This window comes from Actinotalea caeni (assembly GCF_009733795.1).
Taxonomy (GTDB): domain Bacteria; phylum Actinomycetota; class Actinomycetes; order Actinomycetales; family Beutenbergiaceae; genus Pseudactinotalea; species Pseudactinotalea caeni.
On record NZ_WNXX01000019.1, the window covers coordinates 1 to 56,082 of the forward strand.

Annotated in this window: 52 protein-coding genes (1 of these 52 only partly in view); 36 read left to right on the forward strand and 16 right to left on the reverse strand. The window is 74.2% G+C overall.

Going from position 1 to position 56,082, the window contains the following annotated elements:
• Nucleotides 1–128 precede the first annotated feature (128 nt).
• Nucleotides 129–539 (reverse strand): VOC family protein, encoded by a 411-nt coding sequence (locus tag GPA02_RS14675; RefSeq protein ID WP_156200963.1) that lies wholly within the window; start codon nt 537–539, stop codon nt 129–131.
• Between the two features lie 87 nt (nt 540–626).
• On the opposite strand from GPA02_RS14675, the gene GPA02_RS14680 reads away from it, so the two are divergent.
• The 6 genes from GPA02_RS14680 to GPA02_RS14705 all read left to right on the forward strand — a co-directional run bounded on the left by GPA02_RS14680 (nt 627) and on the right by GPA02_RS14705 (nt 5,543).
• Nucleotides 627–1,574 (forward strand): helix-turn-helix transcriptional regulator, encoded by a 948-nt coding sequence (locus GPA02_RS14680; RefSeq protein ID WP_156200966.1) that lies wholly within the window; start codon nt 627–629, stop codon nt 1,572–1,574.
• A gap of 57 nt (nt 1,575–1,631) precedes the next feature.
• Nucleotides 1,632–1,805 (forward strand): hypothetical protein, encoded by a 174-nt coding sequence (locus GPA02_RS14685; protein WP_156200968.1) that lies wholly within the window; start codon nt 1,632–1,634, stop codon nt 1,803–1,805.
• Nucleotides 1,806–1,824: 19 nt separating this feature from the next.
• On the forward strand, nt 1,825–2,016 hold the full coding sequence (locus GPA02_RS14690) for a hypothetical protein (RefSeq protein WP_156200969.1): 192 nt from the start codon (nt 1,825–1,827) through the stop codon (nt 2,014–2,016).
• Between the two features lie 71 nt (nt 2,017–2,087).
• On the forward strand, nt 2,088–3,431 hold the full coding sequence (locus GPA02_RS14695; protein ID WP_156200971.1) for a M50 family metallopeptidase: 1,344 nt from the start codon (nt 2,088–2,090) through the stop codon (nt 3,429–3,431).
• Nucleotides 3,432–3,515: 84 nt separating this feature from the next.
• The gene (ispG, locus tag GPA02_RS14700; RefSeq protein ID WP_156200973.1) at nt 3,516–4,670 is read left to right on the forward strand and encodes a flavodoxin-dependent (E)-4-hydroxy-3-methylbut-2-enyl-diphosphate synthase; all 1,155 of its coding nucleotides are present in this window, start codon (nt 3,516–3,518) and stop codon (nt 4,668–4,670) included.
• 9 nt (nt 4,671–4,679) lie between these two features.
• Nucleotides 4,680–5,543: a GNAT family N-acetyltransferase gene (locus tag GPA02_RS14705; RefSeq protein ID WP_156200975.1), complete on the forward strand. Its 864-nt coding sequence runs from the start codon at nt 4,680–4,682 to the stop codon at nt 5,541–5,543.
• Nucleotides 5,544–5,561: 18 nt separating this feature from the next.
• On the opposite strand, the gene GPA02_RS14710 is transcribed toward GPA02_RS14705, so the two are convergent.
• Complete coding sequence (locus tag GPA02_RS14710; RefSeq protein ID WP_156200976.1) at nt 5,562–6,443, reverse strand: Fpg/Nei family DNA glycosylase; 882 nt, start codon at nt 6,441–6,443, stop codon at nt 5,562–5,564.
• A gap of 109 nt (nt 6,444–6,552) precedes the next feature.
• On the opposite strand from GPA02_RS14710, the gene GPA02_RS14715 reads away from it, so the two are divergent.
• Nucleotides 6,553–8,343 (forward strand): proline--tRNA ligase, encoded by a 1,791-nt coding sequence (locus tag GPA02_RS14715; protein ID WP_156201090.1) that lies wholly within the window; start codon nt 6,553–6,555, stop codon nt 8,341–8,343.
• On the opposite strand, the gene GPA02_RS14720 is transcribed toward GPA02_RS14715, so the two are convergent.
• A complete protein-coding gene (locus GPA02_RS14720; protein WP_156200978.1) occupies nt 8,324–9,148 on the reverse strand; it encodes an aminoglycoside phosphotransferase in 825 nt (274 codons plus the stop codon). The two genes, GPA02_RS14715 and GPA02_RS14720, sit on opposite strands and share 20 nt — an antisense overlap.
• 10 nt (nt 9,149–9,158) lie before the next feature.
• Nucleotides 9,159–10,061 (reverse strand): hypothetical protein, encoded by a 903-nt coding sequence (locus tag GPA02_RS14725; RefSeq protein WP_156200980.1) that lies wholly within the window; start codon nt 10,059–10,061, stop codon nt 9,159–9,161.
• 133 nt (nt 10,062–10,194) lie between these two features.
• Between GPA02_RS14725 and GPA02_RS14730 the strand changes: the two genes are divergently transcribed.
• The 6 genes from GPA02_RS14730 to truB all read left to right on the forward strand — a co-directional run bounded on the left by GPA02_RS14730 (nt 10,195) and on the right by truB (nt 16,612).
• Nucleotides 10,195–10,692, forward strand: coding sequence for a ribosome maturation factor RimP (locus GPA02_RS14730; protein ID WP_156200982.1), 498 nt, complete (start codon nt 10,195–10,197; stop codon nt 10,690–10,692).
• A 1-nt stretch (nt 10,693) separates the two neighbouring features.
• On the forward strand, nt 10,694–11,704 hold the full coding sequence (nusA, locus tag GPA02_RS14735; protein ID WP_156200984.1) for a transcription termination factor NusA: 1,011 nt from the start codon (nt 10,694–10,696) through the stop codon (nt 11,702–11,704).
• 427 nt (nt 11,705–12,131) lie between these two features.
• The gene (locus tag GPA02_RS14740; RefSeq protein WP_204986637.1) at nt 12,132–12,386 is read left to right on the forward strand and encodes a YlxR family protein; all 255 of its coding nucleotides are present in this window, start codon (nt 12,132–12,134) and stop codon (nt 12,384–12,386) included.
• 128 nt (nt 12,387–12,514) lie between these two features.
• Nucleotides 12,515–15,268, forward strand: coding sequence for a translation initiation factor IF-2 (gene infB, locus GPA02_RS14745; RefSeq protein WP_156200988.1), 2,754 nt, complete (start codon nt 12,515–12,517; stop codon nt 15,266–15,268).
• A gap of 10 nt (nt 15,269–15,278) precedes the next feature.
• Entirely contained in the window at nt 15,279–15,725 is a 447-nt protein-coding gene (gene rbfA / locus GPA02_RS14750; RefSeq protein ID WP_156200990.1) for a 30S ribosome-binding factor RbfA, read from the forward strand.
• A complete protein-coding gene (truB, locus tag GPA02_RS14755) occupies nt 15,722–16,612 on the forward strand; it encodes a tRNA pseudouridine(55) synthase TruB (RefSeq protein WP_156200992.1) in 891 nt (296 codons plus the stop codon). Before rbfA ends, truB begins: the two co-directional genes overlap by 4 nt.
• A 21-nt stretch (nt 16,613–16,633) precedes the next feature.
• Here the strand turns inward: truB and GPA02_RS14760 are convergent, their stop codons facing one another.
• Both GPA02_RS14760 and GPA02_RS14765 read right to left on the reverse strand, forming a co-directional pair.
• Nucleotides 16,634–17,803, reverse strand: coding sequence for a hypothetical protein (locus GPA02_RS14760; protein WP_156200994.1), 1,170 nt, complete (start codon nt 17,801–17,803; stop codon nt 16,634–16,636).
• Entirely contained in the window at nt 17,800–18,306 is a 507-nt protein-coding gene (locus tag GPA02_RS14765; protein ID WP_156200996.1) for a hypothetical protein, read from the reverse strand. Before GPA02_RS14765 ends, GPA02_RS14760 begins: the two co-directional genes overlap by 4 nt.
• Before the next feature lie 122 nt (nt 18,307–18,428).
• Between GPA02_RS14765 and GPA02_RS14770 the strand changes: the two genes are divergently transcribed.
• The 7 genes from GPA02_RS14770 (at nt 18,429) to GPA02_RS14800 (ending at nt 27,911) form a co-directional block, all read left to right on the forward strand.
• A complete protein-coding gene (locus GPA02_RS14770) occupies nt 18,429–19,196 on the forward strand; it encodes a PadR family transcriptional regulator (protein ID WP_156200998.1) in 768 nt (255 codons plus the stop codon).
• 90 nt (nt 19,197–19,286) lie between these two features.
• Nucleotides 19,287–21,050, forward strand: coding sequence for a DUF4185 domain-containing protein (locus GPA02_RS14775; RefSeq protein ID WP_204986633.1), 1,764 nt, complete (start codon nt 19,287–19,289; stop codon nt 21,048–21,050).
• Nucleotides 21,051–21,150: 100 nt separating this feature from the next.
• A complete protein-coding gene (locus tag GPA02_RS14780; protein ID WP_420809365.1) occupies nt 21,151–22,116 on the forward strand; it encodes a bifunctional riboflavin kinase/FAD synthetase in 966 nt (321 codons plus the stop codon).
• 182 nt (nt 22,117–22,298) lie between these two features.
• Complete coding sequence (gene rpsO / locus GPA02_RS14785; RefSeq protein WP_156201002.1) at nt 22,299–22,568, forward strand: 30S ribosomal protein S15; 270 nt, start codon at nt 22,299–22,301, stop codon at nt 22,566–22,568.
• A gap of 196 nt (nt 22,569–22,764) precedes the next feature.
• A complete protein-coding gene (locus tag GPA02_RS14790) occupies nt 22,765–25,002 on the forward strand; it encodes a polyribonucleotide nucleotidyltransferase (protein ID WP_156201004.1) in 2,238 nt (745 codons plus the stop codon).
• A gap of 14 nt (nt 25,003–25,016) precedes the next feature.
• Nucleotides 25,017–26,372, forward strand: coding sequence for a M16 family metallopeptidase (locus tag GPA02_RS14795; RefSeq protein ID WP_156201006.1), 1,356 nt, complete (start codon nt 25,017–25,019; stop codon nt 26,370–26,372).
• Between the two features lie 156 nt (nt 26,373–26,528).
• Entirely contained in the window at nt 26,529–27,911 is a 1,383-nt protein-coding gene (locus GPA02_RS14800) for an MFS transporter (protein WP_156201008.1), read from the forward strand.
• Here GPA02_RS14800 and GPA02_RS14805 read toward each other — a convergent pair.
• On the reverse strand, nt 27,886–28,734 hold the full coding sequence (locus tag GPA02_RS14805) for a LysR substrate-binding domain-containing protein (RefSeq protein WP_156201096.1): 849 nt from the start codon (nt 28,732–28,734) through the stop codon (nt 27,886–27,888). The genes GPA02_RS14800 and GPA02_RS14805 overlap by 26 nt on opposite strands.
• A 134-nt stretch (nt 28,735–28,868) precedes the next feature.
• On the opposite strand from GPA02_RS14805, the gene GPA02_RS14810 reads away from it, so the two are divergent.
• The 3 genes from GPA02_RS14810 to GPA02_RS14820 all read left to right on the forward strand — a co-directional run bounded on the left by GPA02_RS14810 (nt 28,869) and on the right by GPA02_RS14820 (nt 31,382).
• Nucleotides 28,869–30,209 (forward strand): MFS transporter, encoded by a 1,341-nt coding sequence (locus GPA02_RS14810; RefSeq protein WP_162457794.1) that lies wholly within the window; start codon nt 28,869–28,871, stop codon nt 30,207–30,209.
• Between the two features lie 109 nt (nt 30,210–30,318).
• Nucleotides 30,319–30,924: a TIGR00645 family protein gene (locus tag GPA02_RS14815; RefSeq protein ID WP_204986634.1), complete on the forward strand. Its 606-nt coding sequence runs from the start codon at nt 30,319–30,321 to the stop codon at nt 30,922–30,924.
• Between the two features lie 161 nt (nt 30,925–31,085).
• The gene (locus GPA02_RS14820) at nt 31,086–31,382 is read left to right on the forward strand and encodes a YciI family protein (protein ID WP_156201014.1); all 297 of its coding nucleotides are present in this window, start codon (nt 31,086–31,088) and stop codon (nt 31,380–31,382) included.
• A gap of 26 nt (nt 31,383–31,408) precedes the next feature.
• Here GPA02_RS14820 and dapB read toward each other — a convergent pair whose 3' ends face one another.
• Nucleotides 31,409–32,149 (reverse strand): 4-hydroxy-tetrahydrodipicolinate reductase, encoded by a 741-nt coding sequence (gene dapB / locus GPA02_RS14825; protein WP_156201016.1) that lies wholly within the window; start codon nt 32,147–32,149, stop codon nt 31,409–31,411.
• A gap of 112 nt (nt 32,150–32,261) precedes the next feature.
• Between dapB and GPA02_RS14830 the strand changes: the two genes are divergently transcribed.
• Nucleotides 32,262–33,893, forward strand: a complete 1,632-nt coding sequence (locus GPA02_RS14830; RefSeq protein WP_156201018.1) for a DUF222 domain-containing protein — start codon at nt 32,262–32,264, stop codon at nt 33,891–33,893.
• A gap of 275 nt (nt 33,894–34,168) precedes the next feature.
• Here GPA02_RS14830 and GPA02_RS14835 read toward each other — a convergent pair whose 3' ends face one another.
• On the reverse strand, nt 34,169–34,582 hold the full coding sequence (locus GPA02_RS14835) for a DUF5997 family protein (protein WP_156201020.1): 414 nt from the start codon (nt 34,580–34,582) through the stop codon (nt 34,169–34,171).
• Between the two features lie 49 nt (nt 34,583–34,631).
• Here GPA02_RS14835 and GPA02_RS14840 point away from each other — a divergent pair, with 49 nt between their 5' ends.
• The gene (locus GPA02_RS14840) at nt 34,632–35,429 is read left to right on the forward strand and encodes a LysR family transcriptional regulator substrate-binding protein (RefSeq protein WP_240134072.1); all 798 of its coding nucleotides are present in this window, start codon (nt 34,632–34,634) and stop codon (nt 35,427–35,429) included.
• Nucleotides 35,430–35,444: 15 nt separating this feature from the next.
• On the opposite strand, the gene GPA02_RS14845 is transcribed toward GPA02_RS14840, so the two are convergent.
• On the reverse strand, nt 35,445–35,873 hold the full coding sequence (locus tag GPA02_RS14845; RefSeq protein ID WP_162457795.1) for a pyridoxamine 5'-phosphate oxidase family protein: 429 nt from the start codon (nt 35,871–35,873) through the stop codon (nt 35,445–35,447).
• Entirely contained in the window at nt 35,870–36,643 is a 774-nt protein-coding gene (locus tag GPA02_RS14850; RefSeq protein WP_156201028.1) for an isocitrate lyase/PEP mutase family protein, read from the reverse strand. The genes GPA02_RS14845 and GPA02_RS14850 overlap by 4 nt, the downstream gene beginning before the upstream one ends.
• A 90-nt stretch (nt 36,644–36,733) precedes the next feature.
• On the opposite strand from GPA02_RS14850, the gene GPA02_RS14855 reads away from it, so the two are divergent.
• Nucleotides 36,734–37,732: a DUF5937 family protein gene (locus GPA02_RS14855; RefSeq protein ID WP_156201031.1), complete on the forward strand. Its 999-nt coding sequence runs from the start codon at nt 36,734–36,736 to the stop codon at nt 37,730–37,732.
• A gap of 16 nt (nt 37,733–37,748) precedes the next feature.
• On the opposite strand, the gene GPA02_RS14860 is transcribed toward GPA02_RS14855, so the two are convergent.
• Nucleotides 37,749–38,294, reverse strand: coding sequence for a GNAT family N-acetyltransferase (locus GPA02_RS14860; RefSeq protein WP_156201034.1), 546 nt, complete (start codon nt 38,292–38,294; stop codon nt 37,749–37,751).
• 60 nt (nt 38,295–38,354) lie between these two features.
• Between GPA02_RS14860 and dapA the strand changes: the two genes are divergently transcribed.
• Together dapA and GPA02_RS14870 are read left to right on the forward strand one after the other, a co-directional pair.
• Nucleotides 38,355–39,263 (forward strand): 4-hydroxy-tetrahydrodipicolinate synthase, encoded by a 909-nt coding sequence (dapA, locus tag GPA02_RS14865; protein WP_156201036.1) that lies wholly within the window; start codon nt 38,355–38,357, stop codon nt 39,261–39,263.
• A gap of 120 nt (nt 39,264–39,383) precedes the next feature.
• Nucleotides 39,384–41,069, forward strand: a complete 1,686-nt coding sequence (locus GPA02_RS14870) for a ribonuclease J (protein WP_156201039.1) — start codon at nt 39,384–39,386, stop codon at nt 41,067–41,069.
• 18 nt (nt 41,070–41,087) lie between these two features.
• Here the strand turns inward: GPA02_RS14870 and GPA02_RS14875 are convergent, their stop codons facing one another.
• Nucleotides 41,088–41,672, reverse strand: a complete 585-nt coding sequence (locus GPA02_RS14875; protein WP_156201042.1) for a TetR-like C-terminal domain-containing protein — start codon at nt 41,670–41,672, stop codon at nt 41,088–41,090.
• A gap of 94 nt (nt 41,673–41,766) precedes the next feature.
• On the opposite strand from GPA02_RS14875, the gene GPA02_RS14880 reads away from it, so the two are divergent.
• The 4 genes from GPA02_RS14880 (at nt 41,767) to GPA02_RS14895 (ending at nt 46,504) form a co-directional block, all read left to right on the forward strand.
• Nucleotides 41,767–42,177: a hypothetical protein gene (locus GPA02_RS14880; RefSeq protein ID WP_156201045.1), complete on the forward strand. Its 411-nt coding sequence runs from the start codon at nt 41,767–41,769 to the stop codon at nt 42,175–42,177.
• 56 nt (nt 42,178–42,233) lie between these two features.
• Entirely contained in the window at nt 42,234–43,031 is a 798-nt protein-coding gene (locus GPA02_RS14885; RefSeq protein ID WP_156201048.1) for a tryptophan-rich sensory protein, read from the forward strand.
• 178 nt (nt 43,032–43,209) lie between these two features.
• Nucleotides 43,210–45,825: an FtsK/SpoIIIE family DNA translocase gene (locus GPA02_RS14890; protein ID WP_156201051.1), complete on the forward strand. Its 2,616-nt coding sequence runs from the start codon at nt 43,210–43,212 to the stop codon at nt 45,823–45,825.
• Between the two features lie 85 nt (nt 45,826–45,910).
• A complete protein-coding gene (locus GPA02_RS14895) occupies nt 45,911–46,504 on the forward strand; it encodes a carboxymuconolactone decarboxylase family protein (protein ID WP_156201054.1) in 594 nt (197 codons plus the stop codon).
• A gap of 4 nt (nt 46,505–46,508) precedes the next feature.
• Here GPA02_RS14895 and GPA02_RS14900 read toward each other — a convergent pair whose 3' ends face one another.
• Nucleotides 46,509–47,900: a CapA family protein gene (locus tag GPA02_RS14900; RefSeq protein ID WP_240134073.1), complete on the reverse strand. Its 1,392-nt coding sequence runs from the start codon at nt 47,898–47,900 to the stop codon at nt 46,509–46,511.
• Between the two features lie 85 nt (nt 47,901–47,985).
• Here GPA02_RS14900 and GPA02_RS14905 point away from each other — a divergent pair, with 85 nt between their 5' ends.
• From GPA02_RS14905 to GPA02_RS14915, 3 genes are all read left to right on the forward strand, one after another.
• Nucleotides 47,986–48,588, forward strand: coding sequence for a CDP-alcohol phosphatidyltransferase family protein (locus tag GPA02_RS14905; protein WP_240134074.1), 603 nt, complete (start codon nt 47,986–47,988; stop codon nt 48,586–48,588).
• A 4-nt stretch (nt 48,589–48,592) separates the two neighbouring features.
• The gene (locus GPA02_RS14910; protein ID WP_156201059.1) at nt 48,593–49,069 is read left to right on the forward strand and encodes a CinA family protein; all 477 of its coding nucleotides are present in this window, start codon (nt 48,593–48,595) and stop codon (nt 49,067–49,069) included.
• Nucleotides 49,070–49,302: 233 nt separating this feature from the next.
• Entirely contained in the window at nt 49,303–49,608 is a 306-nt protein-coding gene (locus tag GPA02_RS14915) for a helix-turn-helix domain-containing protein (RefSeq protein ID WP_156201062.1), read from the forward strand.
• Here GPA02_RS14915 and GPA02_RS14920 read toward each other — a convergent pair.
• Together GPA02_RS14920 and GPA02_RS14925 are read right to left on the reverse strand one after the other, a co-directional pair.
• The gene (locus tag GPA02_RS14920; protein WP_156201065.1) at nt 49,605–50,390 is read right to left on the reverse strand and encodes an Fpg/Nei family DNA glycosylase; all 786 of its coding nucleotides are present in this window, start codon (nt 50,388–50,390) and stop codon (nt 49,605–49,607) included. The two genes, GPA02_RS14915 and GPA02_RS14920, sit on opposite strands and share 4 nt — an antisense overlap.
• Nucleotide 50,391: 1 nt before the next feature.
• Nucleotides 50,392–55,194, reverse strand: coding sequence for a DEAD/DEAH box helicase (locus GPA02_RS14925; RefSeq protein ID WP_156201068.1), 4,803 nt, complete (start codon nt 55,192–55,194; stop codon nt 50,392–50,394).
• A 130-nt stretch (nt 55,195–55,324) separates the two neighbouring features.
• Here GPA02_RS14925 and GPA02_RS14930 point away from each other — a divergent pair, with 130 nt between their 5' ends.
• A protein-coding gene (locus GPA02_RS14930) for a trypsin-like peptidase domain-containing protein (protein ID WP_156201071.1) crosses the window boundary here: on the forward strand, nt 55,325–56,082 show its 5' portion. 238 nt of this gene lie beyond the right edge of the window; 758 of the gene's 996 nt are visible here — the first part of the coding sequence; it begins with the start codon at nt 55,325–55,327; the stop codon falls past the right edge of the window.

The following is a 56,082-nucleotide window of genomic DNA, read 5'->3' on the forward strand; positions in this document are numbered from 1 at the left end:
CGACCGGCCGGAGCGAGCCGCGCATTACGGTGGACCAAGAGAAGGCCTCCCTCGAGTGACGTTGAACACCACTCAGAATGGAGGCCTTCTCCCTACATCCGTGTCACCAACGTGCTGACCGAGTACAGCTAGCGCACGCGCGTGGCGAGCACCTCGTCGTAGTGCGCGTTCTTCATGACTCCGAGCACGTTGCCGAACGGGTCGGTCACCGAGGCGGTGACGAACCCCTCGCCGCGCACCGTCGGGCCGGCCAGTGGCGTCGCGCCGAGCGCCAGCAGCCGCTCGAACGCGGCGTGGACGTCGTCGACCGCCCAGTGCAGCACGCTGCCCCCGGGTGCGCCGACGGGGTAGGGGGCGTAGGCGGCGTCGACGACGCCGACCTCGGTCTCCAGGTCGCCCACGCGCCACTCCGCGTAGGCGGGCGGGCCCTCGACGGGGCGACGGAAGTACGGCTGAGCGCCGAACAGCTCGGTGTACCACGCGATCGCGGCCGGCATGTCGGCGGCGTAGACGTTGACGGTGGCGGGGCCTCGGAACATCTGGGTTCTCCTCTCGAGGTGGGTCGTTGACCAGCCTCGCTGCCAAAGTGCTCATCCAGTGAGCACGTTTCGTGACAGCATCGACACGTGCGCGCGGACCGGTTGGTGGCGGCGACGCTGTACCTGCAGCGGCGCGGTCGCGTGACGGCCGCGGAGCTGGCCGAGCACCTGGAGGTGTCCCTCGCCACGGCGCGGCGCGACCTCGAGGCGCTCGGCGCCGCCGGCATCCCGGTCTACCCGCAACCCGGCCGCCGCGGCGGCTGGCAGCTCGTCGGGGGCGCCCGCACCGACCTGTCCGGGCTCTCCGAGCCCGAGGTCCGTGCGCTGTTCCTCGCGCTGGGCGGCCTCGACGGCGGCGCACCCGCTGCCGGCACCGCGCTCGCCAAGCTGGTGCGCGCCCTGCCCGAGCCGTTCCGCGACGTCGCCGAGGTCGCGTCGTCCGCGCGCCGCCGCGACCCGTCGGGCTGGGAGCGCCCCGCCGACGAGCCGCCGGCGCTGCTCGCACGCCTGGAGGACACCGTGCTGCGGCGTCGTGCCTGCGAGATCGGTTACCGCCGGCGCGGGTCCGCCGGGGTGCGGCACGTCGAGGTCGAGCCCTGGCGGCTGCTCGAGAAGGCCGGGGTCGTCTACCTCCTCGCGGGCACCGCGCGCGGCCCGCGGACGTATCGCGTCGACCGCGTCGTCGCCCTCATGCCTCTCGACCGCACGATCGAGCGGCCCGACGACGGCGAGCTCGACCGCATCTGGGAGGAGACCTCCGACGTCGTGCGGGCGGCCCGCACCGACGTCACCGCCCGGGTGCGCGCCGACCCCGCGGCGCTGCGCGTGCTCGCCGACCTCTTCGGGAGCGCGTTCACCCCGACCGAGGTCGAGGACGAGGCGGTCGTGGCGGCGCACACCGAGCGCGGCCTCGCCGAGCAGCTCGCCGGGTGGGGCGGTCGGGTCCGGGTGCTCGACGCACCTGGCGTTGTCGCCGAGCTCCGCGCGATCGGTGCCGAGCTGCTCGCCGCCTACGACGACGCCACGACCGCCTGAGGCCGCCGGGTGCGCCGCCGCCCCGCGTCGACCACTCGCCCCGGCGGCGGGCGACCGGTGACCTGGTCCGCCGCCCGCGCCGCCCCGATCGTCGACGCCGTGCGCGCGCCGGGCAGGCGCCTGCTCGACCGCCCCGGGCACCCGCTGGCGGCCGAGCTCGACCAGGCGGTCGTTCCGTGGGTGCGCGGCCACCGGGAGCCGATGGGCTTCGTCGCGCTCCTGGTGGGATGATGGGGCCAGGAGGACCAGCATGAGCAGCACCTCACCGGCACGAGCGGCCTGGGTCGACCCGCGCGAGCAGGTCGAGTGGTCGGTGCGGCTCGCCACCGGTCGGCTCGCCGGCCGCCGGTTCGGCTCGCGCGAGGAGGCCGAGGCGTGGGCCGACGCCGCCGCAGGCGACGAGGTCGTCTCCTTCAACCCGGTGTGCGACTGCGAGATGTAGGGCAGGGCTGCCCGTCGGGTGCGCGGCCGCGGGCAGGGCCGAGCACGCTCGCGCGTGCTTAGACTCGGGCGGTGACCTTCTGGATCGGTGTCCTCGCGGTCGCCGTCGGCCTCATGATCTCGATCGCGCTGCACGAGATCGGCCACCTGCTGCCCGCGAAGCGGTTCGGCGTGCGCGTGCCGCAGTACTTCGTCGGCTTCGGCCCCACGGTGTGGTCGCGGCGGCGCGGCGAGACCGAGTACGGCGTCAAGGCGATCCCGCTCGGCGGCTTCGTGCGGATGATCGGCATGTTCCCGCCCGCGCGCGAGACCCTCAGCGAGGACGCCGCCGTCGAGCAGCGGCTCCGCAGCCGCGGCATCCGCGGCTGGGCGCGCAACGTCGCCGAGGACGCCCGCGCGGTGTCGCTCGAGGAGGTCGGGCCGGGGGACGACAAGCGCGCCTTCTACCAGCTCAGCACCCCGAAGAAGCTCGCCGTCATGTTCGGCGGCCCGGTGGTCAACCTCATCCTCAGCGCGCTGCTGTTCACGATCATCCTCTCGGTGATCGGGCTGCCGACGCTCGCCACCAGCACGGTGTCACGCGTGATGCCGTGCGTCGCCTCCGCCACCGGCGAGACCTGCCCGGACGGCGTCGAGGACTCGCCGTCGGCGCTCGCCGGCTTCGAGCAGGGCGACACGATCGTGTCGTGGGGCGGCACCCCGACCGAGGACTGGGCCGACGTCTCGTCGGCGATCCGCAGCGGTGGCACCGACCCGGTCGAGGTCGTGGTCGACCGCGACGGCGAGCAGGTCACGCTCACGGTGACGCCGGCCCTCGTCGAGCGGCCGGTCTACGACGCCGAGACCGGGGAGCCGGTCGTCGACGCCGACGGCACGCAGGTCACCGAGGAGGTCCCCTACGTGGGGCTGGTCGCGCTCGCGGCGCGGGAGCGGCAGCCGGTCACCGCCGTGCCGGGGGTAATCGGGGAGCAGCTGCGGCTGACGGCCGGGGTGGTCCTGACGCTGCCGCAGCGGCTGGTCTCGATCGCTCAGTCGCTGTTCGGCGACGCCGAGCGTGACCCGAACATCGTGGGGATCATCGGCGTCGGCCGCGCGGCGGGCGACCTCACCGAGGCCAGCGCGGAGTCCGGGTTCCTGTCGCAGCTGACGAACATCCTGCTGATCCTCGCGAGCCTCAACATGGCGCTGTTCGTCTTCAACATGATCCCGCTGCCGCCGCTGGACGGCGGGCACATCGCCGGCGCGCTCTACGAGGGCGCCCGACGGCAGGTCGCCCGCTGGCGGGACCGGCCCGACCCGGGCTTCGCCGACACCGCGAAGCTGATGCCGCTCACCTACGGCGTCGTCGTGCTGTTCCTCGGGATGTTCGTGCTGCTCGCCGCCGCCGACATCCTCAAGCCGGTCGCGTTCACCTAGCGGTGCCTGTGAGTTCGGCCACCGGTGGTGCCGGTGGCCGGTGTGCACCACAGGTTCTCCACGTCGCGGTGCGATACTGCCACGGTGACTGTTCCGATCGCTCTCGGCATGCCGACCGTCCAGGAGACGCCTGAGGTTCTCGCGCCCCGACGCAAGAGCCGCAAGATCAAGGTCGGGTCGGTCGAGGTCGGTGGCGACGCCCCGATCTCGGTGCAGTCGATGACGACGACGCCCACCACCGACATCAACTCGACGCTGCAGCAGATCGCCGAGCTGACGGCGTCCGGCTGCGACATCGTGCGCGTCGCGGTGCCCAGCGCCGACGACGCCGAGGCGCTGCCGATCATCGCGAAGAAGTCGCAGATCCCGGTGATCGCCGACATCCACTTCCAGCCGCGCTACGTGTTCGCGGCGATCGACGCCGGCTGCGCCGCCGTGCGCGTCAACCCGGGCAACATCCGCAAGTTCGACGACCAGGTGGGCGCGATCGCCAAGGCCGCCGCGGACGCCGGCGTCTCGCTGCGCATCGGCGTCAACGCCGGCTCGCTCGACAAGCGCCTGCTGGAGAAGTACGGCAAGGCGACCGCCGAGGCGCTCGTCGAGTCCGCCGTCTGGGAGGCGTCGCTGTTCGAGGAGCACGACTTCCACGACTTCAAGATCTCGGTCAAGCACAACGACCCGGTCGTCATGGTGCGCGCCTACGAACTGCTCGCCGAGCGCGGCGACTGGCCGCTGCACCTCGGCGTCACCGAGGCCGGCCCCGCGTTCCAGGGCACGATCAAGTCCGCGACGGCGTTCGGCGCCCTGCTGAGCAAGGGCATCGGCGACACGATCCGGGTCTCGCTGTCGGCGCCGCCGGCCGAGGAGGTCAAGGTCGGTCTGCAGATCCTGCAGTCGCTCAACCTCCGCGAGCGCAGGCTCGAGATCGTCTCCTGCCCCTCCTGCGGCCGCGCCCAGGTCGACGTCTACTCGCTGGCCGACGAGGTCACCGCGGGCCTGGAGGGGCTCGAGGTGCCGCTGCGCGTCGCCGTCATGGGCTGCGTCGTCAACGGCCCGGGGGAGGCCCGCGAGGCCGACCTCGGCGTCGCCTCCGGCAACGGCAAGGGTCAGATCTTCGTCAAGGGCGAGGTCATCGCGACCGTGCCGGAGGACCAGATCGTCGCGACCCTGCTCGAGGAGGCCCACCGCATCGCCGCGACCATGGACGCGTCGGGGCAACCCAGCGTCTCGGTGTCCTGACCGACGGCCATGCGGCGCTGGCCCTGGCAGTCGACGGCCGAGCCGTCCCCGGTGCTCGTGCGTGACGCCCGGCACGTCGACATGGCCAGCGTGCTCGACTTCTGCCGGCGGCAGCCGGTCGAGGCCGCGCTGCTGGGCGAGCACGTCGAGGCGATGCTCACCAGCCCGCAGCTGCGCGACCAGCTGCTGTGCGTCAGCACGCCGGAGGGCCTGCAGGGGCTGTGCTGGACCGGCGGCAACATGGTGCCGCTCGGCATCGACACCTCGCTGATGCCCGAGGTCGCCGCGGAGGTGCGGCGGCGCAACAGGCGCTACTCCTCGATCGTCGGCCCCGCCCGCGAGGTGCTCGCGCTGTGGGACCTGCTCGCGCCGCACGCGCCGCCCGCCCGGGACGTGCGCCCGGAGCAGCCCTCGATGGTCATCGCCGAGGACCCGCACGTCGAGCCCGACCCCGAGGTCCGGCTGACGACCGAGGACGACATCGAGGCGTTGATGCCCGCGTGCGTCGCGATGTTCACCGAGGAGGTCGGCTACTCGCCGCTGAGCGTGGGCGGCGGCTACGAGCGGCGTGTGCGCTCGCTCGTGGCGGCCGGGCGGTCGCTCGCGCGCATCGAGGACGGCCGGGTGGTCTTCAAGGCCGAGCTGGGCACGATCGCGCTCGGCGTCACCCAGGTGCAGGGCGTGTGGGTCGCGCCGGAGCTGCGGGGCCAGGGCCTGGCGCGCGCGGGCATGGCGGCGGTCGTCGCGTACGCGCGGGCGCAGGTCGCCCCGACCGTGTCGCTGTACGTCAACGCCTACAACACCGCGGCGATCCGGGTCTACGACGCCGTGGGGTTCCGCCGCGTCGGGACGTTCGCGACCGTCCTGTTCTGACGCCGTCCCGGGGGGCGGCTACTTCAGCAGCTTCGACATCCGCCGGTCGGCGAGCACCTTGCCGCCGGTCTGGCAGGTGGCGCAGTACTGCAGCGAGGAGTCGGCGAAGCTGACCTCGCGCACCACGTCGCCGCACACCGGGCACGCCTCGCCGGTGCGCCCGTGCACGCGCATGCCCGCACGCTTGGCGTCCTTGAGCTCGGCGGCCGGCTTGCCCGACGACGTCTCGATCGCCGCGCGCAGCGTCTCGCCGATCGCGGTGTGCAGGCGCGCGAGGACATCCTCGTCGGCGGCGATCGCCCTCGTCTGCGCGAACGGGCTGATGCGGGCGACGTGCAGGATCTCGTCGGAGTAGGCGTTGCCGATGCCGGCGATGCCCGACTGGTCGCGCAGCAGCCCCTTGACCTGCTGGTTCCTCGCCGTCAGCAGGTCGCGCAGAGCCTCGCGCGTGAAGTCCTCGGCCAGCGGGTCCGGGCCGAGGGTCGCGACCATCGGCACCTCGGTCGGGTCGGCGACGACGTAGACCGCGAGCTTGCGCCGGGTGCCGGCCTCGGTCAGGTCGAACCCGGTGCCGGCGTCGGTGACGACGCGCAGCGCGAGCGGCGACTTCGGGCTCGGCCGCGGCGTCGTCCTCGGCACCTCGTCGTACCAGCGCAACCAGCCCGCGCGCGCCAGGTGGAACACGAGGTGCCGCTCGCCGTCGGCGGTGGTGATCGCGACGTCGAGCCACTTGCCGTGCCGCGCGACCCCGGTCACCTCGCCGCCGTGCAGCGTCTCGGGGCCGATCGCGAAGGTCTTGAGCGCGGTGAACGCCACCAGCCGGACCTCGCTGATCGTGCGCCCGCGCAGGCGCTCGTCGAGGAAGTCGACCAGGCCCTGGACCTCGGGCATCTCGGGCATGGGGACACGGTAGCCACCCACGCGCGGACCCGCACCGCCCCGGGCGGCGGGCCGGGCCGGGCGGCGTGCGAGGACTCCACCGACGCATAGACTCGCCCGCGTGCTGAGGATGTCGAGCCTGTTCGTCAGGACGTTGCGTGAGGACCCCGCCGATGCCGAGGTCGCGAGCCACAAGTGGCTCGTGCGTGCCGGCTACATCAGGCGTGCCGCACCGGGCATCTACACGTGGCTGCCGCTGGGGCTGCGCGTCCTCGCCAAGGTCGAGGCGGTCGTGCGCGAGGAGATGGACGCGATCGGCGCCCAGGAGGTGCACTTCCCGGCGCTGCTGCCGCGCGAGCCCTACGAGGCCACCGGCCGCTGGACCGAGTACGGGCCCAACCTGTTCCGGCTGCAGGACCGCCGCGGCAACGACATGCTGCTGGCGCCCACGCACGAGGAGATGTTCACGCTGCTCGTCGGCGACACCTACTCCTCGTACAAGGAGCTGCCGCTGACGCTGTACCAGATCCAGACGAAGTACCGCGACGAGGCGCGACCCCGCGCCGGGCTGCTGCGCGGCCGCGAGTTCATCATGAAGGACGCCTACTCCTTCGACCTCGACGACACCGGGCTCGAGAAGTCCTACATGGCCCAGCGCGGCGCCTACCAGCGGATCTTCGACCGGCTCGGGCTGGAGTACGTCATCGTCACCGCCACCTCGGGCGCGATGGGCGGCTCCCGCAGCGAGGAGTTCCTGTTCCCGTGCGACATCGGCGAGGACACGTTCGTGCGCTCGCCCGGCGGCTACGCGGCCAACGTGGAGGCGGTCGCGACGCTGCCCCCGCCGCCGCCCGACCCGGCGGCCGTCGCGGCGCTGCCGCCCGCCGTCGTGCACGACACCCCGAACACGCCCACGATCGAGACGCTCGTCGACGTCGCCAACGCCGAGCACCCGCGCGACGACGGCCGGGCCTGGACGGCCGCGGACACGCTGAAGAACGTCGTGGTCACCTACGTGCACCCGGGCGGGGAGCGTGAGCTCGTCGTCATCGGCATGCCGGGGGACCGGCAGCTGGACCTCAAGCGGCTCGAGGCCGTGGCGTTCCCCGCCGAGGTCGAGCAGGCCACCGAGGACGACCTCAAGGCGCACCCGGAGCTCGTGCCCGGCTACATCGGCCCCGAGGTGCTCGGCCCGAACGCGGGTCAGGGCGAGGACGGCGAGCGCACCTCCGTGCGGTACTACCTCGACCCCCGTGTCGTCGACGGCACCGCCTGGGTCACCGGCGCCAACGAGCCCGGCCGGCACGTGTTCGGGCTGGTCGCCGGTCGCGACTTCACCGCCGACGGCGTGCTCGACGTCGCCGAGGTGCGCGAGGGCGACCCCGCGCCCGACGGCTCCGGCCCGCTGGAGCTCGCGCGCGGCATCGAGATCGGCCACATCTTCGCGCTCGGCCAGAAGTACGCGAAGGCGCTCGACCTCAAGGTCCTCGACGCCAACGGCAAGGCCGTCACGGTGACGATGGGCTCCTACGGCGTGGGTGTGACCCGCGTGCTGGCGTGCATCGCGGAGAAGTACTCCGACGACGCCGGGCTCGCGTGGCCGGTGCAGGTCGCGCCCGCGCACGTGCACGTCGTGGCGACCGGCAAGGACCAGGCGGTCTTCGACGAGGCCGAGCGGCTCGCCGCGGCGCTCGAGGACGCCGGCCTGGAGGTCCTGATCGACGACCGTCCCAAGACCTCGCCGGGCGTGAAGTTCGCCGACTCCGAGATCCTCGGCGTCCCCTACGTCCTCGTCGTCGGCCGCGGGCTCGCGCAGGGCGTCGTCGAGGTGCGCACCCGCGCGACCGGCGAGCGTGTCGAGCTCGCGCCGGACGCCGCGGTGGCGCACCTGACCGAGACCGTCAGGTCTGCGCTGTCCTGACGCCGAGCGGCGCGAGCGCGCGCACGAAGGCCGAGACGTCGGGCGGCTGGTCGCTGAGCAGCCGGAACAGGGCCGAGCGGATCATCGCCTGGCGCGGTGCGCCGTCGGTCCACGCCTCGATCGCGGCGGGGTCGGCGCCCCACCACATCACCGAGTCGAGCACGCACGTCGCCTCGGCCCACAGCGCCGGCCGCCAGTAGGGGGCGACGTCGATGACGACCGGTGAGCCCTCGGCGTCGAGCAGGACGTTGCCCGCCAGGTCGCCGTGCACGAGCTGGTCGGGGCCGAGGGGGGTCTCGTCGCGCTGCTCGGCGAGCTCGCGCGCCAGCGCGCCGGCGGGGGTGTCGTCCAGGTCGTCGGGGATCTCGCCCTCGCCGAACGCGATCCGCTCCGCGCGCGACCACCGGTCGCGCGGCGGCTGGTGGCGCAGCGGCCAGCCGGGGAAGCGCGGCTCGAGCTCGGCGTGCAGCACCGCCCCGACGGCGCGCACAGCCTCGAGGTCGACCAGCAGCACGGCGCCTGGCTCGTAGCGGCTCGCCGACCAGCCCTCGACGACCCAGCTCCCGTCGCGGGCGGGTACGGGCATCGCGACCCGCAGGTCGCGGCGGTCGCGCCCGGCGCGGGTGTCGAGGTCGACGGCGAGGCGGGCCAGCTCGGGAGCGAGCGCGTCCTGCACGAGCGGGTCACGACCGGGGGAGAGCACGAGGTCGCCCGCGCGCACCGACCCGCCCTGGCCGCCCGCGAGAGGCTCGACGTCCCCGGGCACCGCGAACAGGTCGAGGACGTGCTCCGAGGGTGGTTGCATGCCCGCCACGCTACCCAGACGCCTCCGCCGCCAGCCCGGGCAGCGGCGGCAGGTCGGCGCCGGGCCGGTCGAGACCGGCGTCGTGCGCGGCGGCCAGGGCCTGCTGGACGACGCGCAGCCGGTCCTCGCCGGAGGTCGCCGGGACCTGCGCGAGCCAGCACGGCACGAGGTCGGCGACGAGGTCGTCGATCGTGGCCGCGAGGTCGTCGTCGTCGAGCGCGTAGGCGACGAGCCGTGGGTCCTCGGGCGAGTCGGCGACACCGGCGAGCTGGGCCAGGTCCTGCGCCGAGGCGCGCCAGCGCTCGGCCTGGGCCGCGGCGTCGGCACGGGCCTCGGCCTGCGACCGGGCGGCGACGACCTCCCAGGCCTGACCGAGAGCGTCGTACGTGCGCACGAGGTCGGCCGCGGGCGCGGGGTCGAGCGCGTCCGGCAGCGCGGGCTCGACGACGAGCGGCTCCTCACCGAGCGCGGTCGCGAGCTGGTCGGCACGCAGCTGCCGCGACAACGACAGCCCGACGAGCAGCCCCGCCGCGCCTGCGTCGGCATCCGCGGCGGCGGCGCGGTCCTGCGCCGCGGCCGCGGTCAGCTGCGCGAGCACGTCGTCGGCGTCGCCGCGCGGTGCGAGCTCCTGGGCGTACCTGCCGCTGGGCCGCCACACGCCGCCGAGCACCTGCAGGTGCGTGCGCGCGTCGGCGGCGACGGCGGCGAGCACCTCGGCGACGTCGCCGTCGGCCTGGGCGAGCGCGTGCTCGGCGACCTCGGCGAGCCGCTCGGCGGTGACCGCCAGCGCCTGCCGCTGCTGCTCCGCGGGGCCCGGCTCGGCGGGTGCCGGATCGGTCGTCTCCAGCCGCACCGAGCCGCAGCCGGTGAGCAGCGTCGCCGCGAGGGCGAGGAGCACGAGCACGCGACGCATGACCCCGATCCTGTCACGCGGACCGGCCCGCACCCGCCGCCGCTCCGGCCGCGGCCGCGACCCGCCGTGGACGTGCACGCGGGGTCGGAGCCACGTAGGCTGGTCGGACCCACAACTGCACACAGGAGGCACGATGGCGAACGATCTCGCCGCGCGACTGCGCGAGGTCCTCGACCCGGTGGTCGCCGCATCCGATCTGTACCTGGAGGGCGTCGAGGTCACCGGACCGGCACGACGCCGCCTGGTGCGCGTCACGGTCGATCTTCCCGACGGCCCGGGCGGCGTGGGTTCCGACAGGCTCGGGGACGTCTCGCACGCCGTCTCCGAGGCGCTGGACGGCGTCCACGACGCTCTCGAGGGTTCCTACCTGCTCGAGGTGACCACTCCGGGTGTCTCCCGGCCGCTCACCGAGGCCCGCCACTTCCGGCGTGCCGAGGGGCGACTGGTGACCGTGCACACGGCCGAGGGGTCGGTGACCGGTCGTGTCGTCGCGGTCGACGCCGACACCGTGCACCTGGACGAGGAGCGCCGCAAGGGCGGCCCGGTGCGGCACGAGGTGCCGCTGGCGACGATCACCAAGGGCTGCGTCGAGGTCGAGCTCCGGCGCGCGGGCGAGGACGGGGAGGCCTGACATGGACATCGACATGGCCACGCTGCGGATGGTCGAGCGCGAGCGGGAGATCCCGCTCGACGTGCTCGTCACCGCGATCGAGCAGGCGCTGCTGTCGGCCTACCACCGCACGCCCGGCGCCTACCCGCACGCGCGGGTCGTCCTCGACCGCACGACCGGCCACGTGTCGGTGCTCGCGCGCGAGGTGCTCGAGGCCTCCGAGGACGACGCGGACGACAGCGGCGAGCCGCGGCTCGGCCCCGAGTTCGACGACACCCCCGAGGGTTTCGGCCGCATCGCGACCTCGACCGCGCGGCAGGTGATCGTGCAGCGGCTGCGCGACGCCGAGGACGAGCAGGTGCTCGGCGCGTTCCGCGGCAAGGAGGGCGACATCGTCGCCGGGATCATCCAGCAGGGCGGCGGCCCGCACAACGTGATGATCGAGATCGGCGGTGTCGAGGCGACGCTGCCGCAGCACGAGCAGGTGCCGACCGAGACCTACGCGCACGGCGAGCGGATCCGCGCCTACGTGCTCGACGTCAGCCGGGGCATGCGGGGGCCGCAGATCACGGTGTCGCGCACCCACCCGAACCTCGTCAAGCGGCTGTTCGCGCACGAGGTGCCCGAGATCGCCGACGGCTCGGTCGAGATCGCCGCGATCGCGCGCGAGGCCGGCCACCGCACGAAGATCGCGGTGCGCTCGCGCGTGCAGGGGCTGGGCGCCAAGGGCGCGTGCATCGGCCCGATGGGGCAGCGCGTGCGGGCGGTCATGGCCGAGCTGCGCGGCGAGAAGATCGACATCGTCGACTTCTCCGAGGACCCGGCGACCTTCGTGGCGTCGGCGCTCTCGCCCGCCCGGGTGAGCAGCGTCCAGATCGTCGACGCCGAGGCACGCTCCGCGCGGGTCGTCGTGCCCGACTACCAGCTCTCGCTCGCGATCGGCAAGGAGGGCCAGAACGCCCGCCTCGCCGCGCGACTGACCGGCTGGAAGATCGACATCCGCCCCGACACCGAGGAGCAGGAGGGCGCCTGAGCGCCGGCGGCCGCCGCCGCGGCCTCGCGAGGACGCGGGCGGCCGACGAGCGCGTCGTCGCCCTCGGCAGCGACCGCAGCGACCGCAACGGTCTGCTGACGCTGCTGCGCGCGGGCGACGGCGACGTCGTCCGGCCCGGCCTGCCCGAGCTGGACCGGCACACCTGCGCCGGCTCGACGGCGCCCCCCCGCGTGCGTCGGGGCCGCCCTCCTCGGCGTCGCCGAGCGCGCCGGAGCCGCGTACCGGCTGCCCGTCCTGGGGTGACGCGGCGCCGCGGGACACGCCCGGGAGCGGTCGGAGGGTGCCCGGGTAGTACACTGGTCTGCGGGCTTCGCGCCCGATGTCACGATGCCCGGTGCGCACACCGGGTGGTCCTGGAGGTCTCGAGGTGGTCGATACGGCTGCCGCGGGCGACCGGGTCACCGGGATGCGCACGTGCGTGGGATGTCGGAGCAAGGCCCACCGGTCCGACCTGGTGCGCCTCGTCGTGGATCGGCGAGCCGCGGCCCCGGTCGTGGTGGTCGATCCGCGGGCGGTGATGCCGGGCCGAGGGGTCTGGCTGCACCAGCGGCCGGACTGCCTGGACCGTGCCGAGGCCCGGCGAGCGATCACGCGCGGTCTGCGTCTCACGCAGGCCGTGTCGCTCGACGAGGTACGGGCATGGTTCGATCAGCACACGTAAGACGTCGTTGATCATCGACATCAGAGAGCGGGTCAGCAGCCGATGGGCACCCGATGAGCACCGTGCGATGAACAAGCACCAGTAACGACGGTCCGGCCTGTCCCGGTTCGGACCGAGACAGGAGAAGTGTGGCCAAGGTTCGCGTCCACGAGCTCGCCAAGGAGCTCGGCGTCGACAGCAAGACGGTGATGGCGAAGCTCCAGGAGCTCGGGGAGTTCGTCAAGTCAGCGTCATCCACCATCGAGCCGCCCGTGCAGCGGCGGCTCCGCGAGGCGTTCCCGGCTCCTGCCGAGAAGCCCGCCAAGGCAGACAAGCCCGCCGAGAAGGCCGCCAAGCCGGCCCCGGCGGCACCCAAGGCACCCGCACCGGCACCCGAGGCGCCCGCGCCGCAGGCGCCGACCCCCGCCCCCGAGGCGCGCCCGGCCGAGCCGACCCCCGCGCCCAAGCCGGCGGGTCCCGCGCCCGAGCAGCCGAGCACCGAGCGTCCGGCAGCCCAGGACGGCCGCGAGAAGCAGCGCCCGACCCCGGGCCCGGCGGCCCCGCGCCCGCAGGCGCCCCGTCCGGCCGCGCGCCCGGGCAACAACCCGTTCGCCTCCTCGCAGGGCATGCCCCGGCCGGGTGGCGGCGGTGGCCCGCGCCCCGGCGGTCCCCGCCCGGGCAACAACCCCTTCGCGTCCTCGCAGGGCATGCCGCGCCCCGGTGGCAGCGGTGGCCCGCGCCCGGCGGCCCCGCGCCCCGGTGGTCCGCGCCCGACGCCGGGCATGATGCCCGACCGGTCCTCGGTCGGTCGTCCCGGCGCGCCCGCCCGTGGTGGCGGTGGCGGCGGTCGTGGCGGCGGTGGCCGCGGCGGCGGTCCCGGTGGCGGTTTCGGCGGCGGCCGTCCGGGTGGTCCCGGCGCCGGCGGTGGCTTCGGCGGCGGTCGCGGTGGCGGCCGTGGCGGTCGTGGTGGCACGCAGGGCGCGTTCGGTCGCGCCGGCGGTCGTCCGGCCCGTGGTCGCAAGAGCAAGCGCGCGAAGCGGCTCGAGTTCGAGCAGCAGGGTGCGCCGTCGCTCGGCGGCGTCACCGTCCCCCGCGGTGACGGCAACACCGTCATCCGGATCCGCGCCGGCGCCACGCTGACCGACTTCGCGGACCGCATCGACGCCAACCCGGCAAGCCTGGTGACCGTGCTGTTCCACCTCGGTGAGATGGCGACGGCGACCCAGTCGCTCGACGAGGACACCTTCCAGACGCTGGGCGCCGAGCTCGGCTACGTCATCGAGATCGTGTCCCCCGAGGAGGAGGACCGCGAGCTCCTCGAGAGCTTCGACATCGACCTCGAGGCCGAGGAGGCCGCCGAGACCGACGAGGACCGCGAGCCCCGCCCGCCGGTGGTCACCGTCATGGGTCACGTCGACCACGGAAAGACGGCGCTGCTGGACGCGATCCGGCAGACCGACGTCGCCGGGGACGAGGCCGGTGGCATCACCCAGCACATCGGTGCCTACCAGGTCCACACCCAGCACGAGGGCGAGGACCGCGCGATCACCTTCATCGACACCCCGGGTCACGAGGCGTTCACCGCCATGCGTGCGCGCGGTGCGAAGGTCACCGACATCGCGATCCTCGTGGTCGCCGCGGACGACGGCGTGATGCCGCAGACCGTCGAGGCCATCAACCACGTGCAGGCGGCCGGCGTGCCGATCGTCGTGGCGGTCAACAAGATCGACAAGGAGGGCGCGAGCCCGGACAAGATCCGTGCCCAGCTCACCGAGTACGGCCTGGTCGCCGAGGAGTACGGCGGCGACACGATGTTCGTCGACGTCTCCGCCAAGCAGCGCATCGGCATCGAGGACCTCCTCGAGGCCGTGCTGCTGACCGCCGACGCCGCCCTCGACCTGCGGGCGAACCCGGACAAGGCCGCGCGCGGTGTCGCCGTCGAGGCGAACCTCGACCGCGGTCGCGGCGCCGTCGCCACCGTGCTGGTGGAGTCGGGCACCCTGGCGGTCGGCGACTCGATCGTCGCGGGCACCGCCCACGGGCGTGTCCGTGCCATGTTCGACGAGCACGGCAACAACCTCGACGTCGCGCTCCCGGCCCGCCCGGTCCAGGTGCTCGGCCTGACGTCGGTGCCGCGCGCCGGTGACACCTTCCTGGTGGCGCCGGACGACCGGACCGCTCGCCAGATCGCCGACAAGCGCGAGGCGGCCGAGCGTGCCGCGACCCTGGCCAAGCGGCGCAAGCGCGTGTCGCTGGAGGACTTCACCCAGGCGCTCGAGGCCGGCAAGGTCGAGACCCTCAACCTCGTCATCAAGGGCGACGTCTCCGGTGCCGTCGAGGCGCTCGAGGACGCGCTGCTCAAGATCGACGTGGGCGACGAGGTCGCGCTGCGGATCATCCACCGCGGCGTCGGTGCGATCACGCAGAACGACGTCAACCTGGCGACGGTCGACAACGCCGTCATCATCGGGTTCAACGTCCGCACCGCACCCCGGGTGGCCGAGATGGCCGACCGCGAGGGCGTCGACATCAAGTACTACTCGGTCATCTACCAGGCGATCGAGGACGTCGAGGCCGCCCTCAAGGGCATGCTCAAGCCGGAGTACGAGGAGGTCGAGCTGGGCTCGGCGGAGATCCGTCAGGTGTTCCGCTCGTCCAAGTTCGGCAACATCGCCGGTTCGGTCGTGCGCTCGGGCATCATCCGCCGCAACGCCAAGGCACGGCTGCTGCGTGACGGGGTCGTCGTCAACGGCGACCTCACGATCGAGTCGCTGCGCCGCGAGAAGGACGACGTCACCGAGGTCCGCGAGGGCTTCGAGTGCGGTATCGGCCTCGGCTACCGCGACATCGCGGAGGGCGACGTGATCGAGACGTTCGAGGTCCGCGAGAAGCCGCGCGACTGAGGAGATCGCCATGTCTGACCACCCCCGGGCGCGCAAGCTCGGCGAGCGCATCCACGAGATCGTGGCGCGCATGCTCGACACCCGTGTCAAGGACCCCCGGCTCGGTTTCGTGACCGTGACCGAGGTCCGTGTGACGGGCGACCTGCAGCACGCGACGGTCTTCTACACGGTGCTCGGTGACGAGGATGAGCGTGCGGCCAGCGCGGCCGCTCTGGAGTCGGCCAAGGGCCTCATCAGGTCCGAGGTCGGCCGCCAGACCGGGGTGCGGCTGACGCCGACCCTGGAGTTCACCCTCGACGCGGTGCCGGAGACGGCGGCGCACCTCGAGGCCGCGCTGGCGGAGGCCGCCGCACGTGACGCCGAGCTCGCTCGGGCACGTGCGAACGCGGCCTACGCCGGCGAGGCGGACCCGTACCGCAAGCCGGCCGAGCGCGAGGCCGACGAGCCGGAGGAGTGAGCGGCGCCGACGGCGTCGTGCTGGTCGACAAGACGGCCGGCATGACGTCGCACGACGTCGTCGCGCGCGTGCGCCGGCTGGCCGGCACCCGCAAGGTCGGGCACGCGGGCACCCTCGACCCGATGGCGACGGGGCTGCTGCTGCTCGGCGTCAACCGGGCGACGCGGCTGCTCACGTACCTGGTGGGGCTCGACAAGACCTACCGGGCGACCGTGCGGCTCGGGCAGGGCACGGTCACCGACGACGCCGAGGGCGAGGTCACGTCCGCGCCCGGCGTTCGCGACGTCGAGGAGCAGGCGCTGCACGACGCCGTCGCCGGGCTGACCGGTGCGATCGAGCAGGTGCCGAGCGCGGTCAGCGCGATCAAGGTCGACGGCCGCCGCTCCTACGCCCGCGTCCGCGCGGGGGAGGAGGTCGAGCTCGCGGCCCGGCCGGTCACGGTGCACGCGTTCGAGGTGCTCGCGACGCGACCCGCCACCGCGGCCGACGGCACCGCCGTGCTCGACGTCGACGTCGAGGTGGTCTGCTCCAGCGGCACCTACGTGCGGGCGCTCGCGCGCGACCTCGGGGCCGCCCTCGGCTCCGCCGGGCACCTGACGGCGCTGCGTCGCACCCGCGTGGGTGCGTTCGACGTCGCCGAGGCGGCCTCGCTCGAGGCGATGGCCGACGGCGTGCCCATGCTCGACACCTCCGACGTCGCCCGGCGGGTGCTCGCCGCGCGCGAGCTCACCGAGGCCGAGACCGCCGAGGTGCGCTACGGGCGTGGCCTCGCGCCCTCGGGCCGTGACGGCGTGGTGGCCGCGTTCGCGCCCGACGGGCACGTGGTCGCGCTGCTCACCGACCGCGGCGACCGGGCGCGCCCGGTGCTGGTGCTCGACCCCGCCTGAGGGCCCGCTAGTCCGGTCGGCTCAGTCGCCCGGTGCGACGACGCCGCGGAGCACGCGGGTCGTCATGGTCGAGCCGGGCTCGATGCCCACGCCGCGCCACCAGGCCGCGAGCTCGGGGCTGCTGCTGCGCCCGACGAGGTTCGCGTACTCGCGCGAGGAGTGCGGGTGCGCTCCGGTCCAGCTGCCGGTGACGTCGATCGCGCCCTCCGGGGTGCCGCCGATCCGGGCGACCGGGTCGAACGGGTTGCGCACCGACACCACCGTGGTGCCGGGCGGCACCTCGAACGCACCGCCGCCCGCGCCGGTGGTGACGACCGACGCGATGTCGTGCCGTGCCCGCAGGTAGGGGTCGGCGACGACGTCGAGCGCGGCGAGGCTGCTCTGGCTGTGCGTCGCGAGGTGGATCGGCACGCCCGCGGGCACCTCGTCGAGCGCGGCGAGCAGGAGCCGCCGCGTGGGGCTGTCCTTGCCCGAGGCTGCGGCGACCGCGCCGTAGGCGCCCATCGGGTTGGCGCCGTCCCGGTCGAGCGACCAGTCCTGGGTGCCCGGCGCGAGCACGAGCGCGACCTGGCTGCCGTCAGGTCGGGTGACGAGGTCGACACGCACCGCGCCGTCGTGGTCGTACATGTCCGCCAGGTCGTGCAGCACGTCCGCCGGTCCGACGGGCGGGGTGTCGCGGATCGGCACCTCCTCGGTGACGTCGACGACGGCGGTGCGGTCGGCGCGGTCGTCGGCGACCCCGACGAGGCCGTCGACCAGCCGCGGCCCCGCGACGGCGCCCACGAGCGCCCCGACCGGGCCCCCGACGGCGTGACCCACCAGGCCGAGCAGCAGCCGCCCCGCGCCCCGCGCCCACCCGGCCTCGCGGGCCTCGCGCGCTGCGTGCGCCGCTGCAGCCGCGGACGTGCCCAGCGTGCCGCCGTCGGTGCTCGCGAGCTCCTGCTCCTCGGCGTCGAGGCCCGCACGGTCGGAGGCGGCGACCAGCGCGCGGCTCGCACCCCGGACCGACGGCGCGAGGCGCGTCTGCCAGTCCGCCACGAAGCGCTCCCGGTCCGGGCCGGACCAGGGCGCGGTGAGCACCGCCCGGTCGAGCCGCGTCGCCACGTCGTCGAGCGTCGCCGCGCCGTCGGCCGCGGCCCTGGCCCACGCGCGCAGCGCGCCGACGTCGGCGCCGTGGGTCACGGCGCTCACCGGAGCAGCTCCGCGACGCGACCGGCGAGGCCGTCGCCGGCGGGGACGGTGCGGATCGCGCCACGGCCGTCGGCCACCATGACGACCGCGTCGCAACCCACGCGGGCCGCCAGCGCGGCCGCGGTCTCGCCGACGCCGACGTCGGCGGCCAGCGCCGCCACCTCGACGCCGCCCGGCGCGGGGGCGACGAGCAGCACCCGGTCGCGCCCGACCGCCAGCAGCGCGACGAGCGCGTCCGACGTACCCACCGAGACGAGGGCCTCGGCACCGGTGAGGACGTCCCCGACGACGAGGTCGGCGTCGCGGGGGAGCACCTCGCCGCGCCGCTCCTGCGCGCGCCCCTCCGCCAGCAGCCGCGCGGGCACCGCGGGGTCGGGGACGGGGTCGGGCGGCAGCCCGAGCGCCGTCGCGACCAGGGTGGCGGCGGCACCCGGGCGCAGGGACAGCAACCAGGCGAGCTCCGCCGTCGTCAGGCGGGTGGCGGGGACGGTCGGCGAGGACATGGCGCCGACGCTAGGGACGCCGTCGTGGCGCCACCAGGTCACCGAGCCCGGAAGCTTCCGCCTCTTCTCTTGACGCCGATACAAACGCGATATATCGTGAGTGCGTCGTGAAAGGAGTCATCATGCGATACAACGACGTCGACCCGGGCGCAGACCCGGGCTTCGGCGCGGACGAGGACCGTCCGCGCAGCCGCCGTCCCAGCTTCGGCGAGGCGGTCGGGCCCGGGTTCGTGCCCGACCTGACCGACGACGACGAGGGTGGCGACCGCCGTCGCGGACGGCGTGGCCGCCGGCCGCGCGTGCACACCCATCACCGCGGCGGCTTCGGCCCCGCGTTCGGGCCCCCGCCGCCGATCCCGGGGCCGCCCGGATTCGGACCCGGCTTCGGCTTCGGGCCCGGCGGTCCGCGTGTCCGTCGTGGGCGAGGGCGTGGTCGCCCCCGTGGCGACGTCCGCGCCGCCATCCTGCTGCTGCTGGAGGAGGGGCCGCGTCACGGTTACCAGCTCATCCAGGACATCACCGAGCGCTCGGGCGGCACCTGGTCGCCGAGCGCAGGCTCGATCTACCCGACGCTGCAGGTGCTCGAGGACGAGGGGCTCGTGACGATCGAGCCCGTCGACGGCCGCAAGACCGCCTCGCTCACGGAGGCCGGCGGCACCTACGTCGCCGAGAACCGTGAGCGGCTCGGCACGCCGTGGCAGCAGGCCGACGGCGAGGACGACACCGGGATCGCCCTGCGCGACGCGATGCTCGGCCTCGGCGAGGCGGCCAAGCAGGTGTTCCGCGTCGGCACCGACGACCAGCAGCGTCGTGCGGTGCAGGTGGTCACCGAGGCGCGCACGTCGCTCTACCGGATCCTCGCCGAGGACCCCGGCGGCGACGAGGGCTGAGCCCAGACGCAGGACGGCCGCCCGGTTGACCGGGCGGCCGTTCTCTCCTAGCGTGAGAAAACGATTACTCACCGCGCGAAGGAGCGAGGCGTGCCGCTGGCCGGACCGACCACCCCCACGCGTCCGGGCGCGCGCCGCACGGTCGCCTGCACCGCGGTCGCGGCGACGCTGCTCGCCCTCGCCGCCTGCACCTCGTCGTCGGAGCCCGCCATGCCGCCACCGCAGGACCCCCACGCACCAACCTCGACCTTCTTCGCCACGGTCGACGTCCCGGCCCACTCGACCGTGCGCACCGACAGCGACGGCGACCTGTGGCCCTCGGCGTGGGCCGACGACGGCGCCCTGTACACCGCCAACGGCGACGGGCGCGGGTTCTCGACGACGGCGCCGTGGGCCGACATCGTCGTCAACCGCGTCGAGGGCACGCCCGAGACCGGGCTGACCGGCGAGCGGCTCGCGGCGGGGCACCTCGTGGCGCCGATCTGGACCGACGCCCACCAGTACAACCGCAAGCCGACCGGGATGGTCGCCGTCGACGGCGACGGCGACGGTCGCGACGAGCTCTACCTCGCCGTCCAGGACCTGCGGAAGCCACCCTCCCAGCACGCGTTCAACGACGCCCCGGCGGCCACGATCGTGCGCTCCGACGACTACGGCCGCACCTGGACCTGGCCCGAGGACGGGCCGATGTTCGACGACTACGTGTTCACGACCGTGATGTTCCTCGACCTCGGGCAGAGCAACGGGCTCGCCGGCGTCGTCGAGCCGGGCGGCGAGGACTTCGTCTACGCGTACGGCCTCGACAACAACTGGCGCGACTCCTTCACCGACGTCGTGCCGGACCCGGTGGACCTCTACCTCGCGCGCGTCCCGGCCGCGGCGATCCAGGACCGGTCCGCCTGGCAGTTCTTCGCGGGCACCGACGGCGAGGCTCCGGTCTGGTCGGACGACGTCGCCGACCGGCAGCCGGTGCTGCACGACGAGCGGCGCGTCTACCCGACGCTCACCGTCGACGGGCCGTGGGACTCGACGGTGGTCGCGCAGGGCGGTGTCGTCTACGACGCCCCGATCGACCGGTACCTGTACACGTCCTGGACCGAGTTCACCTGGGAGCTCTACGAGTCGCCCACGCCGTGGGGGCCGTGGACGCTGTTCGAGCACAAGGACTTCGGCCCCTACCCCTGGTACGGGCAGGACAACCCGGACGGCTGGGTCAACGGCGGGTACGCCGTCACGACGCCGTCGAAGTTCATCTCCGACGACGGCCTGCGGCTGTGGGCGCAGGCGAACTGGTTCGTCGGTGCGGCCACGCCCGAGGAGGTGACGACCTACCACTTCGCGCTGCGACCGCTCACGCTCACCCTCGCCGACCCCGACGCCGAGCCGTTCGAGGCCGAGCGCGGCACCGATCTCGCGCAACCGGGCTCCGGCAGCGGGGCCGTCCTGGTCGCGACCCACGCCCACCTCGGCCGCCTCGACGCCGTCGTCGACGGCGACCCGGGCACCCACGCCTCGTCCTGGAACGCCTCGATCAAGGACCGCGACGAGTGGGGAGTCGTGTGGCCGCAGCCGGTGACGATCGACCGGGTCGTCCTCACGCCGGGGCCCACCGACGACGACGGCGGCTGGTTCGAGGGCGCGCCGGCGCTCGAGGTGCGGCAGGACGGCGCCTGGGTGCCGCTCGCGGGGGTGCGCGTCAGCCCCGCCTACCCCGAGGCTGGCCCCGGTGACGCCGACCGCTACACGTTCTCGTTCGACGCCGTCACGGTCGACGGCGTCCGGCTCGCCGGTGCGCCCGGCGGCAGCGCGCGGTACACGACGGTCGCCGCGCTGGAGGTGCTCGCCGCGGGCTGACCGGTGCACGGCCGCACCCATCCTGATTCGGAACGACACCCGCGGTGGTGGCACTCTTGTCAGCGGTCCGACCGTCGAGGAGCCGAGGGAGATGGTGCACGTGCAGGTCTGGCACGGGATCGAGGAGGTGCCCGACGACCTGCGCGCCAGCGTCGCCACGATCGGCAACTTCGACGGCGTCCACCTCGGGCACCGCTCCGTGCTCGGCGTGACGATCGCCGCCGCCCGCGCCACCGGGGCGCTCGCGGTCGCCGTCACGTTCGACCCGCACCCCGCCGCCGTGCACCGCCCCGACGACTCCCCGGTGCTGCTCACCGGGCTGGAGGACCGGCTCGCGCTGCTGGCCGAGACGGGCCTCGACGCCACCCTGGTCATCCGCTACGACCTCGCGTTCGCCGCGCAGACGCCCCGGGAGTTCGTCTCGCGCTACCTGGTCGACGCGCTGCACGTGCGGCGCGTCGTCGTCGGCGAGGACATCCGCTTCGGCCGCGACAACGCGGGCGATCGCGAGACCATGCGCGCGCTGGGGGAGGAGCTGGGGTTCGCGGTCGACATCGTCCACGACATCGAGGCCGCGGGGACCCGGCGGCGGTGGTCCTCGACCTGGGTGCGCGAGCTGCTCGCCGCGGGCGACGTCGAGCAGGCGCAGGCCGTGCTCGGCCGCCCGCACCGGATGCGCGGCGTCGTCGTGCACGGCGAGGCCCGCGGCCGCGAGCTCGGGTTCCCGACGGCGAACCTGTCGCCCGCCTCCTCGGGCACCGTCCCCGCCGACGGCGTCTACGCCGGCTGGCTGTGGCGACGCTTCGGCCGCGCCGACGCCGAGCAGCTGCCCGCCGCGATCTCGGTCGGCACCAACCCGACGTTCGACGGCGAGGTGCGCCAGGTGGAGGCGCACGTGCTGGGCCGCACCGACCTCGACCTCTACGACGAGGAGGTCGTCGTCGAGTTCACCCACCACCTGCGGCCGACGCTGCGGTACGAGGGCATCGAGCCGCTGATCGCCCAGATGCACGCCGACGTCGAGCGCGCGGCCGAGCTGCTCGGCGTCGCTCGGCCGCTCGCGTGAGGCGGCTGCGCCGGCCGCGCCGCCGGTGCCGCGGCGCTGTGACCCGCGCCACCGCGGCCGCGATCTCGGGGCCCGTGCGCGTGCTGATAGTCTGAACCTCGCCGTGTGAATCGGCCGCGGTCTTGTCATGCCCGGGTGAACGTGCCCCGGCGCTCCGCGCAACGAGTGACGAAGGAGAGCCAGTGGCCCTGGATCCCGCAGTGAAGAAGCAGATCATCGCCGAGTACGCGACCCACCCGGGCGACACCGGCTCCCCCGAGGTGCAGGTCGCGCTGCTGACGCGGCGCATCAAGGACCTGACCGAGCACTTCAAGGAGCACAAGCACGACCACCACAGCCGTCGTGGTCTGCTGCTCCTCGTCGGTCAGCGTCGCCGCCTCCTCGGTTACCTGCGCAGCATCGACATCGAGCGCTACCGCTCGCTCATCGAGCGGCTCGGCCTGCGCCGATAGCGCTCCGCCGGCCCGGACCCGCTGGGTCCGGGCCGGTACTCATGTCCGGCACCAGCCGGGCAGCAGAACAACTCAACAACCCACGAACCCCCGGCCCCGCTGGTCCTCGGTAGTGGCTCCCGGAACGGCACGCCGTCCGTGAGCCTCGATCGATGACCAGGTGAAGCCGCGGGCCGAACCACGAAGGAGGGCACCCATGGAGGGTCCCGAGATCCAGTTCGCCGAGGCCGTCATCGACAACGGCTCCTTCGGCACGCGCACCGTCCGCTTCGAGACCGGTCGGCTGGCCAAGCAGGCCGGCGGAGCCGTCGCCGTCTACCTCGACGAGGAGACGATGGTGCTGTCGACGACCACCGCGGGCAAGCACCCGCGCGAGGGCTTCGACTTCTTCCCCCTGACCGTCGACGTCGAGGAGCGCCAGTACGCCGCGGGCAAGATCCCCGGCTCGTTCTTCCGTCGCGAGGGCCGTCCCTCGACCGAGGCGATCCTGGCCTGCCGCCTGATCGACCGCCCGCTGCGCCCGCTCTTCGTCAAGGGCCTGCGCAACGAGGTGCAGGTCGTCGAGACCGTGCTCTCGGTCCACCCCGACGACGCCTACGACGTCGTCGCGATCAACGGCGCCTCGATCTCCACCCAGATCTCCGGCCTGCCGTTCTCCGGCCCGGTCGGCGCCGTCCGCATCGCGCTGATCGACGGCCAGTGGGTCGCGTTCCCGCGCTACTCCGAGCTGGAGCGCGCCGTCTTCTCGATGGTCGTCGCCGGCCGGATCGTCGGTGACGACGTCGCGATCGCGATGATCGAGGCCGAGGCCACCGACAACGCCTGGACGCTCATCAAGGAGCAGGGCGCCACCGCCCCGACCGAGGAGGTCGTCGCCGAGGGTCTCGAGGCCGCCAAGGCCCCGATCCGCGTGCTGGCGCAGGCGCAGATCGACCTCGCTGGCCGCGTCGCGAAGGACGTGCAGGAGTTCCCGCTGTTCCCGGACTACGCCGACGACGCCTACGCCGCCGTCGAGGGCCACGTCACGCAGGCCCTCGAGGAGGCCCTGTCGATCGCGGGCAAGCAGGAGCGCGAGAACCGCCTCGACGAGATCAAGGACGAGATGGTCGCCGCGCTGCAGGCCCGCTTCGAGGGTCGCGAGAAGGAGCTCACCGCCGCCTACCGCAGCGTGCAGAAGAAGCTCATCCGCCGCCGCATCATCTCCGACGGCTTCCGCATCGACGGCCGTGGCCTGCGCGACATCCGCACGCTGTCCGCCGAGGTCGAGGTCATCCCGCGAGTGCACGGCTCGGCGCTGTTCGAGCGCGGCGAGACCCAGATCCTGGGTGTCACCACGCTGAACATGCTCAAGATGGAGCAGCAGCTCGACACGCTGTCGCCGCAGACGCGCAAGCGCTACATGCACAACTACAACTTCCCGCCCTACTCGACCGGTGAGACCGGTCGCGTGGGCTCGCCCAAGCGCCGCGAGATCGGCCACGGCGCGCTCGCCGAGCGCGCGATCGTGCCGGTGCTGCCGACGCGCGAGGAGTTCCCCTACGCGATCCGTCAGGTGAGCGAGGCGCTGGGCTCCAACGGCTCGACCTCGATGGGCTCGGTCTGCGCCTCGACGCTGTCGCTGCTCAACGCCGGTGTGCCGCTGCGCGCCCCGGTCGCGGGCATCGCGATGGGTCTGGTCAGCGAGACGATCGACGGCGAGACCAAGTACGCCGCCCTCACCGACATCCTCGGTGCGGAGGACGCCTTCGGCGACATGGACTTCAAGGTCGCCGGCACCCGCGAGTTCGTCACGGCGATCCAGCTCGACACCAAGCTCGACGGCATCCCGGCGCACGTGCTCGGCTCGGCGCTGACCCAGGCCAAGGAGGCCCGCCTCCACATCCTCGACGTCATGGCCGAGGCCATCGACGCCCCGGACGAGATGGCCCCGACGGCGCCGCGCGTCATCACGGTCAAGGTGCCGGTCGACAAGATCGGCGAGGTCATCGGCCCCAAGGGCAAGATGATCAACCAGATCCAGGACGACACCGGCGCCGACATCTCGATCGAGGACGACGGCACCGTGTTCATCGGCGCGACCGACGGCCCGTCGGCCGAGGCGGCGCGGCAGGCGATCAACGCGATCGCCAACCCGCACATGCCCGAGGTCGGCGAGCGGTTCGTCGGCACGGTCGTCAAGACCACCTCCTTCGGCGCGTTCGTCTCGCTCACGCCCGGCAAGGACGGCCTGCTGCACATCAGCCAGGTCCGTCGCCTCGTCGGCGGCAAGCGGATCGACGCGGTCGAGGACGTGCTCAGCGTGGGCCAGAAGGTCCAGGTCGAGCTCGCCGAGATCGACCCGCGCGGGAAGCTCTCGCTGCACGCGGTCGTCGAGGAGGACGAGGCCGGTGACGGCGGGGCGGACGCCCCGGCCGACCAGTCGGTCGACGCCTGAGGCAGCCGAGGCCTGTGCCTGAGCTGATCCTCGGCCCGGCGGGGGAGCCGGGCACCGAGCTGACGATCGAGGCCGGCGACGGGTCCGGGACGGTGCGACGCTCCGTCCTGCCCGGCGGCATCCGGGTGCTGACGGAGGCCATGCCTGCGCAGCGCTCGGCGTCGATCGGCGCGTGGGTGGCCGTCGGCTCGCGGGACGAGCACGACGGCCACCACGGCTCGACGCACTTCCTCGAGCACCTGCTGTTCAAGGGGACGCCGCGCCGGACCGCGATGGACATCGCGTCCGCGTTCGACGCCGTCGGCGGCGAGGCCAACGCCGCGACCGGCAAGGAGCACACCTGCTACTACGCGCGGGTGCTCGACGCCGACCTGCCGATGGCGACCGACGTCATCCTCGACATGGTGACCTCCGCGCTGCTCGACGCCGACGAGCTGGAGAGCGAGCGCGGGGTCATCCTCGAGGAGCTCGCCATGAACGAGGACGACCCGACCGACGTCGCGCACGAGCGCTTCGCCGAGGCCGTCTTCGGGCAGCACGCGCTGGGTCGCCCGATCGGCGGTACCGCCGAGACGATCCAGGCGGTGCCGCGCGACGCCGTGCTCGCGCACTACCGACGCACCTACGTGCCGAGCGAGCTGGTCATCACCGCCGCGGGCGGCGTCGACCACGACGCGCTGTGCGCGCAGGTGCTCGACGCCGTCACGACCGGCGGCTGGGAGCTGCCCGGTGGTGCGCTGCCGGCGGCGCGCCGTCACCCCGGTGAGCTCAAGGGCATCCCGGGCAGCGGGTCGGCGCTGACCGTCTCGCGGCCCACCGAGCAGGCGAACGTCCTGCTCGGCGGGCTCGGGCTGGTCGCCAACGACGAGCGCCGGTTCACGATGACCGTGCTCAACGCGGTGCTGGGCGGTTCGATGAGCTCCCGGCTGTTCCAGGAGGTGCGCGAGAAGCGCGGCCTGGCCTACTCGGTCTACTCGTTCTCCTCCGGCTACACCGACGCGGGGCTCTTCGGCCTCTACGCCGGGTGCGCGCCGAGCAAGGTGGGCGACGTCGTCGCGATCCTCGACGACCAGCTGCGGCTGCTGGCGGACGAGCCGGTCGACGCCGAGGAGCTCGCGCGCGGCATCGGCCAGGTGTGCGGCGGGCTCGTGCTCGGCCTGGAGGACTCCGGCTCGCGGATGTCACGGCTCGGGCGCGCCGAGATCACGCTGGGCGAGCTGACGACCGTCGAGGACAACCTCGACCGGATCCGCGCCGTCACCGCCGAGGACGTCCGCGCGCTGGCGGCCGACCTGGTGGCGCAGCCGCGCCACCTCGTCGTCGTCGGTCCGTTCGACGACGACGTCGCCGCGCGGCTGCTGCCCGCCTGAGGCACCGAGCCGCCGGGCGCGGCGATAGCCAGGCGTCATAGCAGCTATTGCTGCGCACGTCGGGGACGGGCGCAGGCGTCCTGCGGCTCCGCGGCGGGAGGTGCACGGGTAGCCTCTCCGGGTCGAAACGTTCCGACTCGAGAGCGGACACGTGGCGTGACCGTCACCTCCACGCACGGCGCGCCGAGCGCGCCCCGGCCGTCCCTGCGGCGTCGTGCTGTCGCCGCCTACCCGGTGCTCGGTCGCCGTGGCTACCGCCGGTACGCGGCGACGATCGCGATCGTGAACACCTCCGGATGGATGCAGCGCATCGCGCAGGACTGGCTCGTGCTGGAGCTGACCGGCAGCGTCGCGATGGTCGGCCTGACCGTGGCCCTGCAGCTCGGACCGATCCTGTTCCTCGGCATGTGGGGCGGCGTGCTGGCGGACCGCCGCTCCAAGCGCCGCCTGCTGATGCTCTCCCACGCTGTAGGCGGCACCGCCTCGCTGACGCTGGCCGTGCTGGTGCTCGGGGGCTGGGTCGCGGGCTGGCACGTGCTGCTGGCCGCGCTGGTGCTCGGACTCGTCACGGCCGTCGACGTGCCGACCCGGGAGGCGTTCCTGCCGGAGGTCGCGGGCACGGCGAACGTGCGCCAGGCGGTCGCGCTCAACACGACGATCCTCCAGTGCGGAGCGCTCCTCGGCCCCGCGCTCGCTGGTGTGAGCATCGCGCTGCTGGGCAACGCGCCTGCGTTCGTCACCAACGCCGTCGCTCAGGTGGTCGCGGTGCTGCTCCTCGCCCGCATCGAGCCGGCCGGCCTGGAGACCGTGCCGCGGCTCGAGCGCTCCCGCGGGCAGCTCGTCGAGGCCGCCAGGTACGCCCGCGCCACGCCGCACGTCCTGTGGCCGGTCGTGCTGATCGGGTTCGTGTCGATCACGGGCATCAACCTCGCCACCGTGCTGGCCGCCTACGCCGACGACGTGCTGCGGTCGGGGGCGAGCGGGTACAGCCAGCTCACGGCCGCGGTGGCGGCGGGCGCGGTGCTGGGCTCGATCTGCGCAGGACGCTGGGGGCAGCCCGGTCTGCGCCGTCTCGTCTACCTGGTGCTGGGTGTGGCACTGCTGCTACTGGTCGCGTCGCGGCTGAGCGCGGCGCCGGGTCTGCTTGTCGTGATGGCTGCGTTCGGGTTCGTGGCGAACGTCTACCTCGTGGGGAGCATGTCGCTCGTCCAGGCGAGCGTGTGGCCGCACCTGCGCGGTCGTGTGCTCGCGCTCTACACACTCGTCTGCGTCGCGGCGCAGGCCGCGTCGGGGCTGCTCGTCGGTGCCGTCGCGCAGGCCCACGGCGCCCCGGCGGCGATGGTCGTCAGCGCTGCGGGGCCGCTGACGGGTGCGGTCGTCGTCGGCCTGTGCCTCGCGCGCCTGCGCGGGCTGCGCCCGACCCTGGTGCTGCGGGACCGGCCGGGCCGGGGATGGGTCTACATCCGGCCCGTGGCCGCCTCCACGGCCGTGGACGCCGGGTCCTCGCTCGTGCTCAGCCGCCCGACCGGTGACGGATGATCGCCGTGCTCAGCGCCTCGATCGGGCCGCGCTCCGAGAGCGGGTTGGCGAGCAGCGTGATGTCGACGTCGCCCAGCGCCGGCAGGTCCGGACCGGGCGGGAGCACCACCAGGTCCGCGGGCACCAGCGACGCCGGGAACGGCGCGACGCCGATGCCGGCGCGGACGGCGGCGAGCACGCCGTTGACCTCGAGCACCTTGCAGGTGATCCGCCAGCTGCGGTCGGCCTCGGCGAGCACCCGGGTGGCGGTGAGCCGGCTGAGCGAGGGCGCCGAGTAGGCCACCAGGGGGATCGGCTCGTCCGGGCTGATCCGCGTGCCCGGGGCGCCGATCCACACGAGCGGGTCGCGGCGCACCAGGGTTCCGGTCGTCGTCCCGGGCGCCTCCTTGACGAACACGAGGTCGAGCTGGTTGGCGTCGAGACGGCGGCGCAGCATCGACGTCTGCCCGACCGTGAGCTCCAGTTGCACCGACGGGTGGAGCTGGCGGAACGCGCGCAGCACGCTCGGCAGCTGGGCGAGGGCGAGGTCGTCCGCCGCGCCGAACCGCAGCCGGCCGGTCATGGTGGGGGAGGCGAAGTACGCCTCGGCGTCGGAGTGCGCGGCGAGGATCGTCCGTGCGAAGCCGGCCATCGCCTCGCCGTGCTCGGTGAGCGCGACCGAGTGCGTGTCGCGCACGAGCAGCTGCCGGCCGCACTTCTCCTCGAGCCGCTTGATCTGCTGGCTCACGCTCGGCTGGCTGACCTCCAGCAGCTGGGCGGCGCGCGTGAAGCTGAGCGTCGACGCGACGGCGAGGAAGGTGCGCAGGTGCTGCGGCTCGAACACGGTGACCCCGCTAGACGTGGCGATCATCACGCCGAGTGATGACGCCTATAGGGCGGATAAGGGGAGACGAACGTCATCCTGCCAGGTACCGTCGTAGGTCGAAACGTTACGACACTCTTCGAGACCAGGACACCGTGACCGTCGCCGCCCGCCCCCGACTCGATCTCTCCCGCATCGCCTCCGCACCCGGCCGCACGCTGCTGCGGACCTTCCCGTCGCTGCACGTGCCGAACTACCGGCTCTACGTCGCCTCGCAGCTGCTGACCAACCCGCTCGGGTGGATGCAGCGCATCGCCCAGGACTGGCTGATCCTCCAGCTGTCCGGGAACGTCGCGCTCGTCGGTCTGACCGTCACGCTCCAGATGGGCCCGATGCTGCTGTTCGGGCTGTGGGGCGGCATGCTGGCCGACCGCTACGACAAGCGGAAGATCCTCATGGTCACGCAGTCGCTGTTCGCGGCGACCGCGCTCGGCCTCGGGCTGCTGGTCGTCACCGGGCTCGTGCAGCCGTGGCACATCCTCGTGAGCGCGTTCGTGCTGGGGCTCGCGATCGTGGCCGACAACCCGGCCCGGCAGGCGTTCGTCGTCGAGGTCGCGGGCGGTGACAACCTCCGCAACGCGATCAGCCTCAACTCGACCGTGTTCCAGATGGGCGGGCTCGTCGGGCCCGCGCTCGCCGGCGTCAGCATCGCCGCGATCGGCGAGGGTCCCTCGTTCCTGCTCAACTCCGCGGCCGGCGTCGTCGCCGTGAGCCTGCTGGCGCGGATGGACCCGAGCCGGCTCCGGGCGGCGCCGCGCGTGCCGCGCGACCGCGGCCAGCTGCGCGCAGGGCTCCAGCACATCCTCGACCGTCCGGTCATCCTGTGGACGATCGTGCTCATCGGGTTCGTCGCGCTCACCGGCATCAACCTCGCGACGGTCCTCACCGCCTACGCCGACCGGGTCTTCGGGTCCGGCGCGGGTGGCTACGGGCTGCTCAGCGCCTCGCTCGCCACCGGCGCCGTCATCGGCTCGGTGGCCTCGACGCGGCGCGTGCGCGTGGGCCTGCGCCAGCTGGTCTACCTCGCGCTCGGAGTGGGCCTGCTGCAGCTGGCGGCGGCGCTCACGGGGGCGCAGGTGCTGTTCGCGCTGGTGCTGGTCGCCGTCGGTGCCGTGACGCTGCTCTACCTCACGGGCGGCAACACCCTCATCCAGACGACGGTCGACCCGCAGATGCGCGGCCGCGTGATGGCGGTCTACGTCATGGTGCTGTTCGGCGCGCAGGCGGCCTCGGGCACGCTGATCGGGTTCGTCGCCGACCACTGGGGCGCCCAGGCCGCGATGCTCGCGACCGCGAGCGGTCCGCTGCTCGGCGCCCTCGTCGTCGGCTCGCTGCTCGCGCACCGCCGCCGGCTGCGCCCGGTCGTGATCCTGCACGACCGCCCCGGCCGGGGCTTCCTGTACGTGCAGCCGCGCGACCTCCACCGCGCCGCCTGAGGCACGGCGTCGACCGTCGACGACGGCCCACGTGGCGTTCGCCACATGGGCAGATCGACCGGTCGCGTGACGTCGGCGGCGGGGCGGCGCGTTGTTAGCCTTGCGCGCCGTGACGTCGTCTCCCGACCAGCCCCAGCGCCCGATCGCTCCGCTCGGTCACTTCATCTTCCTGTCGCGCTGGCTGCAGGCCCCGCTGTACCTCGGCCTCATCGTCGCCCAGGTCGTCTACGTCTGGCAGTTCATGGTGGAGCTGTGGCACCTCATCCACGAGGTGATCCTGCACCCCGGTGACATGAACGAGGCCACGACGATGCTGGCCGTCCTCGGGCTCGTCGACGTCGTGATGATCTCCAACCTGCTCATCATGGTGATCGTCGGCGGCTACGAGACCTTCGTGTCCCGGCTGCGGATCGACGGCCACCCCGACCAGCCGGAGTGGCTGAGCCACGTCAACGCCAACGTCCTCAAGACGAAGCTGGCGATGAGCATCGTCGGCATCTCCTCGATCCACCTGCTGCGGACGTTCATCGCCTCGGGGCAGGTCATCGACGGGATCGAGCCGCCCACCGAGACCGACATGCTGTGGCAGACGCTCATCCACCTGGCCTTCATCGTCTCCGCGGTCGCGCTCGCCTGGATCGACCGCATGTCGCTGACGGCGCACCAGCGCGCCGCCAACGCCCGCGCGGAGGCCGAGGTGCCGCTCGGGCGCTGAGCGTGCGACGGAGTGACCGCGCCCGGCCCCGTCCTCAGGGCGACCTCGTAGCGCCGTGCCGATCTCGTACGGTGCGCGGTACGAGGTCGGTACGTGGGTACGAGCTCGTGCGCGGTGGACATGGACGCACCGCTGGCCGCGTGTGGCGCTAGCGTGCGCTCATGCCGATCTACGTCGTGGAGCTCGCGTTCGACCAGGACGACGACTACCGCCTCTCGGTGCGCCCGGCGCACCGGACCTACCTCGCCGGCCTGCACGCCACGGGTGCGCTGCGGATGGCGGGACCGCTGGCCGACGGCAGCGGGGCGCTGCTGGTCTACGACGTCGCCGACCGTGCGGCGCTCGACGACGTGCTCGCCGACGACCCGTACTTCGCCGGTGCGCAGCCGGCGGCGTCGGTCACGAGCGTGCGCGAGTGGGCCGTGCTCGACCTCGGCGAGGCCGGCGCGACCGGCTAGCGCGAGCCGGTCGCTGGGCCGAGTCCTCAGTCGAGGAGCGCGTCGAGCCCGAGCGTCAGCCCGCGGCGGTGGACGACGCGGCGCACGGCGAGCAGCACGCCGGGCATGAAGGAGCTGCGGTCGAAGGAGTCGGTGCGGATCGTCAGCAGCTCGCCGGGGTTGCCGAGCAGGATCTCCTCGTGCGCCACGAGCCCGCGGAGCCGGACCGCGTGCACGGGGACGCCGTCGACGCTGGCGCCGCGCGCGCCGTCGAGCCCCGAGGTGGTGGCGTCGGGCCCGGGCGGCACGTCCGCCTCGCGCCGCGCGGCCGCGATCGCCCGCGCGGTGTGGATCGCGGTGCCGGACGGCGCGTCGACCTTCTCGGGGTGGTGCAGCTCGACGACCTCGACGCTGTCGAACCAGCGCGCCGCCTGCGCGGCGAACCGCATGGCGAGCACGGCGGAGAGCGCGAAGTTCGGGGCGACCACCACGCCGAGGGGTGTGTCGGCCAGCCGGTCGCGCACACGCTGCAGGGCGTCGTCGTGCCACCCGGTCGTGCCGACGACGGCGTGCATCCCGGCGTCGAGGAGGGCGTGCACGTTCGCCTCGGCGGCGTCGGGCACCGTGAAGTCGACGCCGACATCGGCCGCACCGGCGAGGTCGCCGATGTCGTCCCCGACGTCGAGCCGCGCGACGAGCTCCAGGTCGTCGGCCTTCTCGACGGCGTCGCACACCGTCCGTCCCATGCGCCCCTCGGCGCCGATCACCGCGACCCGCAGACCAGCCATGTCGCCACGATAGGGCGGTCCGCCGCGAGGTGTGGTCGGCGTCCGGAGGGTGGTGGGGGAGCGCACGCGCCGCTCGTGGCCAGATGTCAGTGGTGCCTGGCAGCGTGCTCGCATGGATGTTCTACCGCTCGGTCTGACCGGTGACGGTGCGCTGCGCGCGGCCGTCGCCGCGGACCGGGAGGTGACGCGGATGGAGGGTGCGCGGCTCGACCACCTCGCGCAGTACCTCCTCGAGGCGGCGCAGGCGTGGGTGCCGCCGCGGGTCTCGGTCCCGGGGGGCGAGGAGCTCGTCGCGCTCGGTGGGCCGGGTGCTCCGCGCGTGCCGGAGCTCACGGTCTGCGAGGTGGCGGCCGCGCTGGCGCTCGGTCAGCCTGCCGCGACGAGCCTGTGCGCCGACGTGCTCGACCTGTCGTGCCGGCTGCCGCGAGTCGCAGCGGCGGTGCGCTGCGGCGACCTGCCGTTCGCGCGCGCCCGCGTGATCGCGCGGCGCACCCGCGAGCTCAGCGCCGAGCAGGCGGGCCTCGTCGACGCCCGGCTCGTGCAGGCTCGGCACACCGGGCGCGGTCCGCTCCCCGTCGTGGCGCTGGTGCCGACCAGCCGGCTCAGGGCGCTCGTCGACCAGGCGGTGCTCACAGTGCGTGGGCCGCAGACGGCGGAGGAGGCCGAGGCGGCCGTCGCGGCCTCGCTGTACGTCGACGTCGTGCACGAGGCGGGTGGTGCGACCGACCTCGCGGCGCGCCTCGCTGCCGGCGACGCGGCGAGGCTCGACGCCCGCCTGAGCGAGATCGCGGGATGGCTGGCGGACGTCGGCGACGACCGCCCGTGCGCGGTGCTGCGAGCGGTCGCGCTCGGACTGCTCGCCGATCCCGCGTTGCTCGACGCGCTCCACGAGGTGCGTCGCGACCGCGTCGTCGACGAGCAGGGGAGAAGCGGCTCGAGCGGGGCGAGCGACCGTCGCGCCGGGGACGTGCACGCGACCGCGCCTGACGACGGGGACCGGAGCCACGTCCAGGGGAGAGCGTGCGGTGCAGCCGGCGCCGCCGGGCTGCCGCCGGCGCTGCTGGACGGGCTGGTCCGCTCGCGGTCGACCGTGCTGTACGTCCACCTCGATCGCGCCAGCGGGACGTGGTGCGAGGAGCGCGCTGGTGCGTTGAGCCCGGCGCAGGCGCGCGAGATCGTGGGGCACTCGGCCGTGACCGTCAGGCCCGTGCTCGATCTCGCCGAACCGCTGACGTACACCGGCTACGTGGCGCCGCCGCGACTGCGCGAGCAGCTCGCGCTGCTGAACGCCGGCTACTGTACGTTCCCGTTCTGCCAGCGTCGCGCCCGAGCCGCCGATGTCGACCACCGCACCCCGTACCGCGTCACTCGGACCACCAGCACGCTCGGCACGCACAAGCTCTGCCGCAAGCACCACCGCGCCAAGGACAAGGGCGGCTGGCGGGTCGCAAGCCCAGCGCCGGGGATCTGGCTGTGGCGCTCACCCGCGGGCGCGTGCTGGCTCGTCACGAACGGCGTCACCGCACCGCTCAACGGGATCCACGACCCCGTCGGCATCGGCGGACGGGCTGTCGACGCGTCCGAGCTGCCGGGCTCGCACCCGCCCACCCGCGCATCGCGCGGCTCGGTGACGAGCAGCGATCGCACGGCGCCGTGCGACCCCGGCCCCACCGCCGCTCAGGAGGTAGCCGTTCGAGGGAGCAGCTGGCACGACGTCACCGTCGGGTTCGTCGACACGGGGTGAGGACGCCCCGGGTGTGCACCCGGACGCCTCGGCAGACGTGCCCGGCACCACGCACCGCCCGCCGGGCCGACGTGCTCGACCTCGACACGGGGTGAGGACGCCCCGGGTGTGCACCCGGACGCCTCGGCAGACGTGCCCGGCACCACGCACCGCCCGCCGGGCCGACGTGCTCGACCTCGATCAGGTGCGTCGCCGACTCGCGCGACCAGCCTGAGGAGCTCGCGCGGCCCGCGCGGTCTGGCCGCCCGCGGCCCGTGACCGAGGGCACGCCGAGCTCAGCCCTCCGGGGGCTCGGACCCCTCGGCACGCTGAGCGGCGCGCAGCCGCTCCTCCTCGGCGCGCACCCGTGCGAACCGCTCGCGCTCCTCGACGAGCCACGGCGGCGGGTTGCGCCGGAGCTCGTCGATCTGCTCGGTCGTGAGGGCCTCGTCGACCCCGCCGCGCGCCAGGCCGGAGATCGAGACCCCCAGCCGGCCCGCCACGACGGGTCGGGGGTGCGGGCCGTTGCGACGCAGCTCGGTCAGCCACTCCGGCGGGTTCTCCTGCAGCTCCCGCAGCTCCTCGCGGCTGATGCCGCCGGCGCGGAACTCCTCCGGCGTCGCGGGCAGGTACACGCCCAGCTTCTTCGCCGCCGTCGCGGGCTTCATCGCCCGTGGCGAGGGCTCGGGCCTGGCGGAGTCCGTGGTCATGGCCCCCAGCGTAGAGCGCGGCAGCGGCCCGCCCGCCTACCCTGGCGAGGTGGACGAGCCCGCGACGAGCGACCCGACCCGGCCCGGCGCACCGTTCCGGCTCGGGTTCGTGCCGGGAGCCACGCCGGCGAAGTGGGCCCGCACGTGGCGCGCCCGCCACCCGGGGACACCGCTGGAGCTCGTGCCCCTGCCTGCGGCCGACGCCGAGCGTGCGGTCGTCGACGGCGCGCTCGACGCCGCGATCCTCCGGCTGCCGGTCGACCGCGACGTCCTGCACGCCATCCCGCTCTACGTCGAGGAGCCGGTCGTCGTCGTGCCGCGCGACCACCTGCTCGCCGCGCTCGACGAGGACGAGGCCGTCACGCCGGCCGACCTCGCCGACGAGATCGTGCTGCAGCCCGCCGACGACGTCCTGCCCTGGCGAGGCCGTCCCGGCGCCGAGGACGACGCCGTCGACCCGCCCGGCCGGCCGCCGCTGGAGACACCCGCGACGACGGTCGACGCGATCGCCCTCGTCGCCGCCGGCATCGGCGTCGCCGTCGTGCCCCGCTCGCTCGCGCGGCTCCACCACCGCAAGGACACCGCGGTCCGCACGCTCGCAGGCGGCCCCGGTGCGCCCGTCGGGCTGGCCTGGGCCATCGCGCGCGAGGACGAGCGCACCGAGGACCTCGTCGGCATCGTGCGCGGCCGCACCGTCAACAGCTCGCGCGGGCGGCGCGAGCCCACGGCGCCAGCGGCGCCCGCCGCGACGAGCACGCCCCGCCGCACCCAGCAGGACCGCACCCAGCAGGGTCGGGGCGGCGCGCGCCGCACCTCGCCGCCTCGCCGAGGTCGGCGCCGGCGCTGACGCCGTCGGGTCCCGTCAGCCGATCCGCTGCGGCACGACCACGATCGGCACCGTGAAGTCGGCCGCGTAGGTCTCGAGATCACCGAACATCGCCGCCGCCCGCTCCAGGTACTTGTCGCGGAACTCCGGGTTCTCGGCGGCGCCCGACTCCTCGGGAGCCACCCGCGCCTCGCCGCGCCCCACCACGAGGTTGCGGCCGAGGTCGCTGACGTCGAGCGCGAACGACACCCGCGGGTTCGTCTCCAGGTGGCGCAGCCGCCTCGACCCGGGCCGGCTGTAGACCAGCAGCGTGCCGTCGGCACGGTGCAGGAACCACACCGGTGCGGTCCAGGGCTGACCGTGGCGGTCGACCGTCGTCAGCCACGCGACGAGGTTGGTCCGCAGCCGGGTGCGCACCCGGTCCGCGTCGTCGCCCGTGGCGGGCGGCAGCACCGGCCTGCTCACGCCAGCGGCTCCAGCCACGCCGCCGCCGACGCCGCCACGGCGTCCATCGCGGCCAGGTAGGCGACGGGACCCAGGCTGATGCGCCGGGCACCGGACGCCGCGAGCTGCTGGGCCTGCTCGCGCGTCGACACCATGACGTTGACCGGCAGGGCCGAGCGCTCCACGACCCGTGCCACCAGCGCCGGGTCGAGCAGCCCCGGCACGAAGAACGACTCCGCGCCCGCCGAGGCGTACGCGTGGGCCCGCTCGACCGCCTCGTCGACGAGCCCGGCGTGCTCGGCCTCCGGCGTGGTGAGGAACAGGTCGGTCCGCGCGTTGACGAGCAGCGCACCCTCCGCGCCCTCGACGACGGCGGCCACGCGCTCCGCGGCCTCGGTCGCCTCACGCAGCCCGTTCGGGGTGCCGTCCTCCAGGTTGACGCCGACGGCGCCGCTCGCCACCACGTCGCGCGCGACTCCGCGCAGGTCGTCCAGGTCCGCGGCGTAGCCGCGCTCGAGGTCGATCGACAGCGGCAGCCCCGTGGCGGCCGCGGTCGCCCGCGCCAGCGCCAGCAGCTCCGTCACGGCGAGGTGCTCGCCGTCCTCGCGGCCACGCGCGGCCGCCACCGCCCAGCTGCTCGTCGCCACGGCGGCCGCGCCGGCGCGTGCGACGGCCAGCGCCGAGCCCACGTCCCAGCAGTTGACGAGCACGAGGGGAGCGGCGGCGTGGTGCAGGGCACGGAAGCGCTCCAGCCGGGCGGTGCGGGTCGTGCGGGTGAGCGTCTCGGTCATCGTGGCTCCTCGGGAGGTCGGCGGTCCTGGCCAGCCTGGCGGGACCCACCGACACCCTCAACGATTCGGCGACAGCCGTATCCTCGTGGGGTGCTCGCGACCCTCGCGCTCGACCCCGCCGCCGTGCTGCAGGCGCGGTTCGCCACCTCGCCGGTGTGGGAGGCGGCCGCCGCGACGCGCGTCCTCGCCCAGGGCGCGCACACCTTCCACGGCACCTGGGTGGCGCAGACGCGTGCCGCGCTGCGCCGCACCGCCACCGCGCTGCCCACGCTCGACCTGCTCGTACCGCCCTCGGGCCACATGGCGGACCTGCTCACACCCGCCCCGACCGGGCGCGCCGCCACGCTCGAGGACGACCTGGCCCGCATCCGCGCCACGCCCGTGGAGCTGGTGCTGGAGGATCTCGAGCACCTCGCGCGCTCGACCCGCTCGCCCGAGCGACGTCGCGCGCTGGCGGAGGCCGCACGCGACCCGGGCGCCCTGCTCGAGGCCGCCTGCACCGAGCTCGCCGCGCTGTGGCGGCTCTGCCTCGCCCCGGCCTGGCCGCGGCTGCAGGCGCTCGCCGACGCCGACATCGCGCACCGCGGTCGCCGCGTCGCCGAGGTCGGCGTCGCCCGCGCCCTCAGCGAGCTGCACCCGCGGCTGCGCGTCGACGGCGACGCCGTGACGATCCGCACCGCCTGCCTCGACGAGCCGCTCGAGGCGGTGCCGACCGAGCTCGTGCTCGTGCCGTGCGTGTTCACATGGCCGGACCCGCTCGTGCTCAACCATCGCGCGCACCCGCTGACGATCGCCTATGCCCCGCGCGGCGTCGGCACGCTCTGGCAGACGAGCGCGGCAGCCGACGGCCTCGCCGGGCTCACCGGCGGCACCCGGGCGCACGCGCTGCGGCTGCTCGACATCCCGATGACGACGTCGCAGCTCGCCGAGCAGCTCGCGCTCACGCCGGCCACGGTCAGCGAGCACCTGCAGATCCTGGCGCGGGCAGGCGTGGTCCGCGCCGAGCGGCAGGGGCGCCGGGTCTACTACGCGCGCACGCCGCTGGGCGACGGGCTGGTGACGGGTGCCGTCGCCGGCGTGCCCGCCTGAGACCGCCGGTCGCCCCTCACAGGGCCGCGCCCCACGCCTCCTCGGTCACCTGCGTGCCCAGCACGTCGAGCGTGCGGCGCAGACCCGACGGCGCCAGCCCGGCCGAGCGCAGGAACTCGCCTCGCCGCTCGTCGGAGGTGAGCACCCAGGTCCGGATGGCCGCGGCGTTGGTCTGGCGCAGCACGTCGGCGCACGCCGCGAGCAGCCGCGAGCCGTGGCCGTCGCCGCGACGCGCCGGGCTGACCTCCAGCGCCACCACCTCACCGGTCGTCGGCGCGTCGGGCGCGGGCGCGAGCGCCGCGAACCCGACGACCACCGGACCCGCGCACGCGGTGAACATCCGGTGCTTGGCCGACGGCGGCTGCGTGAGCGCCGCGTGCCACGTGGCCTGCATCGCGTCGACGTCGAGCGACGCCAGCGCCTCCGCCGGCAGCACGTCGACGTAGGCGTCGCGCCAGGCGGCCGCCTGGATCGCCGCGATCGCGTGGGCGTCCTCGGCGATGCCGGGGCGGACGCTGACGTCGGCGGTAGGGCCGTGCCCGTGGCTGTGGCTGTGGTTCACCCCGCCAGCCTAGGCACCCGATGCGGTGCCGAGCGCGCCGACCCGGTAGCGTCAGGGGTCATGGCACACCCGTCCCGCAGCTTCGGCTCGGTGTCGGTGGCGATGGTCACGCCGATGCACCCCGACGGCTCGATCGACATCGACAGCTCGCGCCGTCTCGCCACCCACCTCGTCGACTCCGGCTGCGACGCTCTCGTCGTCAACGGCACCACGGGCGAGTCGCCCACGACCCACACGCCGGAGAAGGACCAGCTGATCTCCGCCGTCGTCGACGAGGTCGGTGACCGGGCGATGGTCGTCGCCGGTGCGGGGTCCAACGACACCGCCCACGCCGTCCGGATCGCGGAGTCCGCCCACCGGGCCGGCGCGCACGGGCTGCTGGTCGTCACGCCGTACTACAACCGGCCCTCGCAGGAGGGTGTGTACCGCCACATGCTCGCCATCGTGGAGTCGACGCCGCTGCCGGTGATGCTCTACGACATCCCGGGGCGCACCGGCGTCGCGATCGGCGACGAGACCCTCGACCGGCTCGCCGAGCACCCGCAGGTGCGTGCGGTCAAGGACGCGACCGGCGACGTCGCCCAGGGGTTCGACCGCATGCGCCGCACCGGACTGGAGTTCTACTCCGGCGACGACACCCTCAACCTCGCTTGGCTCGTGCACGGCGCCGCGGGCGTCGTCTCGGTCGTCGGCCACCTCGTGGCCGGCTCCTACGCGGCGATGGTGAGCGCGGTCGACGACGGCGACCTCGAGACCGCGCGTGACATCTCCGCCCGCCTCGCCCCCGTGTGCGACGCGATCATGGGCGGCGGCCAGGGCGCCGTGATGGCCAAGGCCGCGCTCCAGCTGCAGGGCGTCATCGCCCACCGCACCGTCCGCTCGCCGCTGGTCGAGGCCAACGACGCCGAGCTCGCCGACCTGCGCACCGCCCTGGTGCTGCACGACCTGCTGGAGGACGCACCCCGATGAGCCGCGCCACGTCGCGGCCCGGTGCGCCTCCGACCCACCTGCCGGAGGCCCCACCCCGGTGAGCCGCGCCCTGCGCTGCCCCGGTGCGCCTCCGACCCATCTCCTGGAGGAACGTTCCCGATGAGTCACCCCCACCCCGATCTCGGGGCACCGCCGCCGCTGGCGAAGAACGCGCTGCGGGTCGTCCCGCTGGGCGGCCTCGGCGAGGTCGGCCGCAACATGACCGTGGTCGAGCACCGCGGCCGCATCCTGATCATCGACTGCGGCGTGCTGTTCCCCGAGGACAACCAGCCCGGCGTCGACCTGATCCTCCCGGACTTCTCCTACATCGCCGACCGGCTGGACGCCGTCGAGGCGATCGTCCTCACCCACGGCCACGAGGACCACATCGGCGCGGTGCCGTACCTGCTGCGGATGCGGCCCGACATCCCGCTCGTCGGCTCGAAGCTGACGCTGGCGTTCGTCGAGTCGAAGATGCGCGAGCACCGCATCACGCCGGTGCTGCGCGAGGTCCGGGAGGGCCAACGCGCGACCTTCGGCGCCTTCGAGTGCGAGTTCGTCGCGGTCAACCACTCGATCCCCGACGCGCTCGCGGTGTTCGTCCGCACACCCGCCGGCACGCTGCTGCACACCGGCGACTTCAAGATGGACCAGCTGCCGCTGGACGGCCGCATCACCGACCTGCGCGCGTTCGCCCGGCTGGGGGAGGAGGGTGTCGACCTCTTCCTCGTCGACTCCACCAACGCCGAGGTGCCGGGTTTCACGGTCTCCGAGCGCGAGATCGGCCCCGTGCTCGACCGCGTGTTCGCGCAGGCCACCGGCCGCATCGTCGTCGCCTCCTTCGCCTCGCACGTCCACCGCGTGCAGCAGGTGCTCGACGCCGCCGCCGCGCACGGCCGCCGCGTCGCCCTGGTCGGGCGGTCGATGGTGAAGAACATGGGCATCGCGGCCGACCTCGGCTACCTGCACCCGCCCGAGGGCGTGCTCATCGACCTCAAGAAGGTCGACGACCTGCCCGACGACCGCGTCGTCCTCATGAGCACGGGCTCGCAGGGCGAGCCGATGGCGGTGCTGTCGCGCATCGCGAACCGCGACCACAAGGTGTCGGTCGGCCCCGGCGACACCGTGGTGCTCGCCTCCTCGCTGATCCCCGGCAACGAGAACGCGGTGTTCCGGGTCATCAACGGCCTGATGCGGCTCGGCGCCAAGGTCGTGCACCAGAGCAACGCGCGCGTGCACGTCTCCGGGCACGCCTCCGCCGGTGAGCTGCTCTACTGCTACAACATCGTGCGACCGCGCAACGTCATGCCGGTGCACGGCGAGGTGCGGCACCTGGTCGCCAACGGTGCGCTCGCGGTGCAGACCGGGGTGCCGCCCGAGCGCGTCGCGCTCGCCGAGGACGGCGTCGTCGTCGATCTCGTCGACGGCAAGGCGAAGATCGTCGGTGCCGTGCCCTGCGGGTACGTCTACGTCGACGGGTCCTCGATCGGCGGCGTCACCGAGGCCGAGCTCAAGGACCGCCGGATCCTGGGGGAGGAGGGCTTCATCTCGATCTTCGCGGTCGTCGACTCCCAGACCGGTGCGCTGGTCGCCGGCCCGCAGCTGCACGCGCGCGGTGTCGCCGAGGACGACCAGCGGCTGGCCGAGATCGTGCCCGAGATCGAGAAGGCGCTCGCGGCCGCGACCGCCGACGGCTCCTACGACACCCACCAGCTCCAGCAGGCGATCCGACGCACCGTCGGCCGGTGGGCCTCCTCGCGGCTGCGTCGCCGGCCGATGATCATCCCGGTGGTCGTGCAGGCCTGAGCGGGAGCGGCGGCCGCGTCAGGGGCGGCTGTGCCGCAGCGCGGCCGCGTACCGCTCGGCGCGCTCGCGCTCGTCGCCCGGCAGGTGGCCGCCGAGCTCGAGACTCACCAGGCCGTGCACGAGCGCCCACAGCTCCAGTGCGCGCTCGCGCGCCGCACCCTGCGCGCCGTCGACGCCCTCCTTGCCCTGCTCGCCCTCGACGACGCGTGCGGTCGCGGCCTCCAGACGGCGGAACGTCGGCTCGGCGAGCGCGTCGTGGCCGGCTGCTGCCGGGCGGCCGAACATCGCCCGGTAGAAGTGCGGCTCGGCGAGCGCGTACTCGCGGTAGGCGAGGCCGAGCCGTAACAGGTCGCGCGCCGCGTCGTCGGTGGGCTCGACGGCGTCGAGCACCCGCCCGAACCGCGCGAACCCCTCGGCGACGACGGCGTCGAGCAGCGCCTCGCGGCCGCCGAACAGCGTGTAGACCGCCGCGGTGGTGGTGCCGGCCGCCGCCGCCACCGCGCGCAGCGAGACGCCTTCGGCGCCGGCGTCGGCCAGCGCGACGGAGGCGGCCTCCAGCAGCCGCGTACGCAGTGCGTCGTCGTACTGGCGAGGGCGGGGCATGGCGCGACCCTACCGTCTTGACGGAGTTTCCTAACAGTGTCAGGATTGGATCCTCACACTGTCAGAATCGGGGGCGACGACCTCGGAGGAAGCGATGATCGAGCTCAGCGACGCGGCGCGCACGACGGCGGGGATCGCCCTGGTCGCCGCGACGACGGTCGCCACCGGCGGCCGGCTGCTCTACACGATCGTGGTCGGCAGGCTCGCCGCGACCGACTTCCAGAAGGCGTTCTTCCGCGCGGGTCACGCCCACGCCGGTGTGTTCATCGTGCTCGGGCTCCTGTGCCTGCTGCTGACCGAGGCCACCTCCTTGACCGGCGCCTGGCAGTGGCTCGCGCGCAGCGGCGTGCTCGTCGCCGCGATCGTCATGCCGATGGGGTTCTTCTTCTCGGCGATCGGCACCGGTCGCACGAGCCCGAACCGCTGGGTGGTGCTCCTCGGGGTCGGCGCCGCCTTCCTGGTCGCCGGCCTGCTCACGGCCGGGATCGGCCTGCTGACCGCCTGAGCCGGACCCCCGGGTCTGAGCAGGCGGCGTCGCGCGTCCTCGCCTAGCGTGGCCGCATGACCACCGTGACGTCCCGTGACCGCCTGCGCCAGATCGTCGTGACCGTCAGCGAGGTGGCGTGCCTCGCCGGCACCCTCGTCGGCACCGGGCTGATCGGCACCCGTGTCGAGGAGAGCGCCGGCGGCGCCCTGTCCGACGAGGCGACACCGTTGGCCCCGGCGGGCCCGGCCTTCTCGATCTGGTCGGTGATCTACCTCGGCCTGCTCGCCTACACCGTCTGGCAGTGGTTCCCCGCGAACGCCGCCACCGAGCGGACGCGGCGCACCGGGTGGCTGGTCGCGGTCTCGATGCTCCTCAACGCGACCTGGCTGCTCGTCACGCAGCAGGGCTGGATCTGGCCGAGCGTCGTCGTCATCGCCGTCCTCATGGTCGTGCTCGGTGTCGCGCTGGTGCGGCTGAGCGAGCACCCGGCGCGCACGCCCCTGGAGCGGGTCGTCGTCGACGGCACCGTGGGCCTCTACACCGGCTGGGTCGCCGTCGCGACGTGCGCGAACACCGCCGCCGCGCTCGCGGCCTCGGGCGTCGAGATCGACGGCGTGGCCGCCGACGTGCTCGGTGTCGCCGTGCTCGCCGCGGCCGTCGTCGTGGCCGCGCTGCTGGCGCGCCGCGCGGGTGGCCGCATCGCTCTCGCCCTGGCGATGGTGTGGGGCCTGGTGTGGATCGCCGTCGGCCGGCTCGCCGACGAGCCGTCCTCGACCGTCATCGGGCTCGCGGCGATCGTCGCCGCGCTCGCGGTGGTCGCGATCGTGCTGCTGCGACGGCGGCAGCCAGGCGGGGTGCCGGCCACGGCCTGAACCCCGACGCCTCGAGAACGCTCGCGCGCTCCGCGACCGGGTGCAGCTGCACCGCGGCGACGCTGCTCCGGATCCGCCCCAGGCGGGTGTCGCTCCAGGCCGGGGGCGGCGGCGGATGGTTGAGTGGAACCCGTCAGGTGTGCCTGCCGACACGCCTGGGTAGGAGGCCACAGACACGATGGCGACCCGTACGTCTTCCCCCGCACGGAGCGCCGCACCAGGACGCAAGAAGACCACGACGAACGCCGCCAGGGCGTCGTCGGGCTCGTCGCGACCCGGTCAGCGCAAGACCAGCAGCCGCACGCCGGCGCGCCCGGACCGGCCCGCGCTGCCCGTGCGCATCCTCAAGGGCATCTGGATGGGAGCAGCGCACGTGGCCGGTGGCACCGCCCGCAGCGTCGGGAGCAGCGCGAAGGGTCTCGACCCCGCGCACCGCCGCGACGGCGCGGCGTTCCTGCTGCTCGCCCTCGCCGTCGTCGTCGCCGTCCGCGAGTGGTTCGGGCTCTCCGGCGCCGCGGGCGAGATCATCCACGCCGCGATCGCGGGCGCGCTCGGCATCCTGGGCATCATCGTGCCGCTGCTGCTGCTGTTCTTCGCGGTGCGGCTGATGCGCCACCCGGACCGTCCCGAGGTCAACGGCCGCATGGCGATCGGCTTCACGGCGATCCTCACCGCGGTCGCGGGCATCGTCGCGGTCGCCTCCGGGCTCCCGGACCCGCCGGACTGGCAGGGCGTGTTCGACGCGGGCGGCCTGCTGGGCTGGGTCGCCGCCAACCCGCTCTCCACGGCGCTCACGCCGTACGTGACCGTGCCGGTCATGGTGCTGCTGGGCGTGTTCGGCCTGCTCGTGCTCACCGCGACCCCGGTCGCCGCGATCCCGCGCCGGTTCCGGCAGGCCGTCGACTGGATCTCCGGCAACGACGTCGAGGACGAGACCGACACCGCCGAGCCCGACCAGCCCGCGCAGGTCGAGGCCCGCCCGGCCAGGAAGCCGCGCAAGCGCAAGGCCGACACCGCCCCCGCCGTCGAGGACGGCGGTTTCCGTGGCGACGAGGCGTTCGAGCGTCCCGAGGACCGCGAGGTGCCGACCGACGTCACCGGGCTCACCGAGGTGCTCGAGGCCGCCCCCGGCAAGGAGGAGCTGGCGCCGCCGCCGACCAAGCCGCTGCCGCAGCGGGCCGAGCAGCTCACGCTCGCGCCCGATCTCGTCTACACGCTGCCCAGCGACGAGGTGCTCGCGCACGGCACCCCGCACAAGACCCGCTCGCCCGCCAACGACCGCGTCGTCGAGGCGCTGACGGCGGTGCTCACCGACTTCGACGTCGACGCCCAGGTCACCGGGTTCACCCGCGGGCCGACGGTCACGCGCTACGAGGTCGAGCTCGGCCCCGGCGTCAAGGTCGAGCGCGTGACGGCGCTGAGCAAGAACATCGCCTACGCGGTGGCGAGCGCCGACGTCCGGATCCTCTCGCCGATCCCCGGCAAGAAGGCGATCGGCATCGAGATCCCCAACGCCGACCGCGAGACGGTCGCGCTGGGCGACGTGCTGCGCAGCGCCCCGGCGCGGCGCAACGAGCACCCGATGGTCATCGGCGTCGGCAAGGACGTCGAGGGCGGCTACGTCGTCGCGAACCTCGCGAAGATGCCGCACATCCTCGTCGCGGGCGCCACGGGCGCCGGCAAGTCGAGCTTCGTCAACTCGATGATCACCTCGATCATGATGCGCGCGACGCCCGAGGAGGTGCGGATGGTGCTGGTCGACCCCAAGCGGGTCGAGCTGACCATCTACGAGGGCATCCCGCACCTGATCACGCCGATCATCACCAACCCGAAGAAGGCCGCCGAGGCGCTCGACTGGGTCGTGCGCGAGATGGACGCCCGCTACGACGACCTGGCGCAGTTCGGCTACAAGCACATCGACGACTTCAATGCGGCGATCCGGGCGGGCAAGGTCAAGCCGCTCGAGAACTCCGAGCGCGTGCTCACGCCCTACCCGTACCTGCTGGTGATCGTCGACGAGCTCGCCGACCTCATGATGGTCGCGCCGCGCGACGTCGAGGCGTCGATCCAGCGCATCACGCAGCTCGCGCGCGCGGCCGGCATCCACCTGGTGCTCGCGACGCAGCGGCCGAGCGTCGACGTCGTCACCGGGCTGATCAAGGCCAACGTGCCGTCGCGGCTGGCGTTCGCGACGTCGTCGCTCGCCGACTCCCGCGTGGTGCTCGACCAGCCCGGCGCCGAGAAGCTCATCGGCCAGGGTGACGCGCTGTTCCTCCCGATGGGCGCGAGCAAGCCGATGCGGGTGCAGGGCGCGTGGGTGAGCGAGTCCGAGGTGCACGCGGTCGTCCAGCACGTCAAGGAGCAGATGAAGCCGACGTACCGTGACGACGTCACGGTCGCGGCGACGAAGAAGCAGGTCGACGAGGACATCGGCGACGACCTCGAGCTGCTCATCCAGGCGGCCGAGCTCGTCATCTCGACGCAGTTCGGGTCGACCTCGATGCTGCAGCGCAAGCTGCGCGTCGGGTTCGCGAAGGCCGGGCGGCTCATGGACCTGCTGGAGTCGCGCGAGATCGTCGGTCCCTCGGAGGGGTCGAAGGCCCGCGACGTGCTCGTGCAGCCCGACGACCTCGCCGCGACGCTGGCGATGCTGCGCGGTGACGGTCCGGGCCCGAGCCGTGGCGACGACGCCGACGACGACCCGCTCGCTCCCGAGGGGGTCGAGGAGGCCGTCGACTACCACGACGGCGACGACGACTCCGAGGACGCCTGGAGCCTCACCGACCGCGGGTGAGCGTGCCGACGGCCTGACGCCACGCCGCGGGCAGGCGGATACTCCTCGCAGGAGCGGCGGTGACCGCTCGCCGAAGGAGCACGTCATGGCGTTCGTCGACCTGCCCGATCCCGAGGACCTGACCGGCGCCGGCGCGCAGGTCGTCGCCGACGACCGCGCGGCGATGGGGTACGTCCCCGCCTACGACCTGGTCTTCGGCCAGCGGCCCGAGGTGCACCACGCGTGGGAGGGCCTCGCGGGCGCGGTGCGGTCCGCGGCGGGGCCGCGCCGCTACCACCTGGCCACGCTCGGCGCCGCGCGCGGGCTGCGGTCGAGCTACTGCTCGCTCGCGCACGGCAAGGTCCTCGCCGAGCGGGTGGTCGGGGAGGCCGGGCTGCGGCGGCTCCTCGACGGCGAGGAGGGCGACGGCGTGGACGCGACCGACCTCGCGGTCGTCGCCTTCGCCGAGAAGGTGGGGCGCGGCGGTGCCGACGTCACCGCCGACGACGTCGCCGCGCTGCGGTCGGCCGGTCTCGACGACGGCGAGGTCGTCGACGTCGTGCTCGCCGCCGCTGCCCGGTGCTTCTTCAGCACGGTCCTCGACGCGCTCGGCCTCCAGCCCGACGCCGCGCTCGGCCGCGCGGTCCCCGCCTCGGTGCGCGACGACCTGGTCGTGGGGAGGCCGGTCGCGGAGGCGTGACCGCTCAGTCCACCCGGGGGAGCACCTCGGGGCGGTCGCCGGTCGGGGTGGAGGGCGTGTCCAGCAGCGGGAACTCCGCGCCGGTCGAGTCCGCCATGATCGCCTCGACCTCGGCGAGCCGCTGCCGCAGCGTGCCCTCCGACAGCTGCAGGATGCCCGGGCGCTCGCCGTCGACGAGGTCGAGGAGCGGGTAGGCGCGCTGCTGGCCCACCCGGTCGACCGTGATCGGGGTCCAGCCCATGTCCGTGACGCGCGCCGGGCCGTCCACCGGCTTGGTGACGGTCGCCGTCATGAACAGACCGGTCGCGGTCTGGCCGATGCAGCAGTTCGAGTCCTGGTTGGAGATGAAGTTCCCGAGCGACCAGGCGACCCACATGCCCGACCCGTCCGGGCCGCCGTCGAGCAGCGCGTAGGGCTGCGGCACGTGCGGGTGGGTGCCGACGACCAGGTCGATCTGGCCCGACTCCGCCAGCGCCTGCGCCATCGCCTCCTGCTCGACGTTGGGCGCCAGCTGGTACTCGACGCCCCAGTGGATGGTCGCGACCACGAGGTCCGCGCCCGCCTCGCGCGCAGCGGTCGCCTGCGCGATCAGGCTGCTGGGGTCGTAGTCGCCCGGGTTCATGATGTCCGGGCTGAACGCCGAGACCACCCAGGGGGTGTCCGCGGGGATCGGGATGCCGTTGGTGCCGTAGGTGCCGCCGATCTGCGCGACCGTGATCGTCTGGCCGCCGCGCTCGAGCACGTAGAGCTGCGGTGCGTCCGCCTCCTCCTGCGACCGCGCCGAGCCGGCGTGTCCGAGACCCTCCTCGTCGAACACGTCGAGCGTGTACATCGCGTTGTCGGCACCGCGGTCCAGCGTGTGGTTGGTCCCGGTCGAGCAGCCCTCGTAGCCGAGATCGACCAGGTTGCCCACCAGCTCGCTCGGGGCCCCGAAGCTCGGGTAGCCCGACGGCGTCTCGCCCGGCATCGACAGCGGCACCTCGAAGTTGCACAGCATGAGGTCGACGCCCTCGCTCCAGGGGCGGGTCGCCTCGAGCATCGGGCGGAAGTCGTAGCCCGACCCGCCGGCGTCGTCGCGTGCGGTGCGGATGGGGGTGTCGTGCGGCAGCACGTCGCCGACGGCGCCGATCGTGAAGACGGCGTCCTCGGCCTCGGGCGTCGCCGGCTCGCTCGGCTCCTCGGACGGTTCCTCGGTCACCGGTGGCGTCGTGGGCGCGGCCGTCGCGGTCGGGCTCGGCTCCGCACCGGGGCGCCACGGCGACAGCGCCGCCAGCGCGGCGACGCCGCCGGCGAGCACGAGCAGCAGCACGAGCGTCATCGGCAGCCGTGCCGCGGGCGGGACGTGGGTCAGGCTCCGGGCCCGGCGACGTCGGCGGCGGGCAGGCGGCTGCGACACGGACGCGAGTCTAGGTCGTCGCGGGCACCCGCCGTCCACCCCCGTCGGGGTCGGCGCCGCCCGTTCCTGCCGCTAGCCTGGAGAGGTGTCTGAGCGAGAGGTGGCGGCACCGCCGTCGGTGTGGAACCTCCCCAACGCTCTCACCATGCTCCGCATCCTGCTGGTGCCCGTGGTCGGCGTGCTGCTGTGGCAGCAGACGACGACGTCGCGCATCTGGGCGACCGCCGCGTTCGTGCTCGCCGCCCTCACCGACCGCTGGGACGGCCAGATCGCCCGCAAGCGCGGCCTGATCACCCGGTTCGGCACGATGGCCGACACCTTCGCCGACAAGGCGCTGGTGATCGCCGCCGTCGTGCTGCTGTCGATGATCGGTGAGCTCGGCTGGTGGGTGACGATCGTCATCACGGTGCGCGAGATCGGCATCGCGATCCTCAAGGGTGCGCTGTCGCGCAGGCACCTCATGGCACCCTCGCGCGGCGGCAAGCTCAAGGCCGTGCTCCAGATGGTCGGGCTCTCGGTGCTGCTGCCCGACTGGGTCGGGCTGCTCGGCGCCACGGTGGGTGGCTGGGTGCACACGCTCGGCCTCGTCATCGTCTACGCCGCCGTGCTCGTCGCCGTCGTCACCGCGCTCGACTACGTCATGAAGGCCTGGCGCATCGTGCGCACGGGCGACGCACCGGGGGACTGAGCCCGTGGCCGGCCCCGACGACGTCGTCGCGGCGCTCGCGCGCGCCGGCCTGACCGTCGCGGTCGCCGAGTCCCTCACCGGGGGAGCGCTGACGTCGCACCTCGTCGGCGTGCCCGGCGCGTCGGCGGTCGTGCGCGGCGGGGTCGTCGCCTACGCGACCGATCTCAAGGGCGCGCTGCTCGGCGTCGACGCCGCCCTGCTCGAGGCGCGCGGACCCGTCGCCCCCGACGTCGCCCGGCAGATGGCCGACGGCGTCCGGCACCGGCTCGGGGCCGCCGTCGGTCTCGCGACCACCGGCGTCGCGGGTCCGTACACGCAGCACGGGCAGCCCGTCGGGACGGTCTTCGTGGCCGTCACGACGGCGGGCCGCACCGCGGTCCGCGGGCTGCGGATGGCCGGCAGCCGCGACGCGCTGCGCACCGCGACCGTCCTCGTCGCCACCGCGCTGCTGCGCGCGACCGTGCTGCCGGAGGCGGGCTGAGGGGGCGCCGGGGAACATCCCGGGCGGTCGAGGCGTTGTGCCTGTCGATGATGAAGAACACGCTGCCGCGGCGATACGCGGGCAGCCTGCGTCCCGTCCCGCGGGCGTTGGATGCCGTCCGAAACCCCACCGTCACAGCGGCGGGGTACCGTAGGACCAACGGATCGGCCGCACCGGCAGGTCGGCGCAAGCAGAAGACGAGTCAGAAGCAGTCGCGAGGGGAGGGCAGACCGATGATCGTGCTCCGTCAGCAGATCGGGGACGTGCTCCGTGCTGCCCGCCAGCGCCAGGGCAAGACGTTGCGGGAGATCTCCTCCGCCGCCCGTGTCTCGCTCGGCTACCTGTCCGAGGTCGAGCGGGGTCAGAAGGAGGCCTCCTCCGAGCTGCTCTTCGCGATCTGCGACGCGCTCGACCTCCCGGTCTCGGTCGTGCTGCGCGAGGTCTCCGACCGGGTCGCCCTGCTCGAGGGCATCACGATCCCCGACGTGCTCCCGCCCGACTTCACCACGCGCACCGACGAACTCGCCAGCGTCCGCTAGCGCGGCTGGCACCTCGGGCACCAGAACGTCACGCGATCCGTCGGCGGGCGTCCGAGCCTGCCCTCCCGGATCGGGGTTCCGCAGCGACGGCACTCCCGGTCCGCGCGCCCGTACGCGTGCGTGTCACGCCCGGGCCGCGGGTCGCCGGTGGCGGTCATCGTGCGCGCGTCCGCGCTGCGCCGCATGAGGAACGCCGCCGTCCGCATCACCGCCTCCGGGTCCTCCACCTCGGCTGCCGGCCGCCACGGGTTGATCTGCAGCGTCCACAGCGTCTCGGCGACGTAGACGGTCCCGATGCCCGCCGCGACCGTCTGGTCGAGCAGCACCTCGCCGACGGCACGCCCGCCCTGCGCGCGCAGGTTCGCCGCCGCGGTCGCGACGTCGACGTCGTCGGCCATGAGGTCCGGCCCGAGGTGCCCCACGACCGTGTGCTCCGCCTCGGTGGGCACCAGGTCGACCATCCCGAGCGAGATGCCCGCACACGTCCAGCGCGCGGTCGCGAGCACGACCCGCACCGTGTGCCGGCGCCACGGCTCCGGCGGCGTCACCGTCCGCCGGATCTGCCACGTGCCCTCCATCCGCAGGTGGGTGTGCAGGGTGCGGCCGTCGTCGAGCCGGGTGAGCAGGTGCTTGCCGTGGCTGACGGTCTCCAGCACCCGGCGCCCCGTGAGGTCGTAGCCCGCGACGCTCGGCCACCGCAGCTCGGCGCGCACCAGCGGCCCGTCCGCGAGCGCCTGCGTCAGGCGCCGCGCGGTGCGCAGGACGACATCACCCTCGGGCATCTCAGCTGCGCAGCCGCAGCCCGCGCGGCGTCGCGATGAACCCGGCTCCGGTGAGCGCGTCGGTCAGCGGGGAGGCGTAGGCGAGGGCGGATCCGCCGTCGGCCCGGCTGACCGTGAACCGCCCCAGCGCACCGGCGCGTGCGTGCCTGGCCAGCTCCTCCGCGGCGATCGCGAGCAGCCCCGGTTCCGCGGTGAACGACAGCAGCGTCTTCGCGCCGCGCTCGAGGTACAGCACCGGCTCGCCCGCCACGAGCACGACGCTCGCGCCCACCTTCCGGCCGGGTCGGTGACCGCTGCGCTCCTCGACGACGCCCACCGGCTCGGGCCACGGCAGCGCGGCACCGTAGGGGTTGGCGGGGTCGGTCGCGGCCAGCAGCATCGCCGGTGCGGTCGCGACGTCGCGCGCGTCGGAGCGCAGCGCCTCGACGGCGTCCGGCAGCGCGAACTGCGCGGCGCCGAGGCCCTCGACGAAGTAGCCGCGCCGCACCTGGCCGTTCTCCTCGGCGCGCGACAGCACCGTGTAGACCGTGGAGAACCCGCCGGCCAGCGTCTCGGGGACGGTGCCGCGCACGACGACGCCGTCGCGGTCGAGCAGCGACAGCGCGCGGGCGGTGCGTCGGCGGCCGTCGTCGGCGCGTGCTCCCACGAGGCTCCAGCGGCCGACCGCCTCCGGCGGCGTCGCCGTCACGGTCGTCGTGCCACCGCCGAGAGCCGCGGTCCGCAGCGCGGTCGTGCGCAGCGAGCGCGCTCGCGGTCGCCGGGGCACCCGGGTCCCGGGCCGTGGCGCCACGCCGAGCCGCGCGCGCAGCGGCGCGAGCGTGTCGTTGGTGACCCAGCCGGCCCACACGAGCTCCCACAGCGCCTCGACGACGTCGGACCCCGACGGCGCGAGGTCGCCCTGCCAGGTCGATCGCACGTGCTCGACGACGTCGCGGGCGAACCGGCCACCGCCCGGTCCGAGCGCGTCCAGCACCGCCTCGTGCACCTCGGTGAGGGTGAGCTCGCCGAGGTCGGGGGCCAGGTCGGCGACGGCGTCGGCCGGCAGCAGCGTGACCCAGCCGTCGGAGCCCGGCCCGGACCCGGCGCCGACCCACACCACCTCGCCTGCTCCGGTCAGCTCGTCGAGCATGTCGGGCCGGTAGTCGCGCACCCGCGCCGGCAGGATGAGGCTCTCCAGCGCGGACGCGGCGACCGGGGTGCCGGCGAGGGCGTCGACCGCAGCGAGGACGCCGTCGACCCCGCGCAGCCGCCCGACGTGGTGCCAGCGCGGCAGGAACACCCCGAGCGCGGCGGGCGGCACCGCCTCCACCTCCGCGCGCAGCGCGGCGAGCGAGCGGCGTCTGATGCGGCGCAGCACGTCGGCGTCGCAGAAGTCCGGGCCCGGCAGCGCCGCGCTCTCGGGCGTGTGCGCGTCGGCGGGTCGCAGCGTCCCGGAGGCGAGGAGCCCGCGGTCGGCCAGCCCCGTGAGCACGGGCAGCACCGCACCGACGCCGAGGCCGAACCGCGCCGCGACCTCGCCCGCGCGGAACGGTCCGTGCGTGCGGGCGTGCCGTCGCACGAGGTCGGTGAGCGCGTCCGGCACCGGCTCCAGCAGCGCCTCGGGGAGCCCCACCGGCAGCGCCACCCCGAGCGCGTCGCGCAGCCGCCCGGCGTCCTCGACGACCGCCCACTGCTGCTCGCCGGCGACCCGTACCGGGATCACCCGGCGCGCCGAGGCCAGGTCGATCAGCCAGCCCTCGACGGCCTCGGGGTCGACCGCCCGCGCCGCGAGCTCCGCCGTCGGCACCGGCCCGAGCAGCCGCACGAGGTCGAGCACGCCCTCCGCGTCCTTCGCCCGGATGCCCTCGGTCCGCAGCCCGACCTCCGCCTCGACCGAGGCGAGCGCACCGACGTCGAGCAGGTCGGCGACGTCGGTCAGCCCCTCGCCGAGCAGGTCCGACAGCAGCGTGGGGTCGAGCGTGAGCGCCGCCGCGCGCCGTTCCGCCAGCGGGGCGTCGCCCTCGTAGAGGAACTGCGCGACGTAGGAGAACAGCAGCGACTGCGCGAACGGCGACGGGGACGGCGTCGTGACCTCCACGACCCGCACCCGCCGCGCCCGGACGTCGGACATCAGGCGCTCCAGCGCGGGCACGTCGAAGTCGTCCTGCAGGCACTCCCGCACCGCCTCCAGCACCACCGGGAACTCGGGGTAGGAGGAGGCGACGGAGAGCAGCTGCGCGGCGCGCTGCCGCTGCTGCCACAGCGGCTGGCGGCGGTCGGGCCGGCGGCGGGGCAGCAGCAGCGAGCGGGCCGCCGCCTCCCGGAACCGTGCCGCGAAGTGGGCGGAGCCGCTCAGCGCCGCGACCACCTCGCCGCGCAGCGTCTCGGGGTCGAGCAGCAGGTCGTCGGCGCCGAGGTCACCCGCGCCCGGTGCGTCCTGGCGCCCCTCCTCGTCGTTCTCGGCCTGCCAGGCGGTGTCGAGCCCCCACGCCGACTCGGTGTCCGGCAGCCGCAGCACGATGCCGTCGTCGGAGTGCATCGCCGCGACGTCCATGCCGTACCGGTCGCGCAGCCGGGCACCGAGCACGAGCGACCACGGAGCGTGCACCGCCGCGCCGTACGGCGAGTGGATGACGACGCGCCAGTCGCCCAGCTCGTCGCGGAACCGCTCGACGACGAGCACCTTGTCGGTCGCGAGCCGTCCCGCGGTCTCCTCCTGCTCGCGCATGTAGGTCAGCAGGTTGTCGCGCGCCCAGTCGTCCAGCCCCCAGCCGTCGAGCGCCTCGGGCGCGAACCGGGCCTGCTCGACCTCGCGCATCATCGCGCCCATCGCCGCACCGAGCTCGGCGGGCCGCGCGGGCGCATCGCCCTTCCAGAAGGGCAGCCGCCCGGGCAGGCCGGGCGCGGGGGAGACCAGCACCCGGTCGGGCGTGATGTCCTCGATGCGCCAGGTCGAGGAGCCGAGCGTGAAGGTGTCGCCCACGCGCGACTCGTAGACCATCTCCTCGTCGAGCTCGCCGACGCGGCGGTTGCCCGACGCGGCGGCGCCGTCGCCGCCGACCACGTAGACGCCGTACAGGCCGCGGTCGGGGATCGTGCCGCCGCTCGTGGCGGCCAGGCGCAGCGCTCCCGGGCGGCCGCTGACGACGTCGGCGACGCGGTCCCACACGATCCGTGGGCGCAGCTCGGCGAAGTCCTCGCTCGGGTAGCGGCCGGCGAGCATGTCGAGCACCGCGTGCACGACGGCGTCGCTCACCTGCGCGAACGGGCTCGCCCGCCGCACGAGGCGCAGCAGGGCGGGGACCTCCCACTCCTGCGTCGCGACCATCGCGACCACCTGCTGCGCGAGCACGTCCAGCGGGTTGGCGGGCACCGTGATCGACTCGATGTGCCCCTCGCGCGCCCGCACCGACGACGTCGCGGCCGCCAGCAGGTCGCCCCGGTGGGTCGGCAGCACGACGCCGTGCGAGACCGCGCCGACCTGGTGGCCGGCGCGACCGATGCGTTGCAGCGCGCTCGCGACCGACGGCGGCGACCCGACCTGGACGACCAGGTCGACCGCACCCATGTCGATGCCGAGCTCGAGCGAGCTCGTCGCGACGACCGCCCTGAGCGTGCCGGCCTTGAGCGCCGACTCGATGCTGGTGCGCTGCTCGCGGCTCATCGAGCCGTGGTGCGCACGCGCGATGACGGCCTCCGCGGGCACCGGCATCCCCGCACCGGACTGCGCGGTCACCTGCGCCGGCCACGTGCTGCCGGGATCCAGGGGCTCAGCGGTCTCCGTCGTCGACTCGCCCTCGCCCGCGGCCTCGGCGAGCCGGGCCGCCTGCACCTCGTTGATCCGCGCCGTCAGCCGCTCGGCGCTGCGGCGCGAGTTGGTGAACACGATCGTCGAGCGGTGGGAGGTGATCAGGTCGACGACCCGCTCGGTCACGTGCGGCCAGATCGACCCGCTCGGCGGCTCGTCGGAGACGAGCGGACCTGCCGCGGCGCCCGAGAGATCGGGCTCGCCCGACCCGTCGCGACCCGGCGCGGGCGCGCTCGGGATGTCGGCGAGGTCGGGCACCGGCACGACGACGTCGATGCGCAGCTCCTTGCTCGAGGGCGGCTGCACCACGCGCGTGGTGCGGCCGCCGTCGGACAACGGGCGGGCACCGGAGAGGAACGAGGCGACGGTCTCGACCGGCCGCACGGTCGCGGACAGCCCGACCCGCTGCGCCGGCCGGTCGAGCAGGTCGTCGAGACGTTCGAGCGACAGCGCCAGGTGAGCGCCCCGCTTGGAGCCCGCCAGCGCGTGGATCTCGTCGACGATGACCGTCTCGACGCCGGCCAGGCCGGCACGAGCGGCGGAGGTGAGCACCAGGAACAGCGACTCCGGCGTCGTGATGAGGACGTCGGGCGGCTTGGTCGCGAAGGTGCGGCGCTCGTTCGGCGGGGTGTCGCCCGTGCGCACCCCGACCCGCACGTCGGCGACAGGCACGCCCTGCGCCGTCGCCGCGGCGGTGATGCCCACCAGCGGCGACCGGAGGTTCCGCTCGACGTCGGCCGCCAGCGCCTTCAGGGGCGAGACGTACAGCACGCGGCAGCGCCGCTGCGGGTCCTCGGGGGGCGGCTCGGTCAGCAACCGGTCGATCGCCGCGAGGAACGCCGCGAGCGTCTTGCCGGACCCGGTGGGCGCGACGACCAGCGCGTGCTCGCCCGAGGCGATCGCCTCCCACGCGCCCGCCTGCGCCTGCGTGGGCGCGTCGAACGCGCCCTCGAACCACGCGCGGGTGGGCGCCGAGAAGGGCGCCAGCGGGTCCGCGGAGGCGCCGGTCGATGTCATCGACCCATTCTCACCTGCGGCGCCGACACGACGGGTGCGGTATCACCCCCGACGGCCGCGCCCTCCTTCCGGGTACACGAACCACGACGGGGTGGGGACCCGAACGCCCTGCCCTCAGGGAGGAACGACCATGCACGAGCACGAGCTCTTCGACGCGGAGGCGACGGCGGTACCAAGCGAGCTGCAGGGGCTCACCGACGCGCTCGCGACGGCCGAGGACAAGTTCCTCGACAAGCCCAACGTCGTCGGCGTGGCGCTCGGCCACAAGATCACCGACGGCGTCATGTCCGACACGCCCAGCATCATGGTGCTGGTCAGTCACAAGGTGCCCGCGGACATGCTGCGACCTGCGGACCGTGTCACCAAGACGGTCGACAACACGCCGACCGACGTCCTGGAGGTCGGCCACCTGGTGGCCGGCGGCGAGGCACCGGCGGAGCCGCTGCGCGCCGTCGACGCCCAGACGCTCGCCAGCCGCGTGAGGCCGGTGCGCCCCGGCTACAGCGTGGGGCACCCGAAGGTGACGGCCGGCACGATCGGGGCGGGCTGCTACGACATCGCGCCGCTGCCGGGCATGCCGCCGCGCTACTACGTCCTCAGCAACAACCACGTCCTCGCCAACAGCAACGACGCGCAGATCGGCGACCCGGTCTACCAGCCGGGCGTGTTCGACGGCGGTGGCCCGGCCGACGCGATCGGTCGGCTCGCGCGTTACGTGCCGATCCGGTTCGACGGCACGTGCAACTACGTCGACGCCGCGATCGCCGAGGTGCCGTTCGACACGATCGACCGCGACATCTACTGGTCCGGCTACCCGACGACGGCGGCGACCGCCGCGCCGGTCGGGCAGCTGGTGAAGAAGACGGGCCGCACGACCCACTTCACGAC

What these genes read in the sequence shown, in the direction of transcription:
- GPA02_RS14675 (WP_156200963.1), bottom strand. Translation starts at nt 539, where the DNA reads ATGTTCCGAGGCCCCGCCACCGTCAACGTCTACGCCGCCGACATGCCG.
- GPA02_RS14690 (WP_156200969.1), top strand. Translation starts at nt 1,825, where the DNA reads ATGAGCAGCACCTCACCGGCACGAGCGGCCTGGGTCGACCCGCGCGAG.
- GPA02_RS14705 (WP_156200975.1), top strand. Translation starts at nt 4,680, where the DNA reads ATGCGGCGCTGGCCCTGGCAGTCGACGGCCGAGCCGTCCCCGGTGCTC.
- GPA02_RS14710 (WP_156200976.1), bottom strand. Translation starts at nt 6,443, where the DNA reads ATGCCCGAGATGCCCGAGGTCCAGGGCCTGGTCGACTTCCTCGACGAG.
- GPA02_RS14715 (WP_156201090.1), top strand. Translation starts at nt 6,553, where the DNA reads ATGTCGAGCCTGTTCGTCAGGACGTTGCGTGAGGACCCCGCCGATGCC.
- GPA02_RS14720 (WP_156200978.1), bottom strand. Translation starts at nt 9,148, where the DNA reads ATGCAACCACCCTCGGAGCACGTCCTCGACCTGTTCGCGGTGCCCGGG.
- GPA02_RS14725 (WP_156200980.1), bottom strand. Translation starts at nt 10,061, where the DNA reads ATGCGTCGCGTGCTCGTGCTCCTCGCCCTCGCGGCGACGCTGCTCACC.
- GPA02_RS14730 (WP_156200982.1), top strand. Translation starts at nt 10,195, where the DNA reads ATGGCGAACGATCTCGCCGCGCGACTGCGCGAGGTCCTCGACCCGGTG.
- nusA (WP_156200984.1), top strand. Translation starts at nt 10,694, where the DNA reads ATGGACATCGACATGGCCACGCTGCGGATGGTCGAGCGCGAGCGGGAG.
- GPA02_RS14740 (WP_204986637.1), top strand. Translation starts at nt 12,132, where the DNA reads ATGCGCACGTGCGTGGGATGTCGGAGCAAGGCCCACCGGTCCGACCTG.
- rbfA (WP_156200990.1), top strand. Translation starts at nt 15,279, where the DNA reads ATGTCTGACCACCCCCGGGCGCGCAAGCTCGGCGAGCGCATCCACGAG.
- GPA02_RS14765 (WP_156200996.1), bottom strand. Translation starts at nt 18,306, where the DNA reads ATGTCCTCGCCGACCGTCCCCGCCACCCGCCTGACGACGGCGGAGCTC.
- GPA02_RS14770 (WP_156200998.1), top strand. Translation starts at nt 18,429, where the DNA reads ATGCGATACAACGACGTCGACCCGGGCGCAGACCCGGGCTTCGGCGCG.
- GPA02_RS14790 (WP_156201004.1), top strand. Translation starts at nt 22,765, where the DNA reads ATGGAGGGTCCCGAGATCCAGTTCGCCGAGGCCGTCATCGACAACGGC.
- GPA02_RS14820 (WP_156201014.1), top strand. Translation starts at nt 31,086, where the DNA reads ATGCCGATCTACGTCGTGGAGCTCGCGTTCGACCAGGACGACGACTAC.
- dapB (WP_156201016.1), bottom strand. Translation starts at nt 32,149, where the DNA reads ATGGCTGGTCTGCGGGTCGCGGTGATCGGCGCCGAGGGGCGCATGGGA.
- GPA02_RS14830 (WP_156201018.1), top strand. Translation starts at nt 32,262, where the DNA reads ATGGATGTTCTACCGCTCGGTCTGACCGGTGACGGTGCGCTGCGCGCG.
- GPA02_RS14835 (WP_156201020.1), bottom strand. Translation starts at nt 34,582, where the DNA reads ATGACCACGGACTCCGCCAGGCCCGAGCCCTCGCCACGGGCGATGAAG.
- GPA02_RS14850 (WP_156201028.1), bottom strand. Translation starts at nt 36,643, where the DNA reads ATGACCGAGACGCTCACCCGCACGACCCGCACCGCCCGGCTGGAGCGC.
- dapA (WP_156201036.1), top strand. Translation starts at nt 38,355, where the DNA reads ATGGCACACCCGTCCCGCAGCTTCGGCTCGGTGTCGGTGGCGATGGTC.
- GPA02_RS14870 (WP_156201039.1), top strand. Translation starts at nt 39,384, where the DNA reads ATGAGTCACCCCCACCCCGATCTCGGGGCACCGCCGCCGCTGGCGAAG.
- GPA02_RS14875 (WP_156201042.1), bottom strand. Translation starts at nt 41,672, where the DNA reads ATGCCCCGCCCTCGCCAGTACGACGACGCACTGCGTACGCGGCTGCTG.
- GPA02_RS14880 (WP_156201045.1), top strand. Translation starts at nt 41,767, where the DNA reads ATGATCGAGCTCAGCGACGCGGCGCGCACGACGGCGGGGATCGCCCTG.
- GPA02_RS14885 (WP_156201048.1), top strand. Translation starts at nt 42,234, where the DNA reads ATGACCACCGTGACGTCCCGTGACCGCCTGCGCCAGATCGTCGTGACC.
- GPA02_RS14890 (WP_156201051.1), top strand. Translation starts at nt 43,210, where the DNA reads ATGGCGACCCGTACGTCTTCCCCCGCACGGAGCGCCGCACCAGGACGC.
- GPA02_RS14895 (WP_156201054.1), top strand. Translation starts at nt 45,911, where the DNA reads ATGGCGTTCGTCGACCTGCCCGATCCCGAGGACCTGACCGGCGCCGGC.
- GPA02_RS14915 (WP_156201062.1), top strand. Translation starts at nt 49,303, where the DNA reads ATGATCGTGCTCCGTCAGCAGATCGGGGACGTGCTCCGTGCTGCCCGC.
- GPA02_RS14920 (WP_156201065.1), bottom strand. Translation starts at nt 50,390, where the DNA reads ATGCCCGAGGGTGATGTCGTCCTGCGCACCGCGCGGCGCCTGACGCAG.
- GPA02_RS14925 (WP_156201068.1), bottom strand. Translation starts at nt 55,194, where the DNA reads ATGACATCGACCGGCGCCTCCGCGGACCCGCTGGCGCCCTTCTCGGCG.